Annotated in this window: 43 protein-coding genes and 1 pseudogene (1 of these 44 running past the window's edge); 24 read left to right on the forward strand and 20 right to left on the reverse strand. The window is 40.6% G+C overall.

All coding sequences use genetic code 11. The features are described from left to right. Positions 1–145: 145 nt before the first annotated feature. Positions 146–4,456 carry an ATP-binding protein gene (locus tag RMZ41_RS13400; RefSeq protein WP_322642302.1) on the reverse strand — a complete coding sequence of 1,437 codons (4,311 nt, stop codon included), beginning with the start codon at positions 4,454–4,456 and terminating at the stop codon, positions 146–148. 929 nt (positions 4,457–5,385) lie between these two features. On the opposite strand from RMZ41_RS13400, the gene RMZ41_RS13405 reads away from it, so the two are divergent. Further along, positions 5,386–5,754 (forward strand): hypothetical protein, encoded by a 369-nt coding sequence (locus tag RMZ41_RS13405; RefSeq protein WP_322642303.1) that lies wholly within the window; start codon positions 5,386–5,388, stop codon positions 5,752–5,754. A 197-nt stretch (positions 5,755–5,951) separates the two neighbouring features. On the opposite strand, the gene RMZ41_RS13410 is transcribed toward RMZ41_RS13405, so the two are convergent. Then, the gene (locus tag RMZ41_RS13410; RefSeq protein ID WP_322642304.1) at positions 5,952–6,878 is read right to left on the reverse strand and encodes a phosphodiester glycosidase family protein; all 927 of its coding nucleotides are present in this window, start codon (positions 6,876–6,878) and stop codon (positions 5,952–5,954) included. An 86-nt stretch (positions 6,879–6,964) separates the two neighbouring features. Next, positions 6,965–8,227 (reverse strand): DUF4912 domain-containing protein, encoded by a 1,263-nt coding sequence (locus RMZ41_RS13415; RefSeq protein ID WP_322642305.1) that lies wholly within the window; start codon positions 8,225–8,227, stop codon positions 6,965–6,967. A 598-nt stretch (positions 8,228–8,825) separates the two neighbouring features. On the opposite strand from RMZ41_RS13415, the gene RMZ41_RS13420 reads away from it, so the two are divergent. Further along, entirely contained in the window at positions 8,826–9,209 is a 384-nt protein-coding gene (locus RMZ41_RS13420) for a nuclear transport factor 2 family protein (RefSeq protein ID WP_322642306.1), read from the forward strand. Between the two features lie 39 nt (positions 9,210–9,248). Here RMZ41_RS13420 and RMZ41_RS13425 read toward each other — a convergent pair whose 3' ends face one another. Then, positions 9,249–9,944 carry a rhomboid family intramembrane serine protease gene (locus RMZ41_RS13425; RefSeq protein WP_322642307.1) on the reverse strand — a complete coding sequence of 232 codons (696 nt, stop codon included), beginning with the start codon at positions 9,942–9,944 and terminating at the stop codon, positions 9,249–9,251. A 164-nt stretch (positions 9,945–10,108) separates the two neighbouring features. Here RMZ41_RS13425 and RMZ41_RS13430 point away from each other — a divergent pair, with 164 nt between their 5' ends. The 3 genes from RMZ41_RS13430 (at position 10,109) to RMZ41_RS13440 (ending at position 16,280) form a co-directional block, all read left to right on the forward strand. Beyond that, the gene (locus RMZ41_RS13430; RefSeq protein ID WP_322642308.1) at positions 10,109–12,238 is read left to right on the forward strand and encodes a serine/threonine-protein kinase; all 2,130 of its coding nucleotides are present in this window, start codon (positions 10,109–10,111) and stop codon (positions 12,236–12,238) included. Positions 12,239–12,561: 323 nt separating this feature from the next. Then, positions 12,562–14,979, forward strand: coding sequence for a hybrid sensor histidine kinase/response regulator (locus RMZ41_RS13435; protein WP_322642309.1), 2,418 nt, complete (start codon positions 12,562–12,564; stop codon positions 14,977–14,979). 5 nt (positions 14,980–14,984) lie between these two features. Beyond that, on the forward strand, positions 14,985–16,280 hold the full coding sequence (locus RMZ41_RS13440) for a response regulator (protein ID WP_322642310.1): 1,296 nt from the start codon (positions 14,985–14,987) through the stop codon (positions 16,278–16,280). 199 nt (positions 16,281–16,479) lie between these two features. Here RMZ41_RS13440 and RMZ41_RS13445 read toward each other — a convergent pair whose 3' ends face one another. Further along, positions 16,480–18,246: a serine/threonine-protein kinase gene (locus tag RMZ41_RS13445; protein WP_322642311.1), complete on the reverse strand. Its 1,767-nt coding sequence runs from the start codon at positions 18,244–18,246 to the stop codon at positions 16,480–16,482. 286 nt (positions 18,247–18,532) lie between these two features. Here RMZ41_RS13445 and RMZ41_RS13450 point away from each other — a divergent pair, with 286 nt between their 5' ends. Then, positions 18,533–19,195 carry a Uma2 family endonuclease gene (locus tag RMZ41_RS13450; RefSeq protein ID WP_322642312.1) on the forward strand — a complete coding sequence of 221 codons (663 nt, stop codon included), beginning with the start codon at positions 18,533–18,535 and terminating at the stop codon, positions 19,193–19,195. A 96-nt stretch (positions 19,196–19,291) separates the two neighbouring features. Here the strand turns inward: RMZ41_RS13450 and RMZ41_RS13455 are convergent, their stop codons facing one another. Then, complete coding sequence (locus RMZ41_RS13455; protein ID WP_322642313.1) at positions 19,292–20,845, reverse strand: GTP-binding protein; 1,554 nt, start codon at positions 20,843–20,845, stop codon at positions 19,292–19,294. 266 nt (positions 20,846–21,111) lie between these two features. Here RMZ41_RS13455 and RMZ41_RS13460 point away from each other — a divergent pair, with 266 nt between their 5' ends. The 3 genes from RMZ41_RS13460 (at position 21,112) to RMZ41_RS13470 (ending at position 24,306) form a co-directional block, all read left to right on the forward strand. Then, positions 21,112–22,842 carry an ATP-binding protein gene (locus RMZ41_RS13460; protein ID WP_322642314.1) on the forward strand — a complete coding sequence of 577 codons (1,731 nt, stop codon included), beginning with the start codon at positions 21,112–21,114 and terminating at the stop codon, positions 22,840–22,842. Positions 22,843–23,127: 285 nt separating this feature from the next. Continuing rightward, positions 23,128–23,652, forward strand: a complete 525-nt coding sequence (locus RMZ41_RS13465; RefSeq protein WP_322642315.1) for a DUF937 domain-containing protein — start codon at positions 23,128–23,130, stop codon at positions 23,650–23,652. A gap of 99 nt (positions 23,653–23,751) precedes the next feature. Further along, a complete protein-coding gene (locus RMZ41_RS13470; protein WP_322642316.1) occupies positions 23,752–24,306 on the forward strand; it encodes a pyridoxamine 5'-phosphate oxidase family protein in 555 nt (184 codons plus the stop codon). 56 nt (positions 24,307–24,362) lie between these two features. Here RMZ41_RS13470 and RMZ41_RS13475 read toward each other — a convergent pair whose 3' ends face one another. Then, positions 24,363–24,536, reverse strand: a complete 174-nt coding sequence (locus tag RMZ41_RS13475) for a hypothetical protein (protein ID WP_322642317.1) — start codon at positions 24,534–24,536, stop codon at positions 24,363–24,365. A 372-nt stretch (positions 24,537–24,908) separates the two neighbouring features. Between RMZ41_RS13475 and RMZ41_RS13480 the strand changes: the two genes are divergently transcribed. Both RMZ41_RS13480 and msrB read left to right on the forward strand, forming a co-directional pair. Further along, positions 24,909–25,442, forward strand: coding sequence for an MgtC/SapB family protein (locus tag RMZ41_RS13480; protein ID WP_322642318.1), 534 nt, complete (start codon positions 24,909–24,911; stop codon positions 25,440–25,442). A gap of 205 nt (positions 25,443–25,647) precedes the next feature. Continuing rightward, positions 25,648–26,142 (forward strand): peptide-methionine (R)-S-oxide reductase MsrB, encoded by a 495-nt coding sequence (gene msrB, locus RMZ41_RS13485; protein ID WP_322642319.1) that lies wholly within the window; start codon positions 25,648–25,650, stop codon positions 26,140–26,142. A gap of 486 nt (positions 26,143–26,628) precedes the next feature. On the opposite strand, the gene mreD is transcribed toward msrB, so the two are convergent. The 3 genes from mreD to RMZ41_RS13500 form a co-directional block, all read right to left on the reverse strand. Next, positions 26,629–27,246 carry a rod shape-determining protein MreD gene (gene mreD, locus RMZ41_RS13490; RefSeq protein ID WP_322642320.1) on the reverse strand — a complete coding sequence of 206 codons (618 nt, stop codon included), beginning with the start codon at positions 27,244–27,246 and terminating at the stop codon, positions 26,629–26,631. Positions 27,247–27,271: 25 nt separating this feature from the next. Continuing rightward, positions 27,272–28,081 carry a rod shape-determining protein MreC gene (gene mreC, locus RMZ41_RS13495; RefSeq protein WP_322642321.1) on the reverse strand — a complete coding sequence of 270 codons (810 nt, stop codon included), beginning with the start codon at positions 28,079–28,081 and terminating at the stop codon, positions 27,272–27,274. A 98-nt stretch (positions 28,082–28,179) separates the two neighbouring features. Further along, entirely contained in the window at positions 28,180–29,187 is a 1,008-nt protein-coding gene (locus tag RMZ41_RS13500; RefSeq protein ID WP_322642362.1) for a rod shape-determining protein, read from the reverse strand. A 363-nt stretch (positions 29,188–29,550) separates the two neighbouring features. Between RMZ41_RS13500 and RMZ41_RS13505 the strand changes: the two genes are divergently transcribed. Continuing rightward, positions 29,551–29,910, forward strand: a complete 360-nt coding sequence (locus RMZ41_RS13505; protein WP_322642322.1) for a single-stranded DNA-binding protein — start codon at positions 29,551–29,553, stop codon at positions 29,908–29,910. A gap of 66 nt (positions 29,911–29,976) precedes the next feature. On the opposite strand, the gene RMZ41_RS13510 is transcribed toward RMZ41_RS13505, so the two are convergent. Beyond that, a complete protein-coding gene (locus RMZ41_RS13510) occupies positions 29,977–30,717 on the reverse strand; it encodes an SIMPL domain-containing protein (RefSeq protein WP_322642363.1) in 741 nt (246 codons plus the stop codon). 425 nt (positions 30,718–31,142) lie between these two features. On the opposite strand from RMZ41_RS13510, the gene RMZ41_RS13515 reads away from it, so the two are divergent. The 4 genes from RMZ41_RS13515 to murI all read left to right on the forward strand — a co-directional run bounded on the left by RMZ41_RS13515 (position 31,143) and on the right by murI (position 38,296). Beyond that, a complete protein-coding gene (locus RMZ41_RS13515; protein ID WP_322642323.1) occupies positions 31,143–32,621 on the forward strand; it encodes a cation:proton antiporter in 1,479 nt (492 codons plus the stop codon). Between the two features lie 597 nt (positions 32,622–33,218). Then, complete coding sequence (locus RMZ41_RS13520) at positions 33,219–35,108, forward strand: N-acetylmuramoyl-L-alanine amidase (RefSeq protein ID WP_322642324.1); 1,890 nt, start codon at positions 33,219–33,221, stop codon at positions 35,106–35,108. Positions 35,109–35,415: 307 nt separating this feature from the next. After that, positions 35,416–37,302 carry an N-acetylmuramoyl-L-alanine amidase gene (locus RMZ41_RS13525; protein ID WP_322642325.1) on the forward strand — a complete coding sequence of 629 codons (1,887 nt, stop codon included), beginning with the start codon at positions 35,416–35,418 and terminating at the stop codon, positions 37,300–37,302. 127 nt (positions 37,303–37,429) lie between these two features. Beyond that, positions 37,430–38,296: a glutamate racemase gene (gene murI, locus RMZ41_RS13530; protein ID WP_322642326.1), complete on the forward strand. Its 867-nt coding sequence runs from the start codon at positions 37,430–37,432 to the stop codon at positions 38,294–38,296. An 88-nt stretch (positions 38,297–38,384) separates the two neighbouring features. Here the strand turns inward: murI and RMZ41_RS13535 are convergent, their stop codons facing one another. Further along, entirely contained in the window at positions 38,385–38,582 is a 198-nt protein-coding gene (locus RMZ41_RS13535; RefSeq protein ID WP_322642327.1) for a hypothetical protein, read from the reverse strand. A gap of 948 nt (positions 38,583–39,530) precedes the next feature. On the opposite strand from RMZ41_RS13535, the gene sds reads away from it, so the two are divergent. Further along, positions 39,531–40,502 (forward strand): solanesyl diphosphate synthase, encoded by a 972-nt coding sequence (sds, locus tag RMZ41_RS13540; RefSeq protein WP_322642328.1) that lies wholly within the window; start codon positions 39,531–39,533, stop codon positions 40,500–40,502. Positions 40,503–40,805: 303 nt separating this feature from the next. On the opposite strand, the gene RMZ41_RS13545 is transcribed toward sds, so the two are convergent. Further along, the gene (locus RMZ41_RS13545) at positions 40,806–41,279 is read right to left on the reverse strand and encodes a hypothetical protein (protein ID WP_322642329.1); all 474 of its coding nucleotides are present in this window, start codon (positions 41,277–41,279) and stop codon (positions 40,806–40,808) included. 204 nt (positions 41,280–41,483) lie between these two features. On the opposite strand from RMZ41_RS13545, the gene hetZ reads away from it, so the two are divergent. From hetZ to RMZ41_RS13570, 5 genes are all read left to right on the forward strand, one after another. Beyond that, on the forward strand, positions 41,484–42,689 hold the full coding sequence (gene hetZ, locus RMZ41_RS13550) for a heterocyst differentiation protein HetZ (RefSeq protein ID WP_322642330.1): 1,206 nt from the start codon (positions 41,484–41,486) through the stop codon (positions 42,687–42,689). Beyond that, complete coding sequence (locus RMZ41_RS13555) at positions 42,682–43,659, forward strand: PatU (protein ID WP_322642331.1); 978 nt, start codon at positions 42,682–42,684, stop codon at positions 43,657–43,659. The genes hetZ and RMZ41_RS13555 overlap by 8 nt, the downstream gene beginning before the upstream one ends. Positions 43,660–44,413: 754 nt before the next feature. After that, positions 44,414–46,726 carry a DUF3488 and DUF4129 domain-containing transglutaminase family protein gene (locus RMZ41_RS13560; RefSeq protein WP_322642364.1) on the forward strand — a complete coding sequence of 771 codons (2,313 nt, stop codon included), beginning with the start codon at positions 44,414–44,416 and terminating at the stop codon, positions 46,724–46,726. A gap of 156 nt (positions 46,727–46,882) precedes the next feature. Then, a complete protein-coding gene (locus RMZ41_RS13565) occupies positions 46,883–47,257 on the forward strand; it encodes an IS1595 family transposase (RefSeq protein WP_322642332.1) in 375 nt (124 codons plus the stop codon). A gap of 107 nt (positions 47,258–47,364) precedes the next feature. Further along, positions 47,365–48,201 (forward strand): hypothetical protein, encoded by an 837-nt coding sequence (locus tag RMZ41_RS13570; protein WP_322642333.1) that lies wholly within the window; start codon positions 47,365–47,367, stop codon positions 48,199–48,201. Positions 48,202–48,282: 81 nt separating this feature from the next. On the opposite strand, the gene RMZ41_RS13575 is transcribed toward RMZ41_RS13570, so the two are convergent. Together RMZ41_RS13575 and RMZ41_RS13580 are read right to left on the reverse strand one after the other, a co-directional pair. Next, the gene (locus RMZ41_RS13575; protein ID WP_322642334.1) at positions 48,283–48,513 is read right to left on the reverse strand and encodes a hypothetical protein; all 231 of its coding nucleotides are present in this window, start codon (positions 48,511–48,513) and stop codon (positions 48,283–48,285) included. Positions 48,514–48,933: 420 nt separating this feature from the next. Further along, positions 48,934–49,614 carry a uracil-DNA glycosylase gene (locus RMZ41_RS13580; RefSeq protein ID WP_322642335.1) on the reverse strand — a complete coding sequence of 227 codons (681 nt, stop codon included), beginning with the start codon at positions 49,612–49,614 and terminating at the stop codon, positions 48,934–48,936. A 191-nt stretch (positions 49,615–49,805) separates the two neighbouring features. Here RMZ41_RS13580 and RMZ41_RS13585 point away from each other — a divergent pair, with 191 nt between their 5' ends. Further along, on the forward strand, positions 49,806–50,504 hold the full coding sequence (locus RMZ41_RS13585; RefSeq protein ID WP_322642336.1) for a phosphoribosyltransferase: 699 nt from the start codon (positions 49,806–49,808) through the stop codon (positions 50,502–50,504). A gap of 82 nt (positions 50,505–50,586) precedes the next feature. On the opposite strand, the gene RMZ41_RS13590 is transcribed toward RMZ41_RS13585, so the two are convergent. Continuing rightward, positions 50,587–51,612: a tetratricopeptide repeat protein gene (locus RMZ41_RS13590; RefSeq protein ID WP_322642337.1), complete on the reverse strand. Its 1,026-nt coding sequence runs from the start codon at positions 51,610–51,612 to the stop codon at positions 50,587–50,589. Positions 51,613–51,787: 175 nt separating this feature from the next. After that, positions 51,788–52,225, reverse strand: coding sequence for an NADAR family protein (locus RMZ41_RS13595; protein WP_322642338.1), 438 nt, complete (start codon positions 52,223–52,225; stop codon positions 51,788–51,790). A gap of 466 nt (positions 52,226–52,691) precedes the next feature. Here RMZ41_RS13595 and RMZ41_RS13600 point away from each other — a divergent pair. Next, a pseudogene (locus RMZ41_RS13600) lies at positions 52,692–52,841 on the forward strand (IS4 family transposase); the annotation flags it as partial. Positions 52,842–52,844: 3 nt separating this feature from the next. Here the strand turns inward: RMZ41_RS13600 and RMZ41_RS13605 are convergent. The 3 genes from RMZ41_RS13605 to RMZ41_RS13615 all read right to left on the reverse strand — a co-directional run. Beyond that, entirely contained in the window at positions 52,845–54,866 is a 2,022-nt protein-coding gene (locus RMZ41_RS13605; protein WP_322642339.1) for an ABC transporter ATP-binding protein/permease, read from the reverse strand. Positions 54,867–55,006: 140 nt separating this feature from the next. Next, positions 55,007–56,182, reverse strand: coding sequence for a 2-isopropylmalate synthase (locus RMZ41_RS13610; RefSeq protein WP_322642340.1), 1,176 nt, complete (start codon positions 56,180–56,182; stop codon positions 55,007–55,009). A gap of 34 nt (positions 56,183–56,216) precedes the next feature. After that, positions 56,217–57,671 carry the 3' end of an amino acid adenylation domain-containing protein gene (locus RMZ41_RS13615; RefSeq protein WP_322642341.1) on the reverse strand. 2,769 nt of this gene lie beyond the right edge of the window, so the window shows 1,455 of its 4,224 coding nt (coding positions 2,770–4,224); its start codon lies off the right edge, out of view; the stop codon is at positions 56,217–56,219.

Raw genomic sequence — 57,671 nt, forward strand, 5'->3', positions numbered from 1 at the left:
CTGTCATGCTTTTAAAATGCAGCATTTAGGTTATTTCTAAAAATACAGCATTTGCGATCGCACCTGCGGAATGTGGGATTCAATGATGCGATCGCTAGCCCGATAATGCCAAAATAGTGGCGTTTATTGAATAGTTTTTGGAGACTCAGTTATTTGTTTTCCTGCCAATCAAAGTTGCAATTGCCTTGACTAACTCATCTGGTTCGACGGGTTTAGAAAGATGCCTTTGAAATCCTGATTCAAATGCTTGTTGCTGGTTAATTTCTCCAGCATAAGCAGTTAAAGCGATCGCAGGAATTTGTTTAGCTTGTCCCTGCAATGCTCTAATTTGGCGTATCAGCATATAGCCATCTGTCTCTGGCATTCCAATATCACTGAGCAAAACATCTGGTTCTGACTCTGCAAATACTTGCAGTGCTTCTTTGGCTGATGCCGCAGCAATTACCCTTGCACCAGCCTGTTCTAGCACAAATGTATGGAACTCCCGGGTATCATCGTCATCGTCTACAACTAAAATTTGGATACCTGTAAGGATTTCATCTAAAGAAAAGGGATTTAAAGGATCGATATTTATCTGTTGTTTTGAGATTAACTCTTTTTTGATCAAGGGTAGCCTAACTGTAAAAATAGCTCCTTGTCCTTCCCCTAAACTTTCTGCCCAAATCGTGCCACCATGTAATTCGATCAAATGACGGACAATTGCTAACCCTAACCCCAAACCACCAAACTTTCGGGTTGTTGTGCCATCAGCTTGACGAAAATATTCAAATACGTAAGGGAGAAAGTCAGGGTTGATTCCCTTACCTGTGTCGCTGACGGTAATCTGAGCTTGAGTCTCAATGCGTTCTAGTTGAATGTTTATTTGTCCTCCTTCAGGAGTGAATTTGACGGCATTCGATAACAGATTCCAAATTACTTGTTGTAAACGGCCAGAATCACCCAAAACTTGCTCTAAAGAAGCATCCAGCATTGTCCGAATGTGAATATCTTTAGCTTCTGCTGCCAAACGCATTGTTTCCAATCCCGCCTCAATCACGTGTACTATGTTAACGGGAAACATCTTCAGGTTGAGCTTGCCTTGTAAGATCCGAGAGACATCCAGTAAATCTTCAATCAGTTGAGCTTGTAATTTAGCATTGCGCTCGATGGTTGCGATCGCTTTCTTGATCTCTGCTGCTTGAAATTCACGAGTTTGTAAGAGTCTCGCCCAACCAAGAATGGGATTGAGAGGCGATCGCAATTCATGGGAAAGCACCGCCAAAAACTCATCTTTAATCCGGTTGGCTGTTTCGGCTTCAGTTCTAGCAGCTTGCTCAAGTTCTAGGAGGCGATCGCGTTCGGCTTCTGCATTCTTGCGTTCTGTAATGTCAATGACTGAGCCGATGTAACCTTTACACTCACCGTCCACCCCAAACCAAGGATTCGCAGCATCGATTGTCCAACGATACACTCCATCTTTGCGCCGTAAGCGGTACTCTATACGGAAAGCCGTGCAGTGCGTGGTGGCTTCCAAAAAAACATTCCTAACTTCATCGTAATCTTCTGGATGTATGACCTTCAACCAACCAAATCCCAGACCCGTTTCTTCGTTTTGACCGGTAAAATCGTACCAGCTTTTACTGAGATAGGTGCAGTAACTATCGCTATCTGTCACCCAAACCATGAAGGGGGCATTATCAGCCATGTTACGGAACTGTTCTTCGCTTTTACGAAGGGCTTTTTCTGCCTGTTTGCGATCGCTGATCTCTGTAACAAAGATGCTTACTCCTTCACCAAAGGGGTAGACGCGATTCTCAAACCAGCGTTGCCAAGCGGGATAAAAGTATTCAAACTGAACAGATGTCTGTTGTGCGATCGCCCAATGAACTTGGGTATAATACTCGCTTTTGGCCACATCTGGAAACACTTCCCAAATGATTTTACCTAGCAACTCTTTCTTTTGGACACCAACAACTTCTGCTAGGCGATCGTTGACAAAGGTATAACGCCCTTGCCGATCCAACACAAAAAACTGGTCTTGGATGCCAGCTAGGACAGTTTCTAAGTGCGCTTTTGCAACCTCCGCTTCAATCCGTAACCCTTGCTCTCGTTGCATTGCCTCTTCACGCAGACGAGCCATTTTTAAGGCTGCCTCCACCCGCGCCAGCAATTCCCGAGCAGAGAACGGTTTAATTAAGTAATCATCGGCTCCCGCTTCTAATCCTTCCACCCGTGCCTCTTCCCCCGCCCGCGCCGACAGCAGAATGATTGGAACTTTATTTGTCTGCGGATTAGCCCGTAATTCTTGCAGCAATCCAAAACCATCTAATCCAGGCATCATTACGTCCGTCAGTACCAAATCTGGGACACGCCCACGAGCAGAATCCAAAGCAGCTAAACCGTCCGCCACTGATTCCACTTCATACTGCTGACTTAACAACCGCTTGACATAATCGCGCATATCTGCATTATCGTCAGCGAGGAGAATTCGGGGAATTGGGGATTGGGTAACTCGGGGCCCCCTTTGGGGATTAGGGGCGATGGGGGTTGGGGATTGGGAAAACTCTTCCCTTGTCCCTTCGCCAGTTTCCCATTTTCCCAGTTCCCTTTCCCCAGTTCCTAGTTCCCAGTTCCCAATCCCTACTTCTTCCGGCAGCCAACGTAGGGCTTCTTCTAAATAGGGTATTGCACCTAATGCAGTTGAAGCTAAGGTTCGAGGGGCACTAATTCGGTCTGGGGGCAAATGAGCATATCCCGTTGGAATTGATACAGTAAAGCAACTGCCTGCTCCTAAAACACTGGTTGCTTTAACTGTTCCGCCATGCATTTGCACCAATTCTTGCACCAGTGACAATCCAATTCCTGACCCTTCAAAAGTGCGTCCTTGTGCCCCTTTGACGCGATGGAATCGTTCAAAAAGGTGGGGGATTTCTTCTGCTGGAATACCGATGCCTGTATCTTGGACTGCGAACTCAATGCGATCGCTTGTCCACTGCAAGCTGACTGAGATTTTTCCAGCCATTGTAAACTTGAATGCATTCGATAGCAGGTTAAGAACAATCTTTTCCCACATTTCCCGATCTACATACACTGGTGTGGGAAGAGAAGGACAATTGACCGATAATTGCATCCCTGCGCGTTCTACTGCTGAACGAAATACACTAGCTAGTTCTGCGGTGAAACTGGCCAAATCGGTGGGTTCATAAGAGGCTTGAATTCGTCCGGCTTCGATGCGTGAGAAATCTAAGAGGCTGTTGACTAGTTTAAGCAGGCGAAGTCCATTCCGTTGCACCATTTCTAACTGCTCTCGTTCTTTGGCTGGCAGTAGGTTGCTACAATTGGCTATAGTCTCCTCCAATGGGCCCAACATCAGAGTTAGGGGAGTCCGAAACTCGTGGCTGACGTTGCTGAAAAAGACAGTTTTAGCACGATCGATTTCTGCCAAAGCTTGGGCGCGTTTGCGTTCTTCTTCATAAGCTTGGGCGTTGGCGATGCTGGCTGCAATTTGAGCGGCAACTAAATCAATGAATCTTCTATAATTATCGTCGAATAGCCGGAAGGGATTCAATCCAACAATTAATATACCTGCTTTTCCCGTCTGACCGGATGGGGCAATTGGCACTGCGATCGCTTGATGGGGCGATCGCTGCCAAACACCACAAGGTAAACTACTAAAAGACACTTCCAAATCAGAAATCAGTATTGCTTGATGTGTTTTGATGACTTCTGCAAAGGGCCAAACTGAATCAGCATCGAGATCCACTGTTTCAGGAACCGCGACATGATTTTTTTCAATCCGACACGTTCCAGCCAGAAAAACTTGCTGCTCATCTGGATCGACCAAATAAATCATTGCAAAAGGCAAATCGTAAGGGTTGCTCTCCAAACAATTTGCACTCAACGTACAGGCTTGATCGAATGTCCGCGCGTCTGCTGTCCTAGCCGCTAGTTCGCGCAAAAGTGCCAACTGACGCTCACCAATGATGCGTTGAGTGTCCTCTGTGTTGGCACAAATTATCCCACCTGTGTCGCCTTGGTCATTAGGAACCGGGCTATATGAAAAAGTATAATAAGTTTCCTCTGGGTAGCCGTTGCGCTCCATAATTAGCAGTAGCGCTTCGTCGTAAGTACCCTCATTCTTCACCATCGCTGATTCGGCGCGAGGCCCTACCTGATCCCATATTTCCCGCCACACATCAGAAGCTGGGTGCCCCAGGGCTTCTGGATGTTTGCCGCCAATAATAGCCTTGTAAGCGTCATTATAAAGGTTTATGAGTTCTTCGCCCCACCAGACAAACATCGGTTGGCGGCAAGTTAGCATAATCCGCACGGCAGTCTTTAAACTCTGTGGCCACTGCTGTGTTGGGCCAAGAGAGGTTTTTGACCAGTCCACTTCTCGCATCCTAGCACCCATCTCACCGCCGCCGAGAAGTAAATTTACGTCGGCGTTGCTTGCTGACGTTGACTCGTTCTTCATTAGTTCCTCTCGATTGGTCATGCGTCGGTTACAGGCTACATCTGTGGTCGTCTTTATGGTCAGAATTTCCTCTAAATTAGACGTTGATGCTCCTAAACATTCATTTTAGAGGATATTCAAAGGCACATACATTGATGAAACACCAACTCTGCTATGACTTTTCAAAGCATTGAAATCGCCTTTTCGGGCAAGTTGCTGTTTTGGCTATGTTGTATTGTCAGCTTTATATGAGCGATATTCTAACCTACAAGGTTAATTCTTATTCATAACTCACAAAGCCTACTACTTTTCTCAAAAGTCTGTTTTTTTAATAATTTAACTTCTTCACTTACTACTTAAGGGGGTTACTAATTTGCTGTATTCTTACTTAAATGATGAGGTTTTACATCTCCATTTTACCAGCGGTAGATTTTTCTTTCTTGAGATAGATTAACTCTTGCCGCAAGGCACTAATTAATTTGCCAATATTAGACAAAAGTAAGCTTACACTGGGAGCCATATATTATACATTTTTACGACAAAATATCCTTCTGCGTCTACTACCCCTGAGATAGAGATTGTATCAAATCAGATTCTCATAAGTTTAATTTATCATTTTAAAAAACAAGACTATTTGATTTTATTCTACAAGTTACTTTATCCTGGAAATAAGTAGAGATTTGAACTTTACAAGACCTACACAAACAATAGTCGAAAAGAAAGATTTTCTTTTTAGGGCAATACGCTATATCTACTCAGATGGGTTTTGGGTCAATACTTGTTAGGTTTTGGGGAAAAGGGGAAGGGAAAAAGGGAAAGAAAAAACCTTTAACCTTTTCCCCAAATCCAATTTCGAGTTAAAAATGCAAAACCCAGAGCAGTATTGGGTGTTGGGTAGTTCACAGTACCTACCTTTCAACTTTGATAAAATAAAGGAGGAGAATAGTTGAATGTTAGAGCAGCAAATTGATTGCCCCGACAAACCCAAGACAAGTGCGACGATTATGAAACTTTTCCAAATTACTCTAGTGGTTTTAGTACTTTTAATCAACTTAGCAGTTACTTTGCCTTCTTGGGCAGAAAAAGCACCTTCTTTAATTACTAATCCTGATTACTTTCAAGTAGGGCAAAAAGTTATTTGGCTTTACAAGTCTCGTGCTGATTCTAACGATGTCCAAAGAATTCCTGCCGAAGTAGTTCAATTAAGTTCTAAGCAAGTACAAATTAAGGTATACAAACATAACCACGAATTTGTCAATCGTTGGGTAAATCCAAACAAGCTAGAGAATTTACGAAAAATTCAAGAGTCAGTATTTTAAAATTTAGTTATCTATAAGAATCCGATTTGATTCCTGAATCACTCGTAGAAAGAGGGAACTATTAATAGGGAATGGCGAACAGGAAAGCAGAAATTAATTTGTAACGCACTCTTATCAAGGGTTTGATGCCGTACTCTTTGCGCTCACATCCTACGGATATTTTCTCCAAATCAAACCGGATTCATGCATCAAATATTTTATTTTTTGTAAATCAAAAAAACTGAACCAATCGGCCCTAGATTTTCTACATAAGTTTTTTGGTTATAATACAATCCTGGAGACATCCCTCCATCAAATAAAATTCCTTCTTGAATTTTACCTAAACAGTTATTGCTAGCAATGCCTTGTAGGACATTATCAAACATATCTGGCAGTAACTCTTGATTAAGTTGAGATAATTCAATCTCTGAATTAGCTTTCAAGTCGTTAACTAATAATATTACATAACCTCGCTCGGTGATAGCTGCCAGAGAGCGATTAGTCGCATTTTTACAAGCAAATTCTCCCAAATCTTGACAAATATCTTTAAACTTACCCTGACGATAGAATCTGCCATTACCGCCCACTAAATTGTAATTCAGAATATCACTGTTTCTTCTCCCGGCTTGGATAGTAGCCTGTCGCTGATTGGGCGTGCCTCCTGATATCCCAAAGGAAGAACGCTTATTTTTAAATGCTCCTGAATACTCTACACCACGAGAGACATTTAAGCCTTGTGGTTTATTATCAGTATCTATGTAGTCAGCATTAATTGCAGCAATGGGTAGCTGTCCGTTTAATTTGGCATTCTCATCACCAATAATTTCACGAAACTGTTTTGGTACATATTCTTTACGCAATTTGCCCCTTGCATCTTTGGCGTAGAGTTTATGAGATAGACCAACATTGACTTTGAAATCTAATTCTGCTGATTTGGGATTAAAAATAATCACATGATTAATCCCTCTAGGATTTTTTTTACCTTGATTATTAGTTTTAAAAAAATCAATGCTGAATTTAGGATCTTTGCCAGGGCAAGTTTTAGATGCTTTAGGGACTGAATTTGCTTCAATCTCTTGACAACCTGATAATAAGCTTGCACCAATTATCAAGATAAATAACAAAAATAATTTTTTTGTTGGCATAATAATGCAAAAAAAAACCGCTACAGAATTACTATAGCGGGGAATAATTTAAAATTTCAGTCTGGAATTAATCTGATAACCAAAACTTAAGAGAACCATTCAACAACAGCTTCTTCTTTGGTATTGGTATTACGAGATGGTGTCTCACGGTTAAATTTCATCTGAATTGACCGGGTTTGTTCACCATCAGCAGCTACAGCCAAAATCGGATAGTCAATTAAACCATCTTGGAAGGACATCTGGAAGCGGAATGTGCCATCTGGATTTAGCTTAATTGGACGGCCGCCAATGGTTACGGTAGCGTCGGGTTCCGTTGCACCGTAAACTATCAACTCAGCATCAGCAATTAACCAGAATTGGCGCGGACGCACTGGAACGGCGGAAGCCGAGAAGCCAACACCTGACATTCCTACACCAGAAGCGGTTAAGCCAGAGACGGTAGGAACTGCCCACAGACCTACACCAGATGGGAAAATGTAGGAACTAAGAGCTTGTTCTGGACGCGCTGAACCTGGTACTTGATGCTGGGAACCAAAGATAGAACCAGCAACCCGTAGTGCTTCGGCAGATTCGGCTAAACCAAAGATTTCGTCGTAGATAGGATTGCCGTTGCCATTGACAACAGCGTTACCGTTAGAGGTAGCTGCAATTTTCTTGGCAGGTGGAACTAGTTCGTACTGAGTCTTACCACGTAAATCTTCTTCAAAGTTGACAGTAATGAAGACATCTTCAATCCAGTCAGAAGGATAGACGGGGGGAATGTGTACTCTAGCAGAACGAGCTAGTACTAACCAACGACCATCAGCAGCACGATAGCCGATATCTATCACATAATCGCGATCGCTAACTGGAACTGGTAAATACCATTCTCTAGCTAATTCATCAGCTGGATATTCTTGAATGCTGTGGGGGCTTTGGTATTCGATGTTGATGTCGCTGACATCATAAATCCGTAGTGCCAGTTGTTGTCCCCCTTGGCGGCGCAGTTCCTCTTTGTGTTCATTGGGGATATCCCAGTAAGTGTAAGCCCACTGAGGATCGCGCGGTAATAAGACAATCCGGCTTTCTCCATAGCCAGAAGGCAAATCTGCGAGTCCTTCATCAACATCAGCTAGAGATCCACCTGTACGATCTTCCTGACCTAATTCAAACTTAGCAGCTTCCACGGTTTCTTGAGCCTCCAATGAACGAGATGGACTGAGCAAATTTTTGCTGCGCTGTACTTCTAAAATTGATGCCAGCAATTGTGATTTACGCATTCGACTATAGCGAGAGATGCTATATTCGCTAGCAACTTTTCGTAGTTGGCGTAAGGTCATCTCCTCTAGTGGCGGGCGTTCTTTTGCCATTAATTTGGCCTCCAGTAGTGTAAGCGGTAAATGATTTCCCCTGGTTAAAGAATGCTATATAAAATCTCATCCACTCCAGATGAATTTCTTATTCCTGACTCCTGGTTTTGCCCAGTTTTAAGTTTTTTAATCTGTTTTTAAATTGAGATAACTTTCAACCAATTCCTGGTTATGCCAAAATTAGCATTTCTTTGGGATCGGAGAAGTTCGCTTTGTTAAGTCAATATTAACCACTAAGCATATCTAGGGATCAAGGGGTAAGAAGTAGGTTTTTTGCCTATTTCACGAATTCATAAGCCTTTTTGGGATCGCAATGTCATAAAATCATGACATTTATGGCTGACTAAATATCCAGATAGCAGTAACAATGTCATGAAATTATGACATTAGATGTTGAGCGTAATTTGAGAGTTATAATTGATTGACTCATAAGTAAGTCTGTGAAAAATTTTAATGTATATAAACAAACCTGATTTTGTCAGTAGTGGCGTGGCAAAAGCTAAATGCTGTATTTCAAAAATAAAATATGAGTCCTATCTCTTATTACAGTGCCGACTTAGTTAACTCATAACTCCTGAATTTTAATATTTGATTACCTATGACAAAGGATGAAGTATTAGCAGCGAATGCAGCATTTTATCGAGCTTTTGAACGAAAAGATATTGAGATAATGAGTACAATATGGTCACAAGGAACTGGTAGTTTTTGTATTCATCCTGGAAGTAATATACTGCGAGGTTGGAAGGAGATTCGCACCTCTTGGGAACAGATATTTAAAAACACCGCTTATATAGAAATAAATACAGATATAATTACGACAGAATTAATTGATAATATTGCTTATGTTGTACTGAAAGAAAACGTTTTCCAAGTAGTAGCTGGGAGAAGACTTGAAGCACAATCAACAGCTACAAACATATTTCACTTTCTTGGTGGCAAGTGGTATTTAGTTCATCATCATGGCAGTCCCATTTTACGGTAAGGGTAGAGTTATATCTAACTCAAAATCAAGACGAATAATTCATTTTTTTAATCGTATGAAGACTCCACCAATGAGTAATCCTGCAATCTGTCCCCAGAAGACAACAGGCGATTGATTTACGCCAACAGGCGGAATATTTAAACTGCCTATGCCATAAAATAACTGTTGCACAAACCACCAAAATATATAGAAAAAGGCTGGAAGTTGGATAGGAATATATACAATGATTAGCGGCAAAATGGTGTCAATTTTAGCTTGAGGAAACTTCATAACGTATGCCCCTAGAATAGCTGCGATCGCGCCATTTGCCCCAATTAATGGTACTGTCAAACTCGGTTCAGCCAAAATTTGTAAAACCCGTGTTAAAATGCCAGCCGCCAAATACAATCCAAGATAGCTTCTATGTCCCAGAATATTTTCTACAGTCTTACCAAAAACCCATAAAAATAGCAGATTTCCCAATATTTGGCTAAAACTACCGTGCAGAAATATTCCAAAAAGTAGTGAAAATGACCGCCAAATGACAATTATCCAAGCAGCATTGTTGAAGAATGCATTTGTAATTGCCTCACTAATCTGGGCTGGAATCACACCCCAAGTATTGACAAAATAACCCAACTTATCACTAAATTCTAGTTGGAGTTCCCATAAGAATACAGCAATATTAATGCAAATAAGCCAATAAGTAATAATTGGCTTATTCCAACAACGAATATTATCACTGATAGGAATCATACTAATTCTTAATTCGTAGTAGAGCCTCCGGCACGCTACGCGAATGTAATTCGTAGTTAAGAAAGGAACAGTAAATATTGCTATCTGCTCTCCACTCCCTCAATTTTCTTTAACGTGTGGCAAGATTGAAATCAGATCGCATCGCACTTAAGTAGGCAAACGAGATGCTGGGAAACACACTTGTTGGAAGATACCAAATTATTAGTAACTTGGGAGGAGGGGGTTTTGGTGAAACTTTTGTTGCTTATGATACTCAATTACCCGGCTCACCTCAATGTGTCGTCAAGAAACTCAAACCCCAGGCAAACGATCCGGTAACTTTGGAGACAGCTAGGCGTTTATTTGATACAGAGGCACAAGTTCTCTACAAATTAGGAACTCACGATCGCATTCCCCAACTTTTAGCTTATTTTGAGGAGAACGCCGAATTTTATCTCGTACAGGAATTAATAGAAGGTCACGATCTGAGCCAAGAATTAATACCAGGTAAAACCCTCAGTCAAGAACAAGTAATTTCACTTTTACAAGAGCTTTTGACAATTTTAGAATTTGTTCATCAACAGAATGTAATTCACCGCGATGTTAATCCGCGAAATATCCTCAGACGACATCCAGATGGCAAATTAATATTAATTGATTTTGGTGCTGTTAAACAAATTACTACTCAAATAATTACTCCCGAAGGTTCAGCCAAAGGTACTGTTGCTATAGGTACGCCTGGATATATCCCTAGTGAACAAGCTCATGGTACGCCAAAATTAAGTAGTGATATCTATGCTACAGGAATAATTGCTATTCAAGCTCTCACTGGATTATTACCAGAAGAAATAGTAAAAGATGCTGAGACTAATGAGATTATCTGGCGCGATAAAGCCACAGTAACGCCAGAGTTTGCTGAATTTTTAGATAAAATGGTGTGCTATGACTTTCGACAGCGCTATTCTTCGGCTACGGTAGCATTACAAGCGCTGAAAGAGTTAACACTACCACCTACTGAGACAATAGCGTTAACTCCTATTTATCCACCAAAAAATATAACGAAACCTCAACCGAAAAAAGGTATTTTAGGTAAAGCCTTACTAACAATATTTTTAGTTGGGGTTAGCGGAGTAGCATCAATATTTGTTTTAAATCACATTAATTCAAATAACGCTATAGAATTATCCAAGCAAGGAAATACACTTTTTGATTTGCAACGTTATCAAGATGCATTAGAAGTATATCAAAAAGCCGTTAATATTAGACCAGATTATGCTAAAGGCTGGAATGGTCAAGGCAAAACACTGTATAAATTAAAAAAATCCAAAGAAGCATTACTTGCTTACGATAGAGCCATTCAAATTAAGCCAGATTATTTTGAGGCTTGGAGTGGAAGGGGTTTTGTATTGGCAAGTCTACAGCGATATCAAGAAGCGATCGCTTCTTTTGACAAGGCTTTACAATTAAATAGTGAAAGCTCAGAAGTCTGGAATGCTAAGGGTGAAGCTTTTAGTAATTTAAACCAATATGACGAAGCAATTAAAGCTTATGAAAAAGCGATTGAGTTGAAATCAGATAATTATGAAGCTTGGTATAAAAAAGGATTAGCTTTACAGTATTCTAAACGATATGAAGAAGCGATCGCAGCCTACCAAAAAGTCGTTGATTTAAAACCCGACTACGAGCAAGCTTGGTATAATTTGGGGAATGGACTAGTTAATTTACAACGCTATCAAGATGCATTCAACGCTTATGATAAAGCTGTACAATACCAGCCAAATTATTATCAAGCCTGGTTTTCCAGAGGTAATACCCTGCTGAATTTGCGACGTTATGCAGAAGCAATTGAATCTTTTAATCAAGTAATAAAATACAATCCTAGCAGTTATCAAGCATGGTATAACTTGGGTTGGTCGCTACATCAAAGTCAACGCTATGAAGAAGCAATAAAAGCTTATAGTAAAGCTGCAACCCTGAAGCCAAGAGATTATCAACTCTGGTACAATCTGGGGAATTCACAATATATTTTGCAAAAATATGAAGATGCGATCGCATCTTATAATAAGGCAGTTCGTTATAAACCAGACCATGCCGAAAGCTGGTATAGTAGAGGCAATGCCCTATTAAATTTAAAACGGTTTCAAGATGCGATCGCGTCTTACGATCGAGCCATAAAATACAAGCCTAATTATCAACAAGCTATAGACGGACGCAATCAAGCCCAGATTCAATTGCAAGGCGAGAAACCAAAGCCTATAATTGTGCCTGTTATCCCAGTTCCTACTCCTACTAATCCACCACAGACAACGCCTTAGTAGATTAATAATTCGTAATTCGTAATGATAATCTCTTGGAGATGCTATAGGAAAGTGGATTTGCTACCACTACGCTCTAAGCAAAGCTATGCTGTAAGATTTACCTAATTTGTAATTATGAATTTTTAACAACACTTGATTAGAAGTAATCATTGGAATTTTAGTTGATATTAAAGAATATTTTCTATCAAAACTTATAATTCATGGCATTTCTATAAATTTATTGTTTATTTTACCAAAAGCTGTGAGCAACGGTAATTTCTTGGGAAATCTAAATATAACCGAGAACTTTTTACCGAACTATGTAATTAAGGATCTAACCCTTGATACAAAAAAACTCCAGCCTAGCGACACCTGACAGAGAAAATCATTCCTCACGAAATTTACTGATTCGATTTATTATTGGCGGCACTACAGTTATAGTTAGCATTTCTGCCTATTTCAGCTATCAAGCTGCTAGAAATCTGATGCTCAAAGATTTGAGACATAGTGCTTTTTTAGAGGTACAGAGAGGGGGTGCTGAAATTGAGGAGTGGTTACATGTTCGCCAAGTTGAAGTACAAACCCTAGCTAATACTTCAACTGTAGGCTCCTTAAACTGGCCTGTAGCTCAACCCTATTTAAAAGCAGAAGTTAAGCGAATCAATGAATTTTTCCTTTTTCAAATTGCTAACCCAGATGGTTCATATTCCAATACAAAAGTTGGTCGAACGAATAAAAATATTCAGGATCGAGACTACTTTCAAAAAGCAATTGCGGGAAAGAGCAATATTTCCGATCCTTTCATTAGTCGTTCTACAGGAATTCCTTTAATTGCGATCGCTACCCCGATTTGGTCAAATTCTGCTAGCAGTAGTTCCCCTGTCGGGGCCTTCCAGGGCAATGTGAGAGTCGATCGCATTGCAGAGGTTGTCAATTCCCTGCAATACGGCACGAACAGCTATGCTTTTGCTCTCAATTCTCAAGGACAAGCGATCGTGCATCCTAACTCGGCATTAATGTCAACTGTAGAAAAACCTGCACCCAGCCTGCTGAAAATTGGCGATCGCAATTTAAACGCGATCGCCCAGAGGATGGTAAACAAACAACAGGGAATTGAGTTAATGGAAATTGACGGCACTAAAAAGTATGTAGCTTATCTGCCGTTGAAAGTTGCTAATTGGTCTGTAGCTTTGGTGATTCCCCGCCAAAATATCGAATCTCGATTGCAATTCCTCGATGCGATCGCCTTAATTGTCGGTGGATTAACTGTCACCATGATTACTGTCTTGTGGCAAGTGCAAGCATTTGAACAACGCGAACTGAAAAAATCGAAAACTGCGGCTGATACAGCCAACCATGCTAAAAGCGAATTTTTAGCTAACATGAGTCATGAACTGCGAACACCCTTGAATGGCATTCTTGGTTGTGCCCAAATTTTGCTGCGTTCCCCAGTTTTACCTAAGCAAGAGCTATATCACGTCAATATTATTGAACAATGCGGCACTCATCTGCTGACTTTAATTAATGATATTTTGGATCTCTCCAAAATTGAAGCGAAAAAGCTAGAATTGCATTCTTGTGATGTGCATTTTCCCTCCTTTATCCAAGGAATTGTCGAAATATGCCACATTCGGGCTAAACAAAAGGGCATTTCGTTTATCTATAAACCCCAGATTAACTTGCCTATAGGGGTTCACATTGATGTCAAAAGATTACGTCAGACGCTATTAAATCTATTGGGAAATGCCATCAAATTTACAGATGAAGGTCGGGTTACTTTCAATATTGAAGTAATCAATCAACCTCCCAATGATGGGCAGATAATGAAATATCGACTTCGCTTTACTGTAGAAGATACGGGAATTGGCATAACTCCCGCAGAATTGAGCAAAATTTTCTTACCATTTGAACAAGTAGGTGATAAAAAGCGCCAAGCTGAAGGTACTGGTCTAGGTTTAGCTATTACTCGGCAGTTAGTACAGATGATGGGTAGCGATATCCATGTTAAGAGTCAGATCGATCAGGGGAGTAGCTTCTCGTTTGAGTTAGAGATACCCGAAGCCACTGACTGGGTACAATCTGCGATGACTGCACCAGAGAAACAAATCATTGGCTTTGAAGGTAGCCCCTACACCATCCTGATGGTTGACGATCGCTGGGAGAATCGCACAGTGATTACAAACTTACTGCAACCACTGGGTTTTAACGTCGTTGAAGCCAGTAACGGTAAAGAAGGTTTAGAAAAAGCGATCGCCCTCAAGCCAGACTTAATCATCACAGATTTGCTAATGCCAGAAATGGATGGGTTTGAATTAATTAAACGCCTGCGTCACACTCCAGAAATTAAGGATGTATTGATTATCGTTTCTTCCGCTAGTGTTTTTGAAGCCGACCAAAATCGCAGTCTGCAAGCTGGAGGTAACGCCTTTTTAAGCAAACCTATACACGTAGATGAATTGTTGCATAAACTAGAACAATACTTAAATTTGGTATGGATTTACAAGCAATCTCAGCCTGAAGGAGAAAAAGCTGAAGAAGCAACGATAGTAACCGATCAATTAACTCCTCCTTCTCCACAAGTATTGCAAGAATTAGTCACCTTAGCCACTAAAGGTAACTTTAATGCCATTCTCAAGTGGGCCGATGAACTGGAGGAAACAAACATAAGCTTTGCCCCATTTGCTAACGAACTACGGCAACTAGCAAGGCAATTTGATGAAGATTTAATTCTAAGTTTTTTGACTAAATATGCAGTGTAAACAGTATGAAAACAATTATTGAAAACCAAAACCAATCTATCAATAATGCTCCTTATAGGGGAATTATTTTAATCGTTGACGATAATCCTGCCAATTTACAAGTGTTATCCAGCTTTTTAGATCAGTCTAACTTTGAAGTCTGGGCAGCACGCAGTGGAGAGAAAGCCCTTCAGCGATTAGAAAATGATGATTTACCTGATTTAATTTTGCTGGATATAATGATGCCAGGTATAGATGGTTTTGAAACGTGTATACAGCTAAAAAGCAATCCTCGTGTCAAAGATATTCCAGTCATTTTTATGACAGCCCTTTCAGAAACTGCTGATAAAGTCAAAGGTTTGCAATTAGGAGCCGTAGACTATATTACTAAACCTTTTCAGCATGAAGAAGTCTTAGTACGAATTGAAAATCACCTCAAACTGAGAAATTTGACAAAAACCTTAATCGCTAAAAATGCCGAATTACAACAGACTCAAACTCAACTGATTCAAGCAGAAAAAGTATCAGCTTTAGGTCAACTAACAGCAGGAATTGCTCATGAAGTTAATAATCCCATCAATTTTATAGCTGGCAACTTAAATTTTGTTGAAAAGTATGTACAAGAGGTAGTTAGTTTACTAAACCTATATCAAAAATATCTGCCTGAACCCCCAGATGAACTTCAAACTGCAATTCAAAAAAGCGATCTTGAATTTTTGTTAGGTGATTTATCTAAAATTATTCAATCTATGCAAGTTGGTACAGATCGCGTTACAGAAATTGTGTCATATTTAAACAACTTCTCGCGCCACAGAGAAGCTGGTAAAAAACTAGCTAATTTGCATGAAGGCTTAGAAAGTACATTACTGATTCTTGGACATCGGTTTAAGCGAAATGCTCATCAACCAGGCATCAAATTAGTTAAAGAATATGGAGATTTGCCACTTGTTGAATGTTTCCCCGGCGAAATAAATCAGGTTTTTATGAATTTAATTTCTAATGCCATCGATGCAATTGAAGAAAAAAATAAAAATAAAGATATTGATACAATTTCTCAAAATCCTGGGGTGATTAAAATTAAAACCGAGACAGTTGGAGAGCAAGTTATTTTAAAAGTTGCTGATAATGGTTTAGGTATAAGCAACGCAGATCAAACAAAAATATTTGATGCTTTCTACACAACAAAACCTATCGGCAAAGGAACAGGGCTTGGTCTATCTATTGCTTACCAAATTGTGGTTAATAATCATCACGGTAAGCTCACATACAATTCCAATCCAGGTGAAGGCTTAGAATTTATCATTGAACTACCCATCCGATAAATGAGAACTGTAAACTAAATAAAAGCAACCATTACTTCTTAATGCACTAGCTCAGTGATTCAGGAATTAACAACCTAACTTCCGCGAGCCTGTTTTTAATTTAATAAACCATAGGACTAGAGGGACAATATATTATGTCCCTAGTCGCATTTTAAAATTGCTATATGTAACAATTCCATTGATCTAAACATTACTGTTATTATCGAATATTCACTTCTTGCAGGTAATTTACTTGCTGAAGATATTCAATTTTATTAGCTGAGTTTTTAGAGATAAATGAATTTGTTCTTTTTGCATAGGCTACACTTTGATTACTAGCCTGCACACGTTGTTTTTGAGTATACTCATTCAATTTAACTTGAGCTTGAGCATAAACTAGAGCATCTTGAGGAATATTTCGGAGAAATTTTACAGCCCGCTCAAAATCACCAACAGATGCTTTTTTATAAGCGTTCTGTAAAAAGTAAGCTGCTCTGATTTGGCGCTTTCGATCGTATTCAGCTAACTTTTCTTGAACTAATGCACCAGCCCGACTTTCTTTAGGGATTTGGCGCAGATATTGTAATGCATTAGAAAAATCTTTTATCTCGGCACTTTCATAAGCTTTTGCTAATAAATCTTGTGTCTGTGCCTCAATGTTAACGTATGCTTGCTGAACTAGTTTATCTGTTTTAGATTGCCAATATGAAATTTTTGGAATTTGATAAACAGCATCAAGAACATCTGACCATCGGCTCTCATGAAAAGCTATTTGAGCTATTTGGTATTGTTGAGCAGCAACTTGCCATTCTTCTTGCCATTCTTCAATTGTGGCTTGCGCTTCTGGATAAACATTGCTGTGGGAGGGAATTGATTTAATAAGTGCGATCGCTTCTTGCAAATCCCCAGCTTGATATTCTTGTGTGGCTTTAGATAAAGTCTCTGTTTCTGAGTATGCTGGGGCAGTATTAATTAAAGAATATGCACCAAATCCCATCAATAAAGAATTAGCTGCCAACCCGACTTTCATTCCTGTGAACAATGGAGATAATTTGCTAGGTGTAGAATTATCCCCTTCAATTGCCGCTTCTGGAAAAAATTGATTATCTGCTTCTAACGTTTCTAGTGGCTGAGTTTCCCATACTATTTGTTTGAGTACCCGTAGCACCTCACTGGCTGACTGGAAACGATTTTGAGAATCGTAGCGGATCATTTGGCTGAGAACAGCAGCTAGATAATCGTTGACTGGCGTGTTTTGAGAACGCCAAAAAATTTCATTAGTATGAGGATCGACTTTTAATTGTAGTGGTTCTAACCCAGTTAAAGCCTGGATAGCAATCATACCCAAAGCATAAATATCACTGTTGGGCTGTGTTTGACCAATAAATTGCTCTGGTGGTATGTATCCTAATGAGGTGACGGGAATCCGATAAATCGGTAATTCTGCACCGATGCCAAAATCGATAGACTGGATTGAGCCAAAGTCAATCAAAACTAACTTGCGTAAGGCATCGCTATTACGTCTAATCAAGTTCTCCGGTTTGATGTCACAATGAATTACGCCTTGAGAGTGAACAAATTCTAAAATACCTAAAACATCTATTAGAAATTCTACAACTTCTCTTTCATTCCACAGACACCCCCACTGTTGAGCAATAGGTAATTCAGCAGTCAGCGCATGTCCTTCAATTAGCTCTTGTACTAAATAAAACTGCTTATTTTCTTCAAAGCAGGCGATAAACTCAGGAATTTGTTGATGGCTTCCCAGAAGCTTAAGGGTTTCAGTCTCAGTTAGAAACATTAACCTCAGCATCTCCAAGTAGCCAGGTTCGGAACTGTTGACTTTAATCTGTTTAACAACGCATTTGGGACTCTGCGGATAATCTACGTCTACAGCTATGTATGTTTGTCCAAATACCCCTGCACCCAGGCTTTGGACAATTTGGTAACGCCCTTGTAGTAATTTACCGATTATGTGGTTAGTCATGACCTGGTTACTCAGTAAGTCCTTATTATTTAGTTTTTCTGACATTACCTCCTGTTTCCGGAATACTTTAGAAATAAATAAACAGAGTTTTGATACTTTAAATGTATGTTTAATTTTTTAAGTATTTTTGCGTAAAAAATATGATTTTTTATTAAAATTTGTATTCTTGATTTGATTAACTATTTTCGATGGAATTCAAACAAAGGCTTCTGATGTGCAACCTGAGTTACCCTTGAGTTATAAGCAAATAAGTGAAAATTGTGATTTTGGGGATTGAAGACTGCTTATGTTCAACTACAATCCGCTAGACTGCGTACCTTCATCAGTAGAATTACCAGATTCTGATGATACACCCGTGGATAACGAACTACAAATATTAGTTCCTAATTTATTATTAGCTACTTTAGCTTTAATTTGGCAAAACCGTGATGATTGGTTTTTCGGCATCAACATGGGAATTTATTATACACCCAGTAACCCTGCCATTGTTCCAGATGGATTTCTCAGCTTGGGTGTAGAACGTTTTGTTGGAGAAAATGGACGTTCTAGTTATGTTCTTTGGGAAGAAGATGGAATTGTGCCAATTTTAGCTTTAGAGGTTGTGTCTCAAACTTACAACGGTGAATATGAACAAAAGAAAATAGATTATGCCAACTTAGGTATTTTATATTATGTAATTTATGCTCCAACACGTCTGCGACGAAAGCGACAACGTTTAGAAGTTTACCGTTTAGTTGAGGGTAAATACATTTTAGAACCAGGAGATAAACTCTGGATGCCTGAAATTGGTTTAGGTATTGGAATTGAAAGAGGAACCTATCAAGGAAAAACACGGGAATGGCTATATTGGTATGACGAGAATAATAGTAGGTACTTAACGCCTGAAGAACAATTGCAAAATCTTTTAGCTAAATTACAACAGCAAAAAATTGACCCTAATACACTTTAAATATGCGTTCTAAAGACTTGCTGCTTGATGCATTCTTTTTTATCTTGACTTTTTGTAGCTTAATAATAAGCAAATGTTTTTTGAATTTTGAATTGTTTAATTATTGATTTCTTCATCGTGTTCAAGTACTTCAGATTTGTCTTGTAACGGCTTCACTACTCGCGCGATCGCTTCTTGAATAAAAGCTTTAATAAATTCATCTCTGCGATTAATTTGAAACTGTTTCTGCACAACTTCTGTCATTCCACCATCACCCCAGTCTTGATCGTGACGAAAGTATTCAATAAAACTTTTACCAGCAATTCGTGTTAAATAAGCTGCTGTCACGCCTTGAATTGCCCTACCAACTAGAAAGGTAGCAACATTGAGTTGCAACGCTGTAGATAATAATTGAATTGCTCCCTTGACAATCCCCAAACTAGCAATAGTTTTCGCTAAAGAAAGGGCTAACTCTCGCCCCCGTTCCATATTTAATTCACAGCCGTAGACTCTGCCAATTTCCACAACCATTTGAGCGTTGACTGCTGCTGTCGCTAATAAATCTACCACTGGTATGGGTGTGACTGATACGACACCAGCACCAATCCATTGGAACCGTTCTACGATTTTGTCAGCTTGACGGCGGCGCTGGCCATCAATTAGTTTTCGCGCCTCGTCTCCCAATCGCAGAGATTGCAAAAGAATGTTATCCGCCACCAAATCTTCACCTTCGGCGCGTAAAACAGCAGCTGTGCGCCGCAGTAAAGGGACAATATCGGGTTCCGGCTGGTAGGTTTCGCCAGTTTCTAGTTGTGCAGATTGGGGATTAGCTGCGATCGCCACTACATCATTAGTAGCAATAAATCCCCGTACCCGTTGACGTAATCTTGCAAGGATGGCTTCTTTATCTTCATCTGTATATAGATCGGTTTTGTTAAGAACTAAAAGCGATCGCTTGCCAATTTCTGCTAACCCCCGCAATGGCTCATATTCTGAGCGTCGTAAGTCGTTATCCACCACAAACAACAGTAAATCTGCTTCTGTCGCTAGTTCTCGCGCCATTTGTTCTCGTTCCGTTCCCGCCACCCCTGCTTCTAAAATCCCTGGCGTATCTGTAATTAAAATCTTGCGTTCTAATCCCTTCAACCGCAGACAATAGGTTTCTCCAACTTGGGTTGTACCCATCGGTGCATCTACTTGACCCACCATGCGTCCCATAATTGCATTCACTAGGGAAGTTTTGCCAGCACTCCCCGTACCAAATACCACTACTTGAATTTCACCCCGTGCTAAGTTCGCTTCAATCTCGCGCGATCGGCTTAATAAAGCTTGACGTGTGACTTCATCTTGAATTTGCGCTACCTGTTGGCGCACAGCTTGGAGAGTTGTAGAAGCAGCGTCAGATTTAGCCGCAGGAATTTGGGCCGCAGTGACTCGCTTGGGGTTGCGGCGCGATCGCTTTTCCCCAGATTGAATTACCAAAACATAATAGACAAAAGCGGCAACCAACGCTCCTATAAGGACAATCAGCAGCAACAGCAGCAAATTGCCAAGCAACGGCGAATAGGACAATTGCCAATAGAGGCGCGATAGGGAATCAATTAGCCATAGGGCTAGCCCCAAAATGACGATCAGACCAACAATTAGCGTGACTATGCGCGACAGTGGCATGGTTGGGAAAGATTAGTGGGTATTCAGTAGGCAGATGCTTCTGATCTTAATAGTTTCAGGGTTTTTTGAGATCAAATTCAGATTGTTATATCTCAGTATAGAGATACATCTAATCTTCATAGTTTCAGTATTTTTGACCAGGGTAGAAAAAGTCCCTTTTGATAGACTAAGAGCGCATTTTGGATAAAATGTGTTCTCACTTGCGGCTGGATTTCTTGTTTTTGCTGAAAAACCGCCTAGTCAAAAATTCAACAGCGAGTAATACCATGACTGCAATACCTCAATTAAAGTACTTTAACTGGGTTCAACAAAAATTCCATCGCCTTAGTATTCGGCAAAAAATTTTTTATGGATACGGTTTGGCTTTGGGAGTTGCAGTTTTAGGAACAACAGCAGGGTTGGTAATAGGCGATCGCTACTTTCAACAAGCAAGACAACAGATGGCTTTGGTAGATGAAGAAGGAACCTTGTTAAGTAGTTTACAAGGCGAAGTGTTGAAAATACAGATTCATCAGCAAGAAATAGTGCCTTTTTTACAGCAGCCGCAAGCGTTGCAAAGAGGAATATCTGATTTTAAAACCGATCTGGCGGAAGTTGAAACATTGGTTTCTCAGGCACAAGAATTTAGTCAAACCAATTCCCAATCGGATTTACAAACTCTGCTCACAAAGCATAACAGTACTATAGCCGTATATTTTGAACAACTCAGGGCGCTGATTCGACAAATTTTGCCATTAAGTTCACAGCCAGAGGGAGCTATAAAAGCACAGCAATTAATCTTGAAATTCACTCAAAGTCGGGATGCTCTCAAGTTTTATCAATTTTCCCATGAGTTAACCGACTTTGCCCAAACACTTCAAGAACGCCAAGAGAAAGTCGATCTAGCCCAAAAACAAGCTGCGCTTATCCAAGCTCAGATTATTATTAGTGCTATGCTGCTGTCAGTAGCGATCGCTGCTATTTTGGCTTACTACACCAGTACAATCATTGCCTATCCTATTAAAGCAGTGACAGATATCGCTCAAAGAGTTAGCCAAGAAGCTAATTTTGACTTGCAAGCACCCGTAATTACTCAAGATGAAGTTGGGGCTTTAACTACTTCTCTTAACCAGCTAATCCAACAGGTAAAGCACCTTTTAGAAGAACAACAAGCTGAAGCCCAAGTTCGACTAATTCAAAGTGAAAAAATGTCTAGTTTAGGACGGATGCTAGCTGGTGTGGCTCATGAAATTAATAATCCTGTAAATTTCATTTCTGGCAATCTCGTACACGCAAAAACCTATACTGACGATTTATTAGCATTACTGCAAATATACAAAGCCGAAGTTCCTCAACCTTCCACTGCTGTGCAAACTCTAGCAGAAGAAATTGATTTGGAGTTTCTAGAAGTAGATTTACCAAAACTCTTTAATTCAATGAAAGTTGGTGCTGAACGCACGCGAGAAATTGTCCGAAGCTTAAAAGATTTCTCTCGTTTAGACGATGGTGAAGCGCAGTTAGTAGATATACACGCTTGTCTAGATAGTACATTATTGATTCTGAACAATCGCCTGAAAAATGGGATTAACCTTGTTCGCAGTTATGGAGACATTCCAGGGATTCCAGGCTACACAGGTTTACTTTATCAAGTATTTATGAATCTTCTCAGCAATGCACTTGATGCCTTGGAGCAAAAATCGGCTGAAAATCCCGAATTTATGCCTGAAATCACTATTATTACAGAGCGTTGCCAGAATGTGGTGATAGTGCGAATTGCTGACAACGGCCCTGGTATTCCACCAGAAAATCAGAAAAAGATATTTGAAACATTTTTTACAACCAAACCACGAGGCATTGGCACTGGTTTGGGGCTAGCGATCGCATATCAGATTGTGGTAGAAAAACATCAAGGTAAGATTAGCTGCCAGTCTGAGTTAGATCGAGGTACAGAATTTGCGTTGGCTCTGCCCACTGGAGGTATCGCTTTGCCCACCACAAGTAAGCTGTTAAGCATTTAATTTGCACATTGAGATGGCAGGGGGGCAGTTCTTGCTGGGAGCAAGGGAGAGGGTTTGCACCTTTTACTACTATGAAAATGGTGCAATTTAAATGACGATTAGTTTATCACTTTACCGATTTCTTATCCTTGAGCTAGTAGCTTTCCAAAGTTAATTTTTTCATAATAATTAACAGTAAGTAGAAGCTTGGGTGTTTAAATCTTTTAGTGGACTGACGAAAGTTTGCCTACACCAAACACTTCAAGCCAGTTTTGGCAAGCTTTTTGAGAACAAAGGGAGAAATTTATGGGACTTTTCGATCAAATCCTTGGGGCTGTCGCTAATCCCAATCAACAAGGTAGCTTAGGGCAACTGGGAGGAATTATTAACACTGTACAACAGTTGAGCGATCGCACTGGTGCAGACCCTTCTGCCATTCAATCAGTCTTGTCAATTGTGGGTAGTCAAGTGCGTTCTGCTTTACAAGACAAGCAAGCTACAGATGGAAATGAAGCCGCACAAAGTCTAGTTAATCAATATGCTGGGACTTCACCTAATCCTCAAGCCGTCAATTCGCTGTTTTCTCCTCAGATACAACAGCAAGTAGCTCAAGTTGCTTCCCAGCGCACTGGATTAGATGCTGGTATAGTTCAACAATTGCTACCTTTAGCAGTGCCTTTAGTGCTGAATTTTTTGCAATCAGGTGCAAACGCTCAAAATCCGCAAGCTGGCGGCAATCCTGTACTGAATTCCTTCTTGGATGCTGATGGCGATGGTGATGTTGATATCGCTGATGCCATCCAAATGGCTAGTCGGTATATGAGACAGTAATACTTTTCCCACAGATGCGATTGATTAATCGCATCTCTCTTATACAGACACAGATTTTTCGCGTCTCCCCCACTCCTAATTCCATAAATCAGACAGTGTATGTCTAAACTTTTTGACTGTATTACTGACGAACTGCAAAACTTTATTGCAGCCCAACACCTTTTCTTTGTTGGTTCTGCACCCTTGAGTCCAACGGGTCATGTTAACCTATCTCCTAAAGGTTTAGGATGCTTTCGCGTTCTCTCTCCCAAGCAAGTAGGTTACTTAGACCTTACAGGCAGTGGTAACGAAACCTCAGCCCATTTACAAGAGAATGGGCGGATAACCTTTATGTTTTGCGCCTTTGCAGAACCCCCGTCTATCCTGCGTCTTTATGGTCAAGGAAAAACGATTTTACCGAGTTCTCCAGATTGGGACTCTTTATACTCTTTGTTTGTACCGATGCCTGGAACTCGTCAAATTATCGTCGCCGACATTGAAAAAATACAGATTTCTTGTGGTTTTGGCGTACCACTCTATGAATATCAAGGTCAGCGCCAGACTTTAGTCAACTGGGCTAGTAAAAAAGGTGAAGAGGGAGTTCGAGAATATCAACAAAAGAAAAATCTTGTCAGCATCGACGGTTTAGCAACACCATTGAGTGGATTACTCTAAATTTGACAAAAGTGTGCTACTCATACACCCTATCTTCATTTATAATTTTGCTTTTATCAGCCTTTTGGATCGGTGTTACCACCAATTATTACTTGGAACAAGTTTCCTAGTAAAGATAAAAATGCCGAAGCTAACACTAGCAGCATTAAACTGGCAAGGCCAGCAAAGGGAGAAATGATGAATAAGATTAACAATGCAAACATCAAAATCGTTAGTAATGTCTTATTCATCTTTTTCACCTTTAATAGTTGCTACTTTCTACTTAAGGAAGCAAGAGTTATTTCAAAAACTCCTATATTACTGTCATAATAATGTATTTTAAACGATGTTAATAAGATCGCCTCCGGCGTGCGGGACGCGATCGCAAAAATTGTGCATTGACATAGCTATTTTCCCGTCCTGTTCCTTCTATCTGTAGGGAGAATACAACAATGGCAGGTTTGTGTACATTAGTTTACTTATCCCTAACCTTCTGTTAAATTCATCTTAATATACGTAAAACCTATTAACTTACTGTACTTAGGTTTTCAGTTATGAATGTGGGTAGTCAGCCCACTAACAATAGACGCAAAATTCCGCTCTGTCTCTAGGAGAAAAAAGCAATGGGGCCAATGTTTATTAGTGCCAACGATTGGCCACATATAGCATTTAGATTGTCTTTAGCGCTCCTGGTTGGTTGCTTGATTGGGTTTAACCGTCAGCAAGGCGGTAGGCCAGCAGGGATGAGAACATTCATGCTCGTAAGCATGGGAGCCGCACTATTTGTCATGATTCCTTTGCAGGTTGAGGGCGAGAGTCCCTATGCTGCGACTAATGCGCTGAGTCGGACAATTCAAGGTGTAGCTACCGGGATAGGATTTCTCGGAGCCGGATTGATTTTACAAGAGTCTCCTAGAAAATCTGCAACGCCAAAAGTAAAAGGTTTAACTACAGCCGCCTGTGTCTGGACTGCGGCGGGATTGGGGGCTGCAATTGGTTGTGGCCTATGGCAAATGGGATTATTGGGAGGACTACTGACTCTAATTACCCTGAGTGGGGTAAAGCGCCTGAATCGCGCATTTGTATTTCTGACTAGTCAAGGAAAACACGGGACTACTCAGGATCTCACAACCACCTCTGATGAAGATGATGATTGACCTTCGTTATGCTCCAATGGAAAATTGATCGGATTGCCGCCTGGTATTTTATTGAAAAATAAAAAATAATTTATTGTTTCTTAGCGAATTTTAATTAGTTTATCAGGGCTAATTCAGAGCAATCGCTGATTATAGTAATTGATGTAGTGAATTCCGTACTGGAATTGGTTGTCCAGTTAACCAGAAAATAGAAAATAATAGATATATGGACAAACGCTATTTTTTACAGGCTAGTGCAGTAATAGTCGGCACAGCATTGTTATCAAGGTATATAAAGTGGGGGTCAAAAGAGATGACAACTTCTAACAGTGGATTTGAAATTACCAAACCAGAAGAAGAGTGGCGCACGATTTTAACGCCCGAACAGTTTAATGTATTGCGTAAACACGGGACTGAACGCCCTCACACCAGCCCATTGGATAAAAAATACGACAATGGCACTTATTATTGTGCCGCATGTGAACTGCCACTATTTACCTCTGATACCAAATTTAACAGTGGTACTGGCTGGCCCAGCTTTTTTAAACCGATTGAAGGTGCGATCGCTACTACTGTAGATAAGTCGTTGTTTATGACCAGAACTGAAGTACATTGTAGTCGCTGTGGTGGTCATCTGGGTCATGTTTTTGATGACGGGCCTGCACCCACTGGCAAGCGCTACTGCATGAACGGTGTTTCGCTGAAATTTACTCCTGCTTAATAATTAAGTTGCGAAGCTAAATAATCCGTCGTAGAGATATGCACGCGCTAACCTAAATTATCAAATTTTGAGGCTTGACCAAGGGTGAATCAATTGTTGACAATAACTTCCCCTCCTGAATGCTAATGGACGAAATATTGCCAATAAAAAATACAACTCTTGGTCTTCGCTAAAGCTATTTATCTCAATTGTCTTATTTACTTGGGTTATTCTTCTCCTTTTTGTCTTTGGGATCTTTTTTAGGTTTTTTAACTTCTTTATTACTTTTTCTTTCCTTCGACATCAGCGTTCTCCAACTAGATTACTTAGTGAAAGCTTCTACATTCTGCGGTCAAAAAATCAGGAGATGACTTACCTGATATTATTTGAATGCAAAAAAGAAAGCGTCAAACATAAATGCCACTAATTACCATGATACGGTGTTGTTTGATTATCGGTATCACTCCAAAATTTAAAATCCAAAATCCAAAATTCAAAATCGTTTGACTATTGCTCCAACAATTTCATCCGTTGCCACCAACGATTGAGCGGATAATAGACCACAGGTGCCCAGAGACTACTAAGAATGGCAGAGACTAGAGCAACACGCTGGTAATATGTCCAAATATCTGTTACTTTGCGCTCATTGCCTATCAAAGTTAATTGCAACCCAAAGATAGTTTCTGCCAAAACTGCCATCACAAAGACAATTACAGCAATCGAAATAAAATCTTCTTCAATAAAACGCTGTTTCTGGAGCAGACCAGTTAAAATTCCTACTATCCCTAAACTGAGGGCATGAGTAGGGTTAGGTGAGGTCATGGAATCTTGAAGTAGCCCCAGAACTATACCCGCCAAGGCTCCGGCAAATACCGTGCGCTTCACACTCCAAGCTACCACCCAAATTAACAGCCAGTTAGGGCCAATTCCCAATAATTCCATACCTGGCAGGCGGGTTGGCAATAATAGTAAACATAACAGTACAGAACTAGCCGTCACTATCCACCCGAACAACTTTCGGACACCAGGATGCCAACGAGAAAGCGGCTGGATTTGAAACTTAGATTTTCGCTCCGATGATTTTGGCTTTTTCTGTCTGCTAGCACCAAATGCAGGAATCTTCATTTTTCTATAGATTTTCTGGAAGAATTTACTTAGACTTTTGCGGCAGTTGATTTGCCGGCTTTTCGTTTTCTAACTCTTGGTTTTCTGGCTTTGGATAAACTGTTACCCAATCAAGAGAGCGGATTGGTGGAAAAAGCTCAATTTTTGCCACTGATGCGGGAAGTTTCTTTAAATCGAGGGACTTAATTCGTCCTACTGCCAAGCCAGATGGAAATTTTTGACTATAGGTAGATGTGGAAACTAAATCTCCTACCTTGACATTTGGAACTTTTTCATAAAACTCCAGCACAGCTTCGGCAGAAGAATCTCCTCGCAAAACCCCTTTAGCTGCCGTGCGACTAACTGATACACCCACTTGACTTTTGAGGTCACTGATTAATAATACCCGACTAGTATTAGGAGTTACACTTTCCACCAAACCCACTAGTCCGCCATCTGCCTTAACTATAAAGCCTTCCTGAATCCCTGCATTTGCGCCACGATTTAGAGTAACTTGTTGCCACCATTGGTCAGCACTACGTCCTATAACCCGTGCTGGAACTGGGCGTGATGCCAGTGGCTCTTTTTCTACATAGCCTAATAAATCTTGTAGCTTTGTCTTTTGACTTTCCAAATCTACTATACGGGTTTCCAATTCTAATATCCGGGCATCTCTAATCCGTTCTTCTGGAGTTGGCCCTGATTGCAACATCTCTAACGGACGAGTAATTGCCTGATATGTCTCAAGCACCAATTCGCCTTGAGTCTGTCGCAATATCCAAGCACTACCAACTACTAGAGCTAACAACCCGATTTGTAACCCTTTACGATCCCACCAACGCCGTATTGTAACCATATATACCTTGCTTGCTTAAACAATTAAGTTCTATTTGGATTCTCTTTATATAGAACCCAAATAGAACTCAAATAGAACTCAAGTATGATATTTTTTTGTTACATATTGCGAGAGCTTTCGATAACAACCCGTTCTAACTGCTTAAAGTTCTCTAAGACCCGACCTGTTCCCAGCACAACACAACAGAGAGGGTCGGCGGCAATATGAGTTACAATCCCGGTTTCATGGCTAATTAAGGTATCTATGCCTTTGAGCAAAGCACCACCACCAGCTAACATGATACCTCTGTCAATAATGTCTGCTGCTAGTTCTGGAGGTGTACGTTCCAGTGTCCGCTTCACAGCTTCTATAATTATTGATAGCGGCTCCATCATACTTTCACGGATTTCTGGGGCTTTGATGGTTACAGTTCGTGGTAGACCAGAAAGTAGGTGTAAGCCTCGGATTTCCATCATGGCATCATTATCATCATGGGTAGGATAGGCAGAACCAAGCCGAATCTTGATGTCTTCGGCAGTGCGTTCGCCAATGACTAAGTTATGAACTTTTTTAATATACTGAAGGATTGAATCAGTCAGTTCATCCCCAGCAATGCGTACTGATTCGCTGATTACTGTACCCTGAAGACTTAGCACCGCGACTTCTGTTGTACCACCACCAATATCGATGATCATGTTGCCTGTGGGTTCAGCAACCGGTAGTCCTGCACCAATGGCAGCAGCTACAGGTTCATCGATTAAATAAACTTTTCTTGCTCCTGCTTGATGTGCTGCATCCATTACAGCCCGCCTTTCTACACCCGTGACACCACTAGGAATGCCAATGACAATTCGGGGTAAGATCAGAGATTTGCCTTCATTTACACGCTGAATAAAGCTTTTCAGCATCAACTCGGCTATATCGAAATCAGCAATTACACCATCACGCAAAGGGCGGAGGGCAATCACATTTCCAGGTGTGCGGCCGAGCATTTTTTTGGCTTCTTCTCCTACTGCTAGCGCTACCTTTTCATTGACATCGATAGCAACTACAGAAGGCTCTTGCAGTACAATCCCTTTACCAGATACATAAACCAGGGTGTTAGCAGTACCAAGGTCGATACCCATATCCCATGATGTGCGAAAGTTCCTAAAAATACCCACGCGTCTATAAGCCCCCTATGTGCGATACTTCTTGACTACAACGGTAAGAGTAGATTCGATTATGTTTATATCCTGAGTTCAGTAAACTAAACTATTTTTTTATATGATTCCCAGGAATATTTACGATGTCTCAGGCATCTATGTTTTGATATTCTCTGGTTTGCTTAGTATATCCGTATACTTTTATGTGTTTCTCCAAGTAGTTATGTATAATTTTTCAAGTCAATTATATTGTTAACTGTTTAACACATTATTTTCAAGTGTTTCACAATTCGCTATGATAAAAGTCAGAATTCACGAGTACACTTGTACTGAAAGGTAAAACCTATGAGTATCAATATTGTCACCCTGATTGGTCGTGTAGGTAACGACCCTGATATTAAGTATCTTGACTCTGGAAAAGTTGTATGTAAGCTAGCTCTAGCAGTTAATCGGCGCACGAAAGAAGGGGAACGTACCGATTGGTTTAACTTGGAAATGTGGGGAAAGACGGCAGAAGTTGCCCATAATTATGCACACAAAGGCAAACAAATTGCCGTCAGAGGTTCCTTGAAGTTTGACACATGGAGCGATAATCAAACAGGAGCCAACCGTTCTACACCAATTATTAGAGTAGATCAACTTGAGTTATTAGGCTCTAAGCGCGATTCAGAAGGGGGCGGAGATTTTTCGCCAGAGAATTTCTAATTGGGCATTGATTATTAGTCCTTTGTCTTCATAAATGACAAAGGACAAATGACTAATGACAAATGACTAATAACTAATTTGCAAAGTCACCGATGCTTCTACTTCCTGTTCACCACCAACGACAGGAGTTGAAGAATCAGCTACCTTGGCAGCTTCAGCGCGTAAAAAGACGGGTGGTGGAGGCGCACTGGCATTATTAACTTGAATGCTAACTATTTCTTTGGATTTGAAACCCAAAGCACTGAAAACAGCATCAGCTTGTTGCTGGGCATCTTGAGTAGCTTCTTTTAATGCTTGTTTTTGAGCAGCTGCGATCGCTTCATCATTCGCAACAAAGCTGATACCATTAATTTGTGTTGCACCCGCTTTCACTGCATCATCCAATAATGTGCCAGCTTTCTCTGTGGGAATCCTAAAACTCACCGTGTTAGTGGCAGCATAGCCTGTAATCCTCTGCACATTATTGGTGTAGCTGTAAACTGGATTCAACCGGATACCAGTAGTTTGTAATTTTTCGACATTTTGGCTTTTGAGGAACGCAACTACAGCCGACGACTTCCGGGCTGCTTCTTGTTGTACCTCCTGTGCTGTTTTCCCCTGAATCTCCACTCCTAAACTGACTTGCGCCAGGGTTGTAGGAATCGCTTCAACTCCGCGACCACTCACACTAAGGGTTCGCCACATTTTATCTTTTTCTTGCGCTAATGCAGGCAGTGTAAAAGTTGTACATACCAGCAGAGATAAAGACAGTATTTTCCACAAGTTTCCAGATGGAAACTGAGAACCGGGTAAAGCGGCTCTAGTCATAAGATTTGCACTCCTCAAAGTATCCACAGATGTTTTTAATAAGCGTATATAGCAATCTTGTGGTGGTTGTTGAGAGTCAACAGCCACCACAAGTTTTTCACAACTTTAGTGCGGCTAGATACGATTTCTATGTTCTTACTTTGACACTGCGATCGTCAAAAGCTGAAATGGTTACATTTTTTGATACTAAAAAATTACACTATTCTTTTTAAGGATTTTGTCACGATGGTTAATTAATTCACCGACTTTGACTTGCTGCAACTTCCTAAACTGTCTGTAGTCAAGGTTTGCGAAGTTTTCTGATGACGCTTGATTGAGTAGACGAATGGCAGAAATTAAGTTTTTGAACCTGCCAATAGCGTCTTTACATATAGATGTTTTTCAGAAACACGTCAAAATCAAAGAGAAGGATTTTCACAGAACCCATGCATTTGTTAGATCCAATTAACTTCTCTTTTCCTCTGCTGGCTACTGCAACAGAAGCCGCAGACAGTTCAATGGTAGTAGCCGCAGTGCTACTAAGCTTAGTAGTCGTTTACCTCGCCAGCAAAGTTGGTGGAGAGTTATCAAACAAAGTGGGTTTACCGCCCGTTTTAGGCGAACTAGTGGGTGGTGTGGTAGTTGGCATCTCTGTTTTCCACCTTTTAGTGTTTCCAGAAGGCAGTACAGACAGTTCTAACTCTTTGATCATGTCCTTCCTTCAAATTACTGCTGGTTTAAGTCCTGAAGCCACTCCAGCCGTGTTTGCAGCCCAGTCTGAGGTCATTTCTGTTTTGGCTGAGTTGGGTGTGATCATTCTGCTGTTTGAAATCGGCTTGGAGTCGAACTTAAAAGACTTAATGGCAGTTGGTATCCAAGCTACCGTCGTAGCGGTAGTGGGGGTAGCAGTACCCTTTGCGGCTGGTACTGTGGGACTGATGACTTTATTTGGAATTGCTGCTGTACCGGCAATTTTTGCAGGGGCGGCTTTAACTGCCACTAGTATCGGGATTACTTCCAAAGTACTGTCAGAGTTAGGGCGACTCAATTCTAAAGAAGGGCAGATTATTTTGGGTGCTGCCGTAATTGACGATGTTCTAGGAATCATCGTTTTGGCGGTAGTTGCGAGTTTAGCTAAAGATGGCGTGGTGGATGTCAGCAAAGTCATTTATTTGATTATCAGCGCCACTGGTTTTATTTTGGGAGCAATCCTACTAGGGAATGTTTTCAATAAGTCATTTGTAGCGATCGCTGATCAACTCAAAACACGCGGTGGACTTGTAATACCAGCATTCATCTTCGCCTTTGCTATGGCATATCTTGCCGCCGTCATCCACTTAGAAGCGATTTTGGGAGCTTTTGCGGCAGGTTTAGTCTTAGAAGAGACAGAGAAGCGCAAAGAATTGCAAATGCAAGTCTGCCCCATTGCCGATATGTTAGTGCCAATTTTCTTTGTTACTGTTGGCGCAAAAACTGATTTGGGAGTGTTAAATCCAGCAATTCCAGACAATCGGGAAGGTCTAATTATGGCAACTTTCCTGATCCTAGTAGCCATTCTCGGTAAAGTAATCACAGGCTTAAGTGTCTTTGGTCAACCGGGAATCAACCGTTTAGCGATCGGTGTGGGGATGATTCCCAGAGGGGAAGTTGGATTAGTGTTTGCTGGTGTCGGCGCAGCCAGTGGCGCTCTCTCGAAACCATTAGGAGCGGCAATCATTATGATGGTTATCTTGACAACCTTTTTAGCTCCTCCTTTGTTACGATTTGTATTTCCAGATCCCAAAACTGTTGATGCAGGCTCAGAGCAACTGGTTTTAGATGGTTCCTCTGGAAACTCGTTAGTAATTGAATCACTTCAGGCAGGGATACCAGCATCAAATGATAGTAGCAATTTGGAAGTAACTCCAGAATCTAGCGATCGCTAATTAAATTCTTGAGTAAATTCTTACTGAGTTCTGAGTTGTTTTCGCTCAGAACTCAGGACTCTGAATTAAGTACTATCACCGGGCTTTGAAGATTCTGCAATTATGCAGTGGAAACTTCTCTTACTAAATTTCCGTCCCATCTGATTGTAGAATAATCGTCTGTTTATAATTTCTACCAGCATTCGGAATGTTATTTATTTTTAGTCTTCCTTGGCTTATGGGTCTTTATCTGAATATTTTCCAGATAATTGGGGAGTAACACCCATAAATCTTGCTAGATCGTCTGACAGTAATGGGAATTATCTACTTAGTACATTGATGGCAAAAAACAAAAAACAGTTATCAGTGGACGGATATCAGTTATTAGTTTTCTAGCTTCCTTGGAAGTTAGAGTTTCTACCTCTGAAGGTGGGAAATTTCACATGGGGATTTAAACCCAATAATGAAACCTAGTAACTATTTTAAGTGTGTGTTTATACCAGCTTAAAAAATCAAAAAAAGGCATCAAAGGTCAAGTTTAAGTGGTGACGGCGTGATGATTTCCCAATGAGTTGAAATATTGACGGCTCCCATGAACGTGAATTAGGAGAAAGAACTGTGAAATTACACTGGTTACTACCCAGCACTATTGGAACTATCTTCATGCTATCGTCGCCAGTAATGGCTGCGAGGCTTGAATCGTGGCGCTTTGATGCTAATCAAAACAAGCTGGAAATTAATACTGTAGGAGCAGTTCAACCCCAAGCACAACTAATTTTCAACCCGACTCGGCTGGTAATCGATTTGCCAGGAACTACATTTGGTCGTCCACAAATAACCCAACAGGTGGGCGGTGGAATTCGCTCGATTCGGGTTGGGCAGTTTGATACAGAAACAACGCGCATAGTTGTCGAACTGACTCCTGGTTATACTTTAGACCCAAAACGAGTCCAATTTGTTGGTACAACTGGCGATCGCTGGACGGTGCAATTACCTAGACCAGAAGTTGATAGAGTAGCCTCATCTTCTGCCTTATCTCCCAGAAGTGCTTATACTGTTGTTACCCCATCTGAGCCGCAACCCAGTATTTCAAAGGTTGCCACTACTGCACGAGGGGCAACTCAAGTTGAGGGTGTGACAGTAACGGGCGATGGGTTGTTCATCCGTACCAGTGGAGCCAATCCTGGAATTCAGGTAATTCGCAGCCGCGATCGCGCTAGTATCTTCATAGATGTATCTGGCGCATCTTTATCACCACGTCTGGCGCAACAGAATAGTATACCTGTTAACAAACATGGTGTTAGCCGTGTCGAATTTAACCAAATACAAAACCAAACTCCTACTGTCCGCTTGACTTTGCGGGTAGATAAAAATAGCCCAAATTGGCAAGCAAGTAATAGTAACAGTGGTGGTTTGGTGGTTCTGCCTAGTCGCGTTGTCAGATTGCCTGAAAGTAGTAATTCAGACAATCAATCACAACCCCCCTCTTTACCTAGCAGATTATCTCCTAACAACTCCCCAGCAACCATTGAGTCTGTGCAACTGGCTGATAATGGCAGACAATTGCTCATTAAAGCCGATCAAACTTTATCTGCTACAGGAACCTGGGATAGATCCTCCGGTGTGTTCCGCATCACAATTCTCAATGCTAAACTAGCTAAGAGAGTTACAGGCCCGACTTTTGCCCCCAATAGCCCCATTCTTCGGGTACGTCTGCAACCCCAAGGCTCGAATACAGTTGTTGTTTTAGTTCAACCAGCAGCCGGAGTGCAACTTGAGCAACCCCAGCAAATCGGTAACGAGCTTTTGGCTATACCAATACAAGGTTCTCGTCGAATTGTCGCCCTTCCCGGAAGACCCTCCTATGGTTTACCTGGGCTACCACCGCCAAATCGGGGGCCATTCCCAGACCCGAACAATCCCAATCCCCAGCCACAATTCCAACCACAGCGCCGAATTAGCAATGGACGAGTGGTAGTTCTTATTGACCCAGGACATGGCGGTAAAGACTCAGGAGCGCTTGGTATTGGGGGGGCACGCGAAAAGGATGTGATCTTGCCTATTGGCAGAAGGCTAGCACAAATTTTACAGCAAAATGGCGTACAAGTAATTATGACGAGAGATTCTGACTATTTTGTTACTCTTCCGGGAAGAGTGCAATTAGCAGAGCGAGCTAATGCTGATGTGTTTGTTAGTATCCACGCTAATTCAGCAGGTGCAAGTCGTCCTGATGTTAATGGCTTGGAAGTCTATTATTACGACAGTGGTCTGGGTCTAGCTCGTATTGTGCGTAGTAGCATTCTTCAAAGTATTGGTACTCTCAAAGACAGGGGAGTACGACGAGCCAGATTTTATGTCCTCAGAAAAAGTTCTATGCCTTCCATTCTCGTGGAAACGGGTTATATGACTGGTCGAGAGGATATGGCTAGGCTGAGAACCTCAGCTTACCAAAATCAAATGGCAGAAGCGATCGCTCGTGGCGTTCTTCAGTATTTAAAGAGAAGATAAGTAATTTAGTCAAAATTCTTGAGTAAATACATCTAATCTTTACCATTGTTCTCCAATTTAGTAGTAAAACAATTTAAGTATTATTGCGGCGGGACAAGAGTAGCATCTTTGTTATTGTCATCTGATGCTTTTAAAGTCAAATTTATATGGGCTAATGGATGGCATGGCAAAATTAAAGGAGCGTGCTATATTTTACGCCATTAGCTGTGTCTTAATAAAAGCGTAATACTCAAGTGTGTGCGGTGATGGTGTGAGGATTTGCCAATATGTGGACGGCTCCCATGAATATTAATCAGGAGAAAAGACTGTGAAATTACGCTGGTTACTATCCAGTACTATTGGAACTATCTTCATGCTATCGTCGCCAGCAATGGCCGCGAAACTTGAATCTTGGCGTTTTGATGTCAATCAAAACAAGCTGGAATTTAATACTGTAGGGAGTGTTCAACCCCAAGCACAATTAATTTTTAACCCCACTCGTTTGGTAATTGATTTACCAGGAACGACATTTGGCCGTCCCCAGCTAACCCAACAGGTAGGCGGTGCAATTCGCGCTATCCGGGTTGGGCAGTTTGACGAACAAACAACACGCATAGTCGTTGAACTGACTCCTGGTTATACCTTAGACCCCAAAGGAGTACAATTTGTTGGTAGAACCGGCGATCGCTGGATGGTGCAATTACCTACGCCAGTAGCCGAAAATGTCCCCTCAACAAATACTGGTGGGCAACAAGAACAAGCTTTAGCAACAGCAACTCCACCGAGAACATCTCCATCGGTGTTCTCCGAAAGAAATATTTACAACGTGGTGACAACACCCCCTGTCAATCCATCTAAAAACGGAATGCTTGCCGCCAGAGTTACTCAAATTGAGAACTTACAAGTCACAGGCGATGGTTTTTTCATCCGTACCAATGGTGGTAATCCTCAGATTCAGGTAAATCGTAGCAACGAGCAAAGAGAAATTAACATCGATATTGCCAGCGCTACTTTATCACCAAATCTGGAGCAACGCGATTTGTCAATTAATCGCTTTGGTGTCAGCCGCATTCAGTTCAGCCAACTACAAACAAGCCCATCTGTTGTTCGCATGACTTTACAGGTGGATGAAAATAGTCAGAATTGGCGAACAACTAATAGTAACAGTAGTGGTTTTGTGCTTTTACCCAGTCGTGGCATTGCCCAGTTACCTGGAGGTAATAGTCCACGCCCCATACCATCTAGTACAGCTACTATTGAGTCTGTGCAACTGGCTAATAATGGCACACAACTATTGATTAGAGCCAACCAAGCTTTATCTGCGATAGGAGGCTGGGATAGAACTTCTGGTCTGTACCGTATTACTATCAACAATGCTCGATTAGCTCCCAAAGTTACAGGCCCGACTTTTAATCCTAATAGCCCTATTCTGCGAGTCCGCCTGCAACCACAAGAATCTAATACTGTTGTCGTCTTGGTTCAACCAGCAGCCGGAGTGCAAATTGGGGAACTCAACCAGGTTGGCGACGAACTTTTGGCTCTAGAATTGCAACCCTCTCGTAGTGTCACCTCCCCGGTTCTTTTACCTCCTCTATCATCAAGCCAAGGGCAATTCCCAAACCCCATAGATAATCCCCGTCCTATATCCCAGCCAAAGCCGCGCCCCTCAGTTCCCAGAGGTAAATTACTAGTAGTGATTGACCCAGGACATGGTGGAAAAGACTCAGGCGCTCCCGGTTTAGGTGGACTTTTAGAAAAGGATGTAATTCTGCCTATTGGTAAAAGGGTAGCAGCAATTTTAGAGCAAAATGGTGTCCAAGCAGTATTAACGCGCGATGCTGACTTTTTCGTAGAACTTCAGGGACGGGTAGAAATTGCCCAGCGAGTGAATGCGACTGCCTTTGTCAGCATTCACGCAAATTCAGTTGATAATCGCCCTGATGTCAATGGGTTAGAAGTATATTATTACGATAGCGGTTATGCTCTGGCTGAAGTAGTTCGCAATACCATCCTCCAGGACATCGGTACAATCAAAAACCGAGGAACCCGTAAAGCCAGATTCTACGTTCTTAGAAAAAACTCTATGCCCGCGATTTTAGTAGAAACAGGTTATATGACTGGTCGAGAAGACAATCCGAGATTGGCAACACGAGAGTATCAAAATCAAATGGCAGAAGCGATCGCTCGTGGTATCCTAAAATATTTACAGCGTTAATATAGTACAAATTACTATTAAAAGGTGGTATTTAGACTCCTTTGGCGTACAGAATTTAGTGGTCAATTAGTCCATTGTCTGCTAAATTCTGTATTTTAAATCCCAAAACCTAAATTAATATCTGCCTGTGTATTCATCTTCGATCTTTGAAGCGAATCTTGACGATTTTTCGGCTCTTGAACCCCAACGTGCCCCAATTGGCATCTTTGACAGTGGTGTGGGTGGGCTGACGGTACTGCGCCAACTATATCGGCAACTCCCCAATGAATCAATTATTTACTTTGGGGATACAGCCCGACTCCCTTACGGAATTCGTTCACAAACAGAAATTTTACAATTTACGCGCGAAATTCTTACCTGGCTACAACAGCAGCAGGTAAAAATGGTAATTATGGCTTGCAACACCAGTTCTGCACTAGCCTTAGAAACTGTGCGTCAAGAATTCAATATACCCATTTTGGGAGTAATCTTACCGGGTGCAAAAGCTGCCGTACAGCAAGGAAAGCGGATTGGTGTAATTGCCACTCCAGCTACAGCGAAAAGTAATGCTTATAAGCACGCCATCCTCGAAATTGCTCCTGATGTCCAAGTCTGGCAAGTTGGATGTCCTGAGTTTGTGCCACTCATTGAGCAAAACCGAATTCATGACCCCTACACTGCTGAAGTTGCACGAACTTACCTAGAACCTTTAATAGAGCATGAAATTGACACCTTAGTTCACGGCTGTACCCATTATCCCCACCTTACACCAGTATTGCGATCGCTCCTCCCCTCTCAAGTGAAGCTAATTGACCCAGCCGTTCATGTCGTGGCAGCTTGTGCCCAAGAGTTAGATTTGCTAGGCTTAAAAAATAATCACCACCCACTACCAACTCGCTTTGCCGTTAGCGGTTGTCCACAACAATTTTCCCAGTCAGGAGTGCAGTGGCTAGGCTATACCCCAATGGTTGAAGAAGTTTGCTTCACTGATACCCCTATTTCCCAACTCCAATAAAACTAATTTGTCCTCAGTCATTGGGAATTGGTCATTAGTCATTTGCCCAATTCCCAATGCCCAATGCCCAATGCCCAATACCCAATACCTATTGACTATTAACTGCTTCAGTCACCTTTGCCCTTACTGGTATCTCTTGTTTATGTTTTCCTTCGGTAGATGAAGGGAAACGTCCAGGAACAGTTTTTGTACCCGTTCGCTTTGCCAGTGCTAATAACAGGTAGACTGTGAACAAATATCCAGACGCTAAAATAAAAATCATCATAGGTATACTTCCGTAAATCATTGTTCTACTAGCACCTTTTCAAACGAATATTAAAATTCCATAACATTAGTAGAACCTCAGCCAACCAAGTGAATTCTTGATTGCTGTAGTTTCCTATGGTAAATTTACCTATAGAGATAAAATTCTCTACGGACAAAGAATTTATTGTCTAATGCGACTTCTTGCAGACCATAGATCCACAATACCTAGATTACGTTTAGCAACCTAAGACTACGATTCTCTGCGATCTACTTGATCTGCGTTATTTTTACTCACACTGCTGCGAAAAGAGCAATGCTTGCGCTCAACGTGCGCTAAAGACGTGTAGCGGCTTCCCATAGGGATATGGCATAGCTCCAAATCAGGAGTTTTGCATATCGTAGGAAAAACCAAGAGAATAATTCTCTTAACTTAAGCTACGACTAATTATTTTAGACTCACATCACCGAGTCTGTAAAATCACTTAGTAAGCGACTTACTTTTGGAGTGTGAATATCTGAAAAATTTAAAATTCCTATATTTTAGCGTAACACAACGATCCTGAATTTGAAGCCCATTCGACGGCTAAATTTCAAATTTTTTGAATAGCTACACTTCAGTTCTGAAGAAATTTGGTTTTATCCATTAGCAACTTGATTTTAAGTGTATCCATTTTGTCAATAAGTAATATTGCTTTAATTTTGCTTTGAACTGTGGCGGTAAACGTGTACTGGGAAAATACTTGATATAATTTAAGCTAGCATTTATTCCCATATACTGAGAAGTCATGTTTTAAGTTAATTTAAAATCTAACTTTCTCCCAAATTAAGTATAATTGCTTATTGACAAAAGTATTATCAACCTTAATTATCACCGATAAACTCATGAAAATGAGATTACCTTATGAAAACTTTGCGCTGGCACAGGGTTATCTTAAAATGAGTGTAGGATATGTAAACTTTCGTAACCTAAGTCAGAGTCCGCCCATCCATGACCCCAGCCACCTCCCTGTTTACCCCTGTGGAAGCAGACCTGCGACTACTAGCAGATAACCTAAAACAGCTAGTTGGAAATCGCCACCCCATTTTGTTTGCAGCAGCCGAACATTTATTCGGAGCCGGGGGAAAGCGTATTAGACCAGCAATTGTCCTGCTAATATCGCGGGCAACAATGTTAGAGCAAGACATTACACCCCGTCATCGTCGCCTAGCTGAGATTACAGAAATGATTCACACAGCAAGCTTGGTACATGACGATGTGGTAGATGAATCAGACGTGCGGCGAGGCGTTCCTACCGTTCATAGTTTGTTCGGTAATCGCATTGCCATATTAGCAGGAGATTTTCTTTTTGCCCAATCATCCTGGTATTTAGCCAACTTAGATAATTTAGAGGTGGTGAAACTCCTCTCAGAAGTGATTATGGATCTGGCTACTGGGGAGATCCAGCAAGGACTAAATCGTTTTGATGCTGGCATTTCTATTGAAACTTACATCCAGAAGAGTTATTACAAAACAGCTTCGTTAATTGCCAACAGTTCTAAAGCTGCTGGGTTACTTAGTGAAGTTTCGCGGGAAACTGTTGAGCATCTGTACAGCTACGGTCGTCATTTTGGTATAGCATTTCAAATTGTTGATGACATTCTAGATTTCACCAGTACAACAGATACCTTGGGTAAACCAGTGGGATCTGACTTGAAAAGTGGTAATCTAACTGCACCAGTTTTATTTGCTTTAGCGGAAAAAGCGTCCTTGGAAGTGCTGATTGAGCGAGAGTTTGCTCAAGAAGGGGATTTAGAGCAAGCACTAGCATTAATTCAAGAGAGTCAAGGCATACAGCAGGCACGAGAGTTAGCTGCTCACCATGCGAAATTGGCAATTGAACATCTTTCAGTTCTTCCACCCTCAGAATCTCACCAGGCATTAATTAACATCGCTGAGTACACACTGAGTCGCCTTTATTAAATTATTTCTCTGTTATTAGTTACAAAATGGGGCAATAGAAGCCAAGTTGAACCTACCAGATGTTTTGAGGTGGGTAAATTTGGCAAAATTTTCAGCCAAATTTTGAAAAATGTTCACTGATAACTGTTTGTTAACCAATTTTAGATTAGTCAGAAAATTAAGCCGATCGCCTGGTTCTTTAAAGAACTAAAAGGGTAGTAATTGGCATTAATTTCTTTTCATCAAAAACTTTTTCAAAGAAATTTGACGTTTAAAATTTGGGATGTGGGATTGTATCTAAAAAATCCCACATCCCAAATTTTTCTATGCAATATCAGGGGGTATCTGTTTAGGCGATCGCAGCTGTCGTAACTCTTTCTGCATACGTTTCTCTAAATCGGTTCGCCGAATTTCAACGGTATGAGTGGTCTTACCCGGCGTTTCCAAAAAAACGATACTATCTACGGGTTCTAATGCCACCAATTGGAACAAAATATGGGTGGCAGGAGTAATTTTAGCTAGCATTTGAGGGTCAAGCCCAGCAGGGGAAATTAGAGAGACATCCTGTATGGTAGGGAAAGCGTAAATAACTCGCTTTTCCAATCCTGGATTAGCACGATTGCTCAAAGTAGTTAAAACCCAGCTTGCCTCTGAATTTTGGAGAATATAGTACTGGGAATGACGTAATTTTAGAGCGATCGCTCTAAGGGCAGGAGCAATTGCTGCAATCAGATTTGGTGTTATACCATCGCGGGGTGCATTGTCAATCAGCAATTGAATTTGTGCTTCTAAATCCATAATTACTTGTATACGGCTCCTGGGTAATGGCAATAAAATCTATCAAAGTGTGAACAATCCCATCCAAGTTGGGAATAATAAAATCAGCCACATTCTCAATATAGGATTGGTCTGCGTTTAGCTTATACGTAAAACCGAAAAAGCCAATACCCACAGTCGTACAGGTTGTATTTAAATACTTAGGGTCTTTTGAAAACTGAGACTATGAATTCAGCCGCAACCGTAACTATTCCATCTGCAAATATTCTGGGAGAAAATTCTAAAGGCGTGGAGGTGATCTTTCAACTCCTGTCCAAGGAGTTTCAACAATCGACCAAAGCTTCGGAACAGAATTGCCACGATGTAGCAAGACGTATTACCACCGAAGTCTATCGAATTTGCCATGAAAGCAAACGTATTCAAGCTTCTGGATCTGTAGAAAGCTCGGCGATGACCTTGGCTCGGCATCGGCTACAGCAATGTCTCAGGTACTATCAGTTGGGTTCAAATCGCGGCAGGGTAGAATTACACAGTACTCTGAGTGCAATAATTTATCGATACATTAATCCGCCTCAGAAGCAATTGAGTTATCAAGGGCGACTGACTATAATTGAAGATTTTTTACAAAGTTTTTATCTAGAAGCATTAAACGCTTTCCGGCGAGAAAATCAACTCGGTGCTACTTATCGCCCCCAGACGCTTCTAGAATTGTCTGAGTACATGGCATTTACCGAACGCTACGGCAAGCGACGCATTCCTTTACCAGGCCGTCAGCAGCAGTTAATTATCTTGCGGGCGCAAACCTTTTCTCAACAGCAACCGCCAGAAACCAGTGTAGATATAGAACAAGCCGCAGAAGGTAGCAATAACGAAGGTGATGGTTCTTGGGAAGAACCAGCAGTGCATCAATTACGCTCCACAATGGCAACGCAAGCCGAACCCGAACCTGAAGAAGATACTTTGCGTTCTGTTGTGGTTACAGAATTAATGAATTATCTCGAAGAACGGCAACAATCTGACTGTGCTGATTACTTTTCTCTTCGCCTCCAAGATTTATCAGCCCAGGAAATTGAGTCGGTTTTAGGTTTAACCCCTCGTCAGAGAGATTACTTACAACAGCGCTTCAAGTATCATTTGATTCGGTTTGCATTATTACACCGTTGGGAATTAGTTCACGAGTGGTTAGAAGCCTCTTTGCATACCAATTTGGGCTTAACTCCCCAGCAATGGCAAGTATACACAGCACAACTGGACAATAAGCAACGGTCTTTATTAGAGTTGAAGCAACAAGGGCAAGCCGATGAGAAAATCGCAAAAACTTTAGGGCTGTCAATGGCACAACTTCAAAAACGATGGTTTAAGATTCTTGAGCAAGCTTGGGAAATTCGTAACTCATTAGTTTCCGGATCAGGTGCATCTACTCATGAATAGTGACTCAGAATCCTCACAATACCAGTATCTCGGTTGGTTATTGACAGATGATGTCAAAAATACCGACCAATCTCTAGAATGTGAGGAAAATGACGGGGTAAAAAAACTCCTCAATGAAGCTACTGCTTCAAAAAGCAGTGAGACAAAATTGGGAGAAACCCCCCAGAACCTTCAATTGGGAGAAATTCCTACTGTGCTAGATCGTTTCCAAGCCGTCCTTAAACGTCGGTTACAAATCCAAGTCCAAGAAAACCCACCTTTGTTTCCCTGGGAAACACAACTAATCGACTATCCCGATTTTGTTGATGAGCCGTCAATGACGCTTGTTCCTAGCTGGGGGTGGATGGTACAACAGTCGAAGCTGAAACTGCCGTGTCCCTTGCCGGAGAAAGTTTTCCAGCAATTGTTGGAACAATGTCAGGCATTGGTGACATCTTCAGTACCCCTGGGAGCAAAATTAGTTCAAGTGGTGGAGAACTTTTTTCCCAACGAGTCTCAAGCACTAAACGATATAGCTGGATTGGTGCTAAGAAGTACCTATCGTTCTGCAAGTACTCTGGAGGCAATACCCAATATTCAGAGCGATTATTCAGATTTGCAGCTGCGTCAACAGATGGCTTTGTCGTTGATGGCGGCTAAACAATTGCTGGAAAATTTGACTCTACCACTTTCAGCAACCAGTCCAGTGGTAGAAAGACAATGGTTAACCACTGTCGGTAATTTGAACATCAGAGTAGAGTATCAGTCTGTAGGTAAACTTACAAAGTTACTTGTTCAGGCTGAGTTACCCGTTAAAGGGACTTTGACACTCCGAGGAAGTGGCACGTTAGCAATGGCAACATCTTCGACTCCGGGATACTTAAGTGTAGAGTTAGGCTGTGAGCAACTTAACCCAACTTATACTTTGGAAGTTGAGTTTCCAGAAATCGACGAACAGCCACTTTTGTTTGTCATTAATCCCACTGTGTAACCTTAACTACTACCGCTAGTATGTAATGTCGAATGTCTTAAGGTAACTATTGCCTTGAGGTTTTTTCATCCTCTAGATAATACTAGCACCAGGGTGCTTACTTATACTTAAGCGTGGTCAAGTTAACCAGTGATAATTTTTTGTGGGAACTCGTCATTCCACTCGGTTGCTAGCAAAGCCTGGGGAACGAGTTAGTTTGTTTTGCTAATTTCGGCTCTATTTTACCAAGCCACCAATTTTTAACAACGAATTTCTTCAATTGTGTTGTTTTTTATACAAAATTATCTTCGTTGGAGTTTCAGTTTGCGGTGATGGCGTATATTAATACGCTTGAGTTCAGGCTAAAACTGTTTAGGAATTTCCGTTAAAAAAGATCCGATCTCCGGGTAGCACAGTTAGCTGTGCTGCCCTACAAATATAGGACTTACGCAAAATCATCATAAAACGAACCGCATACCCCTTCGGGGAAGCAAGCTACGCGCAGCGTCTCGTTAGATAAGGACGCAAAGGACACAAAGGAATAAGAGTTTCAGAGAGTTCTTGCGTAAGTCCTGAAATATACAAATTTTTGGACAATTTATTCTTTGGAAGTCCATAACTTCTAAAAATACGCGCTAAACCTTGATAGATGTATGAAGGCAGCATAAGAAAGCTTCTTCTAACGGGAATACTTTAAAGTAGGGCGAATAATTTTGTCCTCAGCATTGTTTCCGTGGCATCTATACTTAGACTCGAAATGCTCAACTTATCCTGGATGAATCGGTTTTGGCGTGTTCCTGTAGGCAATTTCTGGCAGCGAAATTTGCAGCGATCGCCTTTAATAGAAGTAGAAGATTCAATTTCCCTGCGGGTGCTGGTGCTAGCATTGGTTATTTTGGGAATTGGGGCGACGGATATCGCTGCCGAAACTTCATTCAGTTTTTGGGCGTTACCTTTAAGTGTATTGGGTGCGGTTTGGAGTTATTATCGTCGCCGCGATGCTAATGTTGCAGTTCAGTTTGGCATTGCTATCGGCATGTTAATAGCACTTGGTAGTTTCTTTGGGCGGTTAGTGGGAGAGTTGAATGATACGCGGTTGGGTTTGGCGGAGTTGTTGATTCAACTCCAGGTTTTGCATAGCTTTGATACACCCCGCCGCAAAAATTTGGGTTATTCGATTGTTATAGGATTAATTTTATTGGGTGTAGCGGCAACCCTAAGTCAGACTTTAGCATTTGCACCTGTATTGCTGTTATTTTTAGCGATCGCTCTACCAACTTTAGTGCTAGATTATCGATCGCGCTTGGGTTTGCAGCCATTAAAAACTCAAAAGGAAAAACTCAACAAGAAGAATTCCTCAACTCTTAATTTTAAATTTTTAATTCTGACTTTTTTGCTAATTGTCGGCCTAGGGCTGGCAATTTTTGCTGTTTTACCTAGATTCCCTGGCTATCAATTACGAACATTTCCTGTAAGTTCTCCTATCGAGTTAAAAAATAATTTTACAGGTCGTACTATCATCAATCCTGGTTATGTCCGCCAAGGTAGTGGTAAAAATCAAGACGGTGGTAGCGGTGGTACGGGACAAAGCAAAACAGGTGAACCAGGTAAAGTAGATAATAATTTTTATTACGGTTTTAATAGTCAAATTAACCAAAACTTGCGGGGCGAGATGAAGCCTAAAGTTGTGATGCGGGTGCGATCGCAAACTGAGGGTTTTTGGCGAGTATTAGGATTTGACCGTTATACAGGTAAGGGATGGGAAGTTTCCCGTAATGATAATGTTACAACCATCAGGCGATCGCCTTGGTCTTACCAAATTTTTCTGAACCGACCTTTGATTACTGGTAAAACTCAAGAGATAGTTCAAACTTATACAGTGGTGGCGGATTTACCTAACTTAATTCCGGCAATGGCTTATCCGAAAGAGATTTACTTTCCGGCACCAGTAGTCGCAGTTGATACAGAAGATGGATTGCGATCGCCTGTGGAATTATCGCAAGGACTCACCTATACAGTAATTTCGGAAGTACCATACCGCGATCGCACTTTATTAGGTCAAGCTTCTACTAATTATCCACGACAGATTAAAAAGTATTATCTGCAAATTCCTCCCGAAATTGCCGATAAAGTCCGACAACGTACTGAAGAAATTCTTGCTAACTACAATCGTGAACGAGTCGCAAAGTCTTCTAAAAGCCTAGATTCACCTTATGAAAAAACTCTCTACTTAGCTCAATATTTAAAGCAACGCTACTCTCTTCCTCAAAATCCCTTAGATTTGCCTTATTTGGGAGAAAAAGATGACTTAGTAGAAGCTTTTCTATTCAAATACAAAGGCGGGTATCCAGACCATTTCTCAACAGTCCTCACGGTGATGCTACGTTCCATTGGTATCCCAGCGCGGTTAGTAGCAGGGTTTAGTGCAGGAGAATTTAATCCATTTACAGGGTTATATGTTGTCCGTAACACTGACGCTTATGCAATGACCGAAGTATATTTTCCGAAATATGGCTGGTTCGCCTTTGACCCGATTCCCAATCATCCCCTCATACCTCCATCAGTAGAAGATACTCAGACTTTTAGTGTGTTGCGCCAGTTATGGCACTGGGTTGCTGGATGGTTGCCTTCTCCGGTGACAGGTTTGTTGAATAATGTATTTGAGACAATATTTAGATGGGTAGTTAGAGCGATCGCTTGGTTTTTAGCTTTATTCTCTCAAGGTTGGTTTGGTGTATTAACAGGCTTAATCTTGGCAACTACAGCAGCTTTCTTCGGTTGGCTGGGTTGGGGACAGTGGCGAGAGTGGCGCAACCGTCGATGGTTAAAGAAATTGCCAGCAATGGAGAGCCTTTATCAACAAATGCTGCAATGGACAAGTCAAAAAGGTTTAGGTAAGCATCCAGCACAAACACCTTTAGAGTATGCTAGAGGATCGTACCAGCATCATTCCCCAGCAACAGCTGAGGTCATAGATGAGATTAGCCAAGCCTATGTTAGTTGGCGTTATGGTGGTCATACTCCTAACTTGAAGCGATTGCGAGAGAGATGGCAAGAACTGAAAAAGGCTGGTAAGACTGATAAGTAACCCAAGTTGTAGGTTATCAACTGACGTGTGTTTGCTAACCCTCAATTCATGCGATCACAAGATTACTTTGGTGTTTTCTTAACGCTTGATACATAATTGCTAGAAAATTAAAGAGTAATTTTTGACATGGTTATTCTCAGAACTCTGAGAATAACCATGTCACTAAATCACGAAGAATGCCTTGCCCTACTAGAGCAAATTCGTTGGGGTGGAAAGCCAAAGTGTCCATATTGCGAATCAAGCAACGCTACTGCATACAAGAATGAACGCAGGTATCACTGTAACGAATGCTTTACCTCATACAGTGTTACTGTAGCTACACTTTTTCACAAGACTCATGTAGAATTACAAAAGTGGTTTGTAGCAATTCACCTTGTGCTAGATTCACCAGAGGGTATCAGCGTGCGTCAGCTTGCCACAGAGATTGGGGTTAATAAGAATACAGCTAGCTATATGATTGAGCGTATCCATCAAGCGATGACCGAGGAACAAGAACTGCTGAAGAAGCTTGTAAAAGCAACTCAATCTTAGACTAGTAATAAAAATGTAAAATTCATTTATTGTTAAGTATTTTTATTTCAGTTACTGATTATTGGTACTAGCCTATAGTATCCAGCTATCGATTTGGAGGTAATTTGATGATTTTAACAATCCTTAAACCAAAAATAGCTACATTTATTGCTTATGCCTTCGTTGTTATAGCTTTTTTTCTTGGTTTTGGTCTCAATTCTGCCCTTGATTATTTTTTTGAACCAAAAACAGAGGTAGGTAAAGGTAAAATAGAGCAACAATACACAATAGACAGAAATAAAATAATTTATGGAGTTTTCTCAGCTATAGCATTAAGTTTTATATCATGGAATGTTGTCTCATCTGTTGTTGAAGCTTCTATTAAATCAGATTCAGAAGAATTAAAAAACAAAGAAATGCCAGATAAAGTGAAAGAAGCTATGTCTGTTTTTAAAAGAGAATTTCCAATATACATAACAAGAGAAATAGAAAATATATTGTCAGAATTAGAAGATAAGGAAGGATATAATAAATTAAAGGAAACAATTCAATTACGTATTGCTGAGAGAGAAAGGAAGTTTTTAGAAAGATATTCTAACTCTATAAAAGTTGTAAATCATTTTAAAGATATTAATCGCGGGTTGCATTTAGCAGATAAAACTACGTCTGAGACAATAAGACAATGCAATATTGCTGCCATTTACCGAGATTCATTTCGCCAAGATATAAGGAGGTGTTTAGGATGGTTGATAATCAGCCTTCAGCATCTGAGAAATAGTAAGTATAATCAAGAAGAATGTGCCTCCATAAAACCAAGTATCGGAAATGAACCTTATAAATTTGCCCTTAATATTATTAAAGAGGAACTAAAAAAGGTTTCTGGTGAAAACGATGATACAGGTGTTGTAGAAGATTACGTTGATAGATTAATTAAACTTTTGTCCGATGAAACTCCTAATGAATAAAATATATTAATTTATTGGCAATATTATTATTTATGGTTTGTTAGTAAATAAAACGTTAACTATTGATGGTATTCGACCATACTAACGTTTGTTGAACATGTTAATATCACCCTCTGGTTCTGGAGTATTTTTAACTTTTGTTATTTCTTTAAATATTTTCCTTTCGAGTGTTTTGACGCGACTGCGAAGCGATTGGTATCTCTTTGGATCGGCTATTACTCTTATTTCTGTGTCTATAATATCAAGAATATTTTTCAAGTCTTTAGCGTAATCATTTAAATGGTCTAAATAATCGTTTCCAGATAATTTCATTTTTAGTACACAATTAGCTAAACTTTATCAAAACTATTGTCCTCGTTTAGTAGATTATTTGTTTACTATCTGTAAAGTCACTACCGCTAACTAGGACAGGATAATATTATTGATTCAACTACATTCAAAGCCAAAATTAAAAATTTATAGAATATTTGTACTGCTATGCAATCGCACTTTCTCACCAAAAGCGATCGCACGCACCTCAACCATCACATTCAACTTACAGCCAAGATTCGCTAGACAACTCTCTCACTTGTCTCATGCGCTCAAAATCACTATCCTATGAAATAATTGTCAAACAATGACGCAAAGCGATTGCACTCTTACAACCTCGCTAGCAGTCAAAATTTTGACATAATTAAACATAGACTTGAAAAAAATGCAACCTACAATTGCATTTTTTTCAAGTCTAGCAAATTAGCTATTATTTTGAATTTCGTCTAACTTAGCCCGCACTGCCTGGATATCCTGCCACATCAACCATTTCGGCGCACCTCTTTCTTTAGAAGGATTACGCAGCAAGTAGGAAGGATGAAAAATTGGCATACATAAACGCCCTTCCCACTCTAGCCACTGTCCGCGAATTTTCGTAATCCCCCGCTTATCGCCAGTGATGCCTTTGACAGCAGTTGTACCTGTTAAGAGGATTATTTTAGGGTCAACTAGGCGAATTTGTTCTAGTAAGTAGGGCAAACAAGCCGCCACTTCTGCTGGAGTAGGAACTCTATTATCTGGTGGGCGACATTTATTGATATTAGCTATGTATACATCTTGTTCAGTACTCAGATGCACAGATGCCAGGATTTTTTCTAGCAACTGCCCCGATCTGCCTACAAATGGTAAACCTGTTTCATCTTCATTTTGACCGGGCGCTTCCCCTATAACCATAATTGGGGCTTTAAGATTACCCCGTCCGACAACAGCATGGGTGCGAGTGTCTCCCAATGGGCAACGGTGACAACTATTGCAATGCTGTGCCAACTCTGTTATGTCAGAATAAGTTCCGGGAGCGATCGCAATTTTTGCGTCTGTGGGAATCAGTTCTCGTTGGTTAAGGGTTGAGTCGTCAAAGAGGCTGAGTTGGGTTTCGCTGCTCATGAAAATTAGGATTTTGACATCAGCACCATCTGTCTTATCTGAGTTAAATACTGCTCTGCTTGGAGATTTATCAGAAAAAATAGACTTTTGCTGAATAATTATTATTTATACAAATCTTATTGTATCAGTTAATTTGAGACAAAATTCAGTCATGATAAAAGTAGTGCCGTCCTAAGATGCTGGGGGAACCCATGTCACAGACCCCGCTTTTTGCCGATCGCACCCATGCGGGTGAGTTATTGGCGCAAGTGATTTATGATGTTTTGACTCAGCAAACTATTGATTCTGGGGTAAAGCCTGTACCAATTGTTTATGCCTTGCCAAGAGGAGGTATACCAGTAGCAGCACCAATAGCACATCTTCTAGATTGTCCTTTGACAATCGTTGTAGCGAAAAAGATTAGCCATCCAGAAAACCCAGAGTTAGCAATTGGTGCAGTGACTACTTGTGGAAAGGTTATTTGGAGTGATCAAAAGCTATTTCGGTCTAAATATGATGCACGGTTGCGGGAAATGGCTTTGAATCAAGCCATTAACCAAGCAAAATCTCTTGAGGCTCAATTAATTCCTGCTTGTCCGCAGGTCGATGCCGAGAATGCTACGGTCATTTTAGTTGATGATGGCATTGCTACGGGTATGACAATGGCGGTAGCGGCAACTGCCATCAAAGCGCTTTCGCCAGAAGCAGTTTGGCTATGTAGTCCAGTAGCACCACAAAAATTGCTACCTTGGTTAGAACAGTGGTGCGATCGCACAATCGTCTTAGAAACACCAGAACCCTTCTGGAGTGTGAGTAATTTTTACGCCCAATTTCCCCAAGTTGATACATTAGAAGTTCTCAAATATCTCCAGCAACAAAATACAATAGGGCCGATGGATCTGTGCGAGTAATTTTGAATTATCGGTATGGTTTCGCTGAGAGCGACGTAGGAGCGTCATTACAAATTACAAATTACGAATTACGAATTACGAATTACGAATTATTTGAAGTTCCTTGCTGGTATTGCATAGCTTTGGCATAATCACCCAAGGCGTAGCAAGCGACTCTCAGACGGTCGAGAGCTTCTTCTTCACTGCGACGGTCTTTGATATTTCTAGCTAAGAGCAAACGTTGTTCGTAATATGTAATTGCTTTGTTATAGTCACCCAAAGCTTCACAGGCAACTCCTAAACTACCTAAAGACTGTTCTTCGCTACGCTTGTCTTGAATTTCTCTAGCTAATAGCAATCGATCTTCATAATACTTAATGGCTTTAGTATAATCACCTAAAGCATAACAAGCATTACCTAGATTTTTTAGCACCTGAGAAGCACTACGGACATTTTTTAAGGAGCGTGCTAATACTACACACTGTTCATAATAGGCGATCGCTTTTGGATAATTATTCAAAGCATACCAAGCATTACCCAAATTTTTGAGTATCTGTTCCTCACCCCAGTTATCTTTGAGTTCCCTCACAATTTCTAGACTTTGCTGCTGATACTCAATAGCCTGTGTAAAGTTGCTCAAAGATTTATACACCAATCCCAAATTATTCAGTGCTGCCACTTGACTGCGTTTATCTTGTAGCTGTTGCGTTATTTTTAAACACTTTTCTAGAAAATCAATAGCCTTGTTATGATCATTCAGGTGACGGTATGAATTACCTAAATGGGAAAGTGCTTGCATTTGCAATGCTAAATCTGAGATATTATTGAGCAAAGACAAACACTGCTGAGAGTAAGAGATAGCACCTTTGTAGTCTCCGGCGCTGTAACTTACCAATCCTAAAAAAGAAAGCGCCTGTGCCTGTTTTTGCAAATCTCCAACTGCTTGAAACAGCCCCAAAGATTGTTGTAAAGACTTTAGCGCCGCTATTAATTCACCAGCTTGCTGCTGTTGAATTCCTTGCCGTAGTAGGTTGGATGCTTCGGATAAATTGCGATCGCTTTCCTGGGAAGATAATATTTCTGCGTGTGAACCAGAGTCAAATTGGTGAGTAATTGTATTACGTTTCACTGGTTTTAAGTTTGTTGTTGATATGTCCGATCTATCTGTTATTCCATTCGCCTTTAGGCATCCACCCCTTCTTGTTAAGTCTGGTGGTAAATATAGTGTTCCCAAAACTAGAAGGTATCTTTCATCAGGTTGGTTTAGCGGATCGTTTAACAGTTCTACGAACGACATCTGCGCTTTATATATGGTGCAGGCTTTCTCGCACCTCCATTAAAATTTTTCCTAGCATATTTTTACCACTACCATCGGCTCCGCAACCCCAGTAAAAATCGATAGGCGAGTTTTCAACAATTTCTGCATTGCCTGTGGAAAGTAAGATATTCCTAATATCTGTATGAGTTTTAAATTTACACAGCACAGCTTGCCGCATGATGTCGTCTTTAACTTGTTCCCAATCTTGACGTAGTGGACGGCTTCTCTCACGCCCCATTCTTGCCGCATCTTTAGGTGTTTTAACTTGGCGGATTTGTTCTAAATGAGGTGTATCCACAAACTTTTGCGCTTGAAAGTAGTGTTCGCTGGTTGGCCAATATAATCCATCTAATTGAAACCCGTGGGGTGAAAAGTTAGAGAAACAGCCATATTCTTCACGAGTGCTATAAAAGTAGATTGTCATAAAAGTCAATTTTTAAAGATACTAAAAGGAAGACCAATTATTTTAATTATTGATGAAAGAGGAGATAAACATTACGAAAGCTGTTGGTATCATGTAGTTCGGCAGCTTTTGTTTCAAGAAGCTTTGTAATTCATTTTGGTCTAAGGATGGGTTACTAGAGACAACATAAGCAACTAACTGCTTATGGCCTATAGGAATCCGGTTTGATTTGGAGAAAATATCCGTAGGATGTGTTAGCAACAGCGTAACACATCAAACCCGTGATAACAGTGCGTTACGAACTCCGTTCTAACACACACTACAATACCTAATTTTGTTCTAAAATCAAATTGCTACCATCCATTCATACCAGTAAGCTGGAGTGAGAGTCAAGACACTCAATTGTTGTTCAATAAATTGGGAAAAACTGGCAAAGGAAGAAAACATTTGCGCTGGTCTTGAAACTGAGGTTAAATGCGCGTCGAGGGATAGAGGATTTGCTGGGCTAAAATTTATTCAAGAATTAGTACAAGAAAACAAATATTTTGTCTTGCGGATAAAAAATAATTGGAAACTAGAATTTGAGGACTCAACTGGGTTGGTTAAAGTTGGTGCATCTACTGATGCTCTTTCCTTTTCGTTAAATTCTGATCCATTTCAGGATATGAGGATCTTTGTCATAGCGGTAGGTAAAGCCGTCTCTAGCTACGATAGTCTCTCCTTTGCTTGCCTTACTTCTAATAGTGTTAATGGCATAGGAAGTTAATTCACTCATTTCTTTATGAGAAAGACCTTCGCTGAGAGTTTTTTCAATCAATCTTGCGGATTTATTTTGGTATTCATTATTAGATAAGCTGTCTGTAGTAATGAGAGTAGTTTCAGTCGAGTTCTGGGTAATTCTTTTTTGGTTTCGATAATCTTGAATACTCACAAGTTGCCAACTAGAATCTTGTGAAAGTTCCAAAACCCATTGATGATAATCAAATAAGCTTTCTCTATGTCCTACACTAATAAATGTTGTTTTGGTTTCTTGCAATTGTTGATATAAATTTCCTTCATTTTTCAAATCCAAGGCACTTGTCGCTTCATCTAATATGGTGAATCTGGGATGAGTAACTAACAAGCGTGCGAAAGCTAGACGTTGTTGTTCTCCTAGCGATAGTATGTTTTCCCAAGGAACTTCTGTATCAAAACCTTCAACTCGACTTAGTAAGTTTTGCAGGTTTACTTGTTGCAAAATATTTTTGATTTCTGCATCGGTCATTTGACGATTTGTATTAGGGTAAAGTAACTGTTCGCGCAGAGTTCCCAAAATAATGTATGGACGTTGGGGCAAAAATAAGACTTCTTCTAAAGGAGGTCGCACCAAACGACCAGTACCCGCATTCCATAAACCAGCGATCGCTCTTAATAAAGAACTTTTACCTCGACCACTAGGGCCCACAATTAATAAACCCTCTCCCGGCTGAACAGAAAGCGATAAATCTTCGACAATCACCTGTTCATAGTCAGGCGTTTGTAAAGTAACATGCTCAAAAGCTAGTTGCCTTTCTTCTATTGTTTTAATCGTACTGACATTTTCCGGTTGTTTAGTCACTGCTTGTAGCGCATTTGACAGTTCAACTAAACGCTCAACATAACTAGAAAATCGTCCTGAAGTAGCAAATTCTCTAATTACTTCAGCCATAGCCGTAGCAAACAGATTACAAGCTAAACTGGCTTGGGCAATTTCTCCAAATTCAATTTCGCCTTTAATCTGTAAAGGCCCAAATACTATAAATGGAAATATTTGAATAATCGCTTGATATCCTCTATTAAAAATATCTTGAGTTACTTCCCAATTAATCTTACGTTTAGCACTTTTAATAATATTATTTAATCTGCGTACTATTATATTTAATTCTTGTTTTTCTCCTCGAAAGAAAGCTATTGATTCAGCGTGATTACGAACATGATTGACACTATAATTATAATCCCCCTGATGTTCGAGTTCCTGTTGTTTAATCTTATTTAATTCTTGAGCTAAATAAACAGCAATTAAATTACCTATAACTGTATAAGCTACCAATACAACTGCTACCCAATAGGAAAGAGACCAGAGAATTACTAAAAAAGTTATCATTTCCAGCATTTTTTCTAAGAAAGTAGCCGAAAAAGAAAGAGCATCTCTTGTTAAAGGTTCTATTTCTTGGGTTATTCGTTGATCTGGATTATCAATATCGGATTTAAAGTTAATTTTATAATAGGCACGATTACTCAAATATTTATCTAAAATTCGGTCGTTTAGCCATTGATACCAATCAAGAGCGATTTGTTTTCTAACATATCTAGTAAATCCTACTAAGAACGTTACGCAGACAAGAGCAGCACCATAAAGCCATAATGTATTAGTAAATTTATTTAAATCTTGCTCTTCAGTAATGATATCTAGCAAAAAGCGGTTAACAAAGCTATTAAATGCAGTTACACCTACGAGCATTATGATTAATAATACTAGGAGAAGAAGCATTCCCCATGTACGGATTACATCTGAAAATGTTCTGCCGTTTGCCTCGGTAGGATACAGGAAAGACCCGACGATCGCTCTGACATTCCCCCAAAAATCATTAGCAGGTGAAGAATCATTTCTTGAGGATTTACCAATCACAGTTGTAGCTTGCATCTCTAAAAAATAATGGCTTGGCTAGTTAGCATTAAAGACTAGGAGAAAAAAGTCATAATTGATTCTTATTTTTTATCAATTGAGAAAGTGTTCTCCTGACTCTTTAAATTGTTGAAGTTTTGAACTATTTTCACAGTTTCCTATTCAAAGATACCATTTTTCCATAATTCTAAAACTTCTTGAGCAGTAAAATAACGTTCTTTTTCAGTGGCAAGAGATTTGATAACAGAACGCATCTTCTCGTACTGTTTTCTAGGTTGAGGATTGTGTAGTTGCTTTTCAAATAGATATTGGAAATTACTAACTCCACTCCATTTGCCAAATACAACATCTATTTTGTTATGAGGAAATATTGCATAGCTTTTGGGATCGCGCAACAAAGAATTGACATGAATACCTGATTCGTGACGTTGTGCAGTTTGAGAATAAGGGGCGGCGGGGCGAATCCCCATTTGCTCGATGTAATTAATCACTGCGGCGATCGCATCATAGTTAATCCCCTCTACTTCAATACCGAAACGGACTCGCAAACCATTTAAAACTTGCTCGATCGCCACATTTCCGGCTCGTTCTCCCAAACCACAAAATGTCCCCGATACTAAAGTGGCTCCCGCCATGAGAGACTGAAGAGTATTTTCTAAAGCCAAGCCCATATCGTTGTGATAATGTACTCCCAAGGCTACCCCTGCGGTAGATTGGAGCAAGTCGTTAATCCAGATATAACTCTTTTCTGGAGTGAGAACCCCCACCGTATCACACAGTAGAAAGTGTTCGATATAAGGACTGCATGAGCGAATACATTGCACTAAATAGTCAAAATCGGCTCTAGAAGCATCCTCAGCCGCAAAATCTACTCTCAAACCTGCGACTTTTGTAGCATAGTGTAGATTTTCAACAATGACATCAAGAGCATCTTGACGAATTCTATTGATTATTTGAGATGAGATATCATCATCAATGGTTTTATCTTGAAATTCGCTCATCAGGCGAACTTGGGGATTTCGCAAAAACAGCAGGCGATCGGAAACAGCATGGAAGAGAATAATGCGCTTAACTCCGCACTCTTTCGCTAGATCGATATACTGCTTTCCCATCATCGTATCAGCAGTAATTAGTCCATCCCATCCTTCTAAGACTAATGATTTGACTAACTCTGCTTCTTGTTCGCAAACACTTGGCATGATGGCAAATCCATCAATTCCTGTTTGAGCAATCAGACGAGCAAGTTGGTGTTTGGTTGGGTAAGAGAAGAAAATACCTACTTGTTGTTCTCCATCCCGCAGAGTTTCATCGGAAATTTTAATAGGAATTTGCATTTTTTTATACCACTCCAAAATTAAGAAAGTCAGGTTAATAATTGAGAGCGATTACTTTTTTGGCCTCTTGCATCACCGTTTGTAGTTGTGTGGCTAATACTTTGACATTGGGTTCATAAAGCATTCGCCCATGATTCCCAGGTATAGAAATCACCTTGACAGGCTTTTGAGCATAGGTTTGCCATCTCCAATCAGGTAAATCGTAATCAGAAAAAGCTTGGAGTTCTCGCACAACAATTTCATGCACTTCTTGAGCGCGGAATAAAACAATCGGTGCAGAAATTGAATGCTTAGGCTGATAATTGGCATAATTGAGCGTTAGCACTTTCATCACCTGCATATTGGTTTTTAGTAAGTCAAGGGTCGAGTGTTCCGGTAGGACGTTATATCTGTATAAATACTCTGCTGCCAAATTCCAACGGGCTTGGTCATCATTTTGAGCAGCTAAATCAGTGTATTTCAAACCAAAAGAAACTCCCTTTAAAGCTTCAATTCGTTGGAGTAATTGCCAAATCCAATCAATCTCTGTTCTATTAGTTAAATGTTCGGGACAAGAAACTAATCCAGAGTCTAAAATAGCCAAGAATTCTATTTTTTCGCTTTGCTGTTCCAGTTGCAAAGCCATTTCAAAAGCAACAGCACAACCTGATGAGTATCCTACTAGTATGTATGGACTTTGGGGTTGTTGTTGGTGTAATACCTCAATCAGTTGGCTTGCATGAAGTTCTACTGAATTTGGAAGTGGGTTGAGTCCATCTCTTCCTGGAGTTTCTAGCCCATAAACTGGATGCTCATTTCCTAAATTGGTAGCCAAATCTTGAAAATAAAAGCCATGTCCGTTTGCACCAGGAAGACAAAATAGAGGAGTTGCATTTCCTTGAGGTTGGAGTAACAGTAAATCTGGATGGGATTGTTGCACTCCTGTATTAGAAATTTGTTCGGCTAGTTGATCAATAGTAGGGTTCTGAAATAAACTACTCAAAGCAAGTTGTTGCCCAAAAACCTGTTGAATATTATTGAGCAATTTGATTGCTAATAAAGAATGTCCGCCTAAGTCGAAAAAGTTGTTATAAATGCCAATTTCTTGACGTTCGAGGACAGCAGACCATAATTGCGCTAGTTTTTGTTCAACTTCGTTGCGTGGTGCTGTATATAAACCTTGAATCTCAAGATTAGGTGTAGGTAAAGCTTTACGATCAATTTTGCCATTGGGAGTTAAAGGTAACTCATCCAACACCACAATCTGAGCAGGAATCATATAATCAGGTAGTCGCGATCTAAGATAATTTTTTAATTCGATAGATAAATGATTGGTGATTCCCGTTACGTATGCAATTAAACTCTGATTGGTTTCTGTTTTATATAAGATGACAGCAGCTTCTTTGACTAATGGATGTTGTAATAAAAGTGATTCAATTTCACCAAGTTCGACTCTAAAACCACGTAATTTAATTTGCTCGTCAATCCGACCGAAATATTCTAAATTGCC

It is taken from the genome of Nostoc sp. DedVER02, from assembly GCF_034530675.2.
GTDB lineage: Bacteria > Cyanobacteriota > Cyanobacteriia > Cyanobacteriales > Nostocaceae > Nostoc.

What these genes read in the sequence shown, in the direction of transcription:
- RMZ41_RS13400 (WP_322642302.1), bottom strand. Translation starts at nt 4,456, where the DNA reads ATGAAGAACGAGTCAACGTCAGCAAGCAACGCCGACGTAAATTTACTT.
- RMZ41_RS13405 (WP_322642303.1), top strand. Translation starts at nt 5,386, where the DNA reads ATGTTAGAGCAGCAAATTGATTGCCCCGACAAACCCAAGACAAGTGCG.
- RMZ41_RS13410 (WP_322642304.1), bottom strand. Translation starts at nt 6,878, where the DNA reads ATGCCAACAAAAAAATTATTTTTGTTATTTATCTTGATAATTGGTGCA.
- RMZ41_RS13415 (WP_322642305.1), bottom strand. Translation starts at nt 8,227, where the DNA reads ATGGCAAAAGAACGCCCGCCACTAGAGGAGATGACCTTACGCCAACTA.
- RMZ41_RS13420 (WP_322642306.1), top strand. Translation starts at nt 8,826, where the DNA reads ATGACAAAGGATGAAGTATTAGCAGCGAATGCAGCATTTTATCGAGCT.
- RMZ41_RS13425 (WP_322642307.1), bottom strand. Translation starts at nt 9,944, where the DNA reads ATGATTCCTATCAGTGATAATATTCGTTGTTGGAATAAGCCAATTATT.
- RMZ41_RS13430 (WP_322642308.1), top strand. Translation starts at nt 10,109, where the DNA reads ATGCTGGGAAACACACTTGTTGGAAGATACCAAATTATTAGTAACTTG.
- RMZ41_RS13440 (WP_322642310.1), top strand. Translation starts at nt 14,985, where the DNA reads ATGAAAACAATTATTGAAAACCAAAACCAATCTATCAATAATGCTCCT.
- RMZ41_RS13445 (WP_322642311.1), bottom strand. Translation starts at nt 18,246, where the DNA reads ATGACTAACCACATAATCGGTAAATTACTACAAGGGCGTTACCAAATT.
- RMZ41_RS13450 (WP_322642312.1), top strand. Translation starts at nt 18,533, where the DNA reads ATGTTCAACTACAATCCGCTAGACTGCGTACCTTCATCAGTAGAATTA.
- RMZ41_RS13455 (WP_322642313.1), bottom strand. Translation starts at nt 20,845, where the DNA reads ATGCCACTGTCGCGCATAGTCACGCTAATTGTTGGTCTGATCGTCATT.
- RMZ41_RS13460 (WP_322642314.1), top strand. Translation starts at nt 21,112, where the DNA reads ATGACTGCAATACCTCAATTAAAGTACTTTAACTGGGTTCAACAAAAA.
- RMZ41_RS13465 (WP_322642315.1), top strand. Translation starts at nt 23,128, where the DNA reads ATGGGACTTTTCGATCAAATCCTTGGGGCTGTCGCTAATCCCAATCAA.
- RMZ41_RS13470 (WP_322642316.1), top strand. Translation starts at nt 23,752, where the DNA reads ATGTCTAAACTTTTTGACTGTATTACTGACGAACTGCAAAACTTTATT.
- RMZ41_RS13475 (WP_322642317.1), bottom strand. Translation starts at nt 24,536, where the DNA reads ATGAATAAGACATTACTAACGATTTTGATGTTTGCATTGTTAATCTTA.
- RMZ41_RS13480 (WP_322642318.1), top strand. Translation starts at nt 24,909, where the DNA reads ATGGGGCCAATGTTTATTAGTGCCAACGATTGGCCACATATAGCATTT.
- msrB (WP_322642319.1), top strand. Translation starts at nt 25,648, where the DNA reads ATGGACAAACGCTATTTTTTACAGGCTAGTGCAGTAATAGTCGGCACA.
- mreD (WP_322642320.1), bottom strand. Translation starts at nt 27,246, where the DNA reads ATGAAGATTCCTGCATTTGGTGCTAGCAGACAGAAAAAGCCAAAATCA.
- mreC (WP_322642321.1), bottom strand. Translation starts at nt 28,081, where the DNA reads ATGGTTACAATACGGCGTTGGTGGGATCGTAAAGGGTTACAAATCGGG.
- RMZ41_RS13500 (WP_322642362.1), bottom strand. Translation starts at nt 29,187, where the DNA reads ATGGGTATCGACCTTGGTACTGCTAACACCCTGGTTTATGTATCTGGT.
- RMZ41_RS13505 (WP_322642322.1), top strand. Translation starts at nt 29,551, where the DNA reads ATGAGTATCAATATTGTCACCCTGATTGGTCGTGTAGGTAACGACCCT.
- RMZ41_RS13510 (WP_322642363.1), bottom strand. Translation starts at nt 30,717, where the DNA reads ATGACTAGAGCCGCTTTACCCGGTTCTCAGTTTCCATCTGGAAACTTG.
- RMZ41_RS13515 (WP_322642323.1), top strand. Translation starts at nt 31,143, where the DNA reads ATGCATTTGTTAGATCCAATTAACTTCTCTTTTCCTCTGCTGGCTACT.
- RMZ41_RS13535 (WP_322642327.1), bottom strand. Translation starts at nt 38,582, where the DNA reads ATGATTTACGGAAGTATACCTATGATGATTTTTATTTTAGCGTCTGGA.
- sds (WP_322642328.1), top strand. Translation starts at nt 39,531, where the DNA reads ATGACCCCAGCCACCTCCCTGTTTACCCCTGTGGAAGCAGACCTGCGA.
- RMZ41_RS13545 (WP_322642329.1), bottom strand. Translation starts at nt 41,279, where the DNA reads ATGGATTTAGAAGCACAAATTCAATTGCTGATTGACAATGCACCCCGC.
- hetZ (WP_322642330.1), top strand. Translation starts at nt 41,484, where the DNA reads ATGAATTCAGCCGCAACCGTAACTATTCCATCTGCAAATATTCTGGGA.
- RMZ41_RS13555 (WP_322642331.1), top strand. Translation starts at nt 42,682, where the DNA reads ATGAATAGTGACTCAGAATCCTCACAATACCAGTATCTCGGTTGGTTA.
- RMZ41_RS13560 (WP_322642364.1), top strand. Translation starts at nt 44,414, where the DNA reads ATGAATCGGTTTTGGCGTGTTCCTGTAGGCAATTTCTGGCAGCGAAAT.
- RMZ41_RS13565 (WP_322642332.1), top strand. Translation starts at nt 46,883, where the DNA reads ATGTCACTAAATCACGAAGAATGCCTTGCCCTACTAGAGCAAATTCGT.
- RMZ41_RS13570 (WP_322642333.1), top strand. Translation starts at nt 47,365, where the DNA reads ATGATTTTAACAATCCTTAAACCAAAAATAGCTACATTTATTGCTTAT.
- RMZ41_RS13575 (WP_322642334.1), bottom strand. Translation starts at nt 48,513, where the DNA reads ATGAAATTATCTGGAAACGATTATTTAGACCATTTAAATGATTACGCT.
- RMZ41_RS13580 (WP_322642335.1), bottom strand. Translation starts at nt 49,614, where the DNA reads ATGAGCAGCGAAACCCAACTCAGCCTCTTTGACGACTCAACCCTTAAC.
- RMZ41_RS13585 (WP_322642336.1), top strand. Translation starts at nt 49,806, where the DNA reads ATGTCACAGACCCCGCTTTTTGCCGATCGCACCCATGCGGGTGAGTTA.
- RMZ41_RS13595 (WP_322642338.1), bottom strand. Translation starts at nt 52,225, where the DNA reads ATGACAATCTACTTTTATAGCACTCGTGAAGAATATGGCTGTTTCTCT.
- RMZ41_RS13605 (WP_322642339.1), bottom strand. Translation starts at nt 54,866, where the DNA reads ATGCAAGCTACAACTGTGATTGGTAAATCCTCAAGAAATGATTCTTCA.
- RMZ41_RS13610 (WP_322642340.1), bottom strand. Translation starts at nt 56,182, where the DNA reads ATGCAAATTCCTATTAAAATTTCCGATGAAACTCTGCGGGATGGAGAA.